60 protein-coding genes, 5 tRNA genes and 1 rRNA gene (1 of these 66 cut by a window edge) are annotated in these 57,066 nt (G+C 52.9%); 7 read left to right on the plus strand and 59 right to left on the minus strand.

What is annotated here, in order from left to right; genetic code table 11:
• Positions 1-2,192: the 5' portion of a bifunctional [glutamate--ammonia ligase]-adenylyl-L-tyrosine phosphorylase/[glutamate--ammonia-ligase] adenylyltransferase gene (gene glnE, locus Q4606_RS15855; protein WP_303608126.1), read on the minus strand. It extends 712 nt beyond the left edge of the window; the window shows 2,192 of its 2,904 coding nt (coding positions 1-2,192); its start codon is at positions 2,190-2,192; the stop codon falls past the left edge of the window.
• A 78-nt stretch (positions 2,193-2,270) separates the two neighbouring features.
• Between glnE and Q4606_RS15860 the strand changes: the two genes are divergently transcribed.
• Complete coding sequence (locus Q4606_RS15860; RefSeq protein WP_303608127.1) at positions 2,271-3,437, plus strand: potassium channel family protein; 1,167 nt, start codon at positions 2,271-2,273, stop codon at positions 3,435-3,437.
• 89 nt (positions 3,438-3,526) lie between these two features.
• On the opposite strand, the gene Q4606_RS15865 is transcribed toward Q4606_RS15860, so the two are convergent.
• The 6 genes from Q4606_RS15865 to typA all read right to left on the minus strand — a co-directional run bounded on the left by Q4606_RS15865 (position 3,527) and on the right by typA (position 10,586).
• On the minus strand, positions 3,527-4,426 hold the full coding sequence (locus tag Q4606_RS15865; protein ID WP_303608128.1) for a CYTH domain-containing protein: 900 nt from the start codon (positions 4,424-4,426) through the stop codon (positions 3,527-3,529).
• Between the two features lie 97 nt (positions 4,427-4,523).
• Positions 4,524-5,507 carry a porin gene (locus tag Q4606_RS15870; protein ID WP_303597453.1) on the minus strand — a complete coding sequence of 328 codons (984 nt, stop codon included), beginning with the start codon at positions 5,505-5,507 and terminating at the stop codon, positions 4,524-4,526.
• Positions 5,508-5,805: 298 nt separating this feature from the next.
• Positions 5,806-6,786, minus strand: coding sequence for a porin (locus tag Q4606_RS15875; RefSeq protein WP_303608129.1), 981 nt, complete (start codon positions 6,784-6,786; stop codon positions 5,806-5,808).
• 340 nt (positions 6,787-7,126) lie between these two features.
• Positions 7,127-7,579, minus strand: coding sequence for a D-aminoacyl-tRNA deacylase (gene dtd / locus Q4606_RS15880; RefSeq protein ID WP_303597451.1), 453 nt, complete (start codon positions 7,577-7,579; stop codon positions 7,127-7,129).
• A gap of 96 nt (positions 7,580-7,675) precedes the next feature.
• Entirely contained in the window at positions 7,676-8,638 is a 963-nt protein-coding gene (pip, locus tag Q4606_RS15885) for a prolyl aminopeptidase (protein WP_303608139.1), read from the minus strand.
• A gap of 136 nt (positions 8,639-8,774) precedes the next feature.
• Positions 8,775-10,586, minus strand: a complete 1,812-nt coding sequence (typA, locus tag Q4606_RS15890) for a translational GTPase TypA (RefSeq protein WP_303597450.1) — start codon at positions 10,584-10,586, stop codon at positions 8,775-8,777.
• Between the two features lie 616 nt (positions 10,587-11,202).
• Between typA and glnA the strand changes: the two genes are divergently transcribed.
• From glnA to Q4606_RS15915, 5 genes are all read left to right on the plus strand, one after another.
• Entirely contained in the window at positions 11,203-12,606 is a 1,404-nt protein-coding gene (gene glnA, locus Q4606_RS15895; RefSeq protein WP_303597449.1) for a glutamate--ammonia ligase, read from the plus strand.
• Positions 12,607-12,822: 216 nt separating this feature from the next.
• Positions 12,823-13,347, plus strand: coding sequence for a DUF4124 domain-containing protein (locus Q4606_RS15900; RefSeq protein WP_303597448.1), 525 nt, complete (start codon positions 12,823-12,825; stop codon positions 13,345-13,347).
• 255 nt (positions 13,348-13,602) lie between these two features.
• The gene (glnL, locus tag Q4606_RS15905) at positions 13,603-14,700 is read left to right on the plus strand and encodes a nitrogen regulation protein NR(II) (protein WP_303597447.1); all 1,098 of its coding nucleotides are present in this window, start codon (positions 13,603-13,605) and stop codon (positions 14,698-14,700) included.
• Complete coding sequence (gene glnG / locus Q4606_RS15910) at positions 14,697-16,121, plus strand: nitrogen regulation protein NR(I) (protein WP_303608130.1); 1,425 nt, start codon at positions 14,697-14,699, stop codon at positions 16,119-16,121. The genes glnL and glnG overlap by 4 nt, the downstream gene beginning before the upstream one ends.
• 93 nt (positions 16,122-16,214) lie before the next feature.
• Positions 16,215-16,961 (plus strand): ParA family protein, encoded by a 747-nt coding sequence (locus Q4606_RS15915; protein WP_303597445.1) that lies wholly within the window; start codon positions 16,215-16,217, stop codon positions 16,959-16,961.
• Positions 16,962-17,075: 114 nt separating this feature from the next.
• On the opposite strand, the gene ssb is transcribed toward Q4606_RS15915, so the two are convergent.
• Positions 17,076-17,612, minus strand: coding sequence for a single-stranded DNA-binding protein (gene ssb / locus Q4606_RS15920; protein WP_303608131.1), 537 nt, complete (start codon positions 17,610-17,612; stop codon positions 17,076-17,078).
• A gap of 57 nt (positions 17,613-17,669) precedes the next feature.
• On the minus strand, positions 17,670-19,040 hold the full coding sequence (locus Q4606_RS15925) for an MFS transporter (RefSeq protein ID WP_303597552.1): 1,371 nt from the start codon (positions 19,038-19,040) through the stop codon (positions 17,670-17,672).
• A gap of 177 nt (positions 19,041-19,217) precedes the next feature.
• Here Q4606_RS15925 and uvrA point away from each other — a divergent pair, with 177 nt between their 5' ends.
• A complete protein-coding gene (uvrA, locus tag Q4606_RS15930; protein ID WP_303608132.1) occupies positions 19,218-22,052 on the plus strand; it encodes an excinuclease ABC subunit UvrA in 2,835 nt (944 codons plus the stop codon).
• Between the two features lie 217 nt (positions 22,053-22,269).
• Here uvrA and rplQ read toward each other — a convergent pair whose 3' ends face one another.
• The 50 genes from rplQ to rrf form a co-directional block, all read right to left on the minus strand.
• On the minus strand, positions 22,270-22,668 hold the full coding sequence (gene rplQ / locus Q4606_RS15935; RefSeq protein ID WP_303608133.1) for a 50S ribosomal protein L17: 399 nt from the start codon (positions 22,666-22,668) through the stop codon (positions 22,270-22,272).
• Between the two features lie 33 nt (positions 22,669-22,701).
• Positions 22,702-23,706 carry a DNA-directed RNA polymerase subunit alpha gene (gene rpoA / locus Q4606_RS15940; RefSeq protein WP_096784130.1) on the minus strand — a complete coding sequence of 335 codons (1,005 nt, stop codon included), beginning with the start codon at positions 23,704-23,706 and terminating at the stop codon, positions 22,702-22,704.
• 35 nt (positions 23,707-23,741) lie between these two features.
• The gene (gene rpsD, locus Q4606_RS15945; protein WP_303597441.1) at positions 23,742-24,362 is read right to left on the minus strand and encodes a 30S ribosomal protein S4; all 621 of its coding nucleotides are present in this window, start codon (positions 24,360-24,362) and stop codon (positions 23,742-23,744) included.
• Between the two features lie 18 nt (positions 24,363-24,380).
• On the minus strand, positions 24,381-24,770 hold the full coding sequence (gene rpsK / locus Q4606_RS15950; RefSeq protein ID WP_044387623.1) for a 30S ribosomal protein S11: 390 nt from the start codon (positions 24,768-24,770) through the stop codon (positions 24,381-24,383).
• A gap of 13 nt (positions 24,771-24,783) precedes the next feature.
• Positions 24,784-25,140 carry a 30S ribosomal protein S13 gene (rpsM, locus tag Q4606_RS15955; RefSeq protein WP_144780210.1) on the minus strand — a complete coding sequence of 119 codons (357 nt, stop codon included), beginning with the start codon at positions 25,138-25,140 and terminating at the stop codon, positions 24,784-24,786.
• Positions 25,141-25,282: 142 nt separating this feature from the next.
• On the minus strand, positions 25,283-25,396 hold the full coding sequence (gene rpmJ / locus Q4606_RS15960) for a 50S ribosomal protein L36 (protein ID WP_072799745.1): 114 nt from the start codon (positions 25,394-25,396) through the stop codon (positions 25,283-25,285).
• Positions 25,397-25,426: 30 nt separating this feature from the next.
• The gene (gene secY / locus Q4606_RS15965) at positions 25,427-26,749 is read right to left on the minus strand and encodes a preprotein translocase subunit SecY (RefSeq protein WP_303597440.1); all 1,323 of its coding nucleotides are present in this window, start codon (positions 26,747-26,749) and stop codon (positions 25,427-25,429) included.
• 17 nt (positions 26,750-26,766) lie between these two features.
• On the minus strand, positions 26,767-27,201 hold the full coding sequence (gene rplO / locus Q4606_RS15970) for a 50S ribosomal protein L15 (protein ID WP_144780212.1): 435 nt from the start codon (positions 27,199-27,201) through the stop codon (positions 26,767-26,769).
• A gap of 1 nt (position 27,202) precedes the next feature.
• Positions 27,203-27,391, minus strand: a complete 189-nt coding sequence (gene rpmD, locus Q4606_RS15975; RefSeq protein WP_012139786.1) for a 50S ribosomal protein L30 — start codon at positions 27,389-27,391, stop codon at positions 27,203-27,205.
• A gap of 4 nt (positions 27,392-27,395) precedes the next feature.
• On the minus strand, positions 27,396-27,896 hold the full coding sequence (rpsE, locus tag Q4606_RS15980) for a 30S ribosomal protein S5 (RefSeq protein WP_071267330.1): 501 nt from the start codon (positions 27,894-27,896) through the stop codon (positions 27,396-27,398).
• A 12-nt stretch (positions 27,897-27,908) separates the two neighbouring features.
• Positions 27,909-28,256 (minus strand): 50S ribosomal protein L18, encoded by a 348-nt coding sequence (gene rplR, locus Q4606_RS15985; protein WP_303597439.1) that lies wholly within the window; start codon positions 28,254-28,256, stop codon positions 27,909-27,911.
• 9 nt (positions 28,257-28,265) lie between these two features.
• Positions 28,266-28,799, minus strand: a complete 534-nt coding sequence (gene rplF / locus Q4606_RS15990) for a 50S ribosomal protein L6 (RefSeq protein ID WP_303597438.1) — start codon at positions 28,797-28,799, stop codon at positions 28,266-28,268.
• Positions 28,800-28,808: 9 nt separating this feature from the next.
• Complete coding sequence (gene rpsH / locus Q4606_RS15995; RefSeq protein WP_303597437.1) at positions 28,809-29,201, minus strand: 30S ribosomal protein S8; 393 nt, start codon at positions 29,199-29,201, stop codon at positions 28,809-28,811.
• Between the two features lie 88 nt (positions 29,202-29,289).
• Positions 29,290-29,595, minus strand: coding sequence for a 30S ribosomal protein S14 (gene rpsN, locus Q4606_RS16000; RefSeq protein WP_041341451.1), 306 nt, complete (start codon positions 29,593-29,595; stop codon positions 29,290-29,292).
• Positions 29,596-29,608: 13 nt separating this feature from the next.
• Entirely contained in the window at positions 29,609-30,148 is a 540-nt protein-coding gene (gene rplE / locus Q4606_RS16005; protein ID WP_303597436.1) for a 50S ribosomal protein L5, read from the minus strand.
• 15 nt (positions 30,149-30,163) lie between these two features.
• Positions 30,164-30,484, minus strand: coding sequence for a 50S ribosomal protein L24 (rplX, locus tag Q4606_RS16010; RefSeq protein ID WP_144780220.1), 321 nt, complete (start codon positions 30,482-30,484; stop codon positions 30,164-30,166).
• A gap of 17 nt (positions 30,485-30,501) precedes the next feature.
• Positions 30,502-30,870 (minus strand): 50S ribosomal protein L14, encoded by a 369-nt coding sequence (rplN, locus tag Q4606_RS16015; protein WP_114335795.1) that lies wholly within the window; start codon positions 30,868-30,870, stop codon positions 30,502-30,504.
• Between the two features lie 18 nt (positions 30,871-30,888).
• A complete protein-coding gene (rpsQ, locus tag Q4606_RS16020; protein WP_303597435.1) occupies positions 30,889-31,155 on the minus strand; it encodes a 30S ribosomal protein S17 in 267 nt (88 codons plus the stop codon).
• A gap of 1 nt (position 31,156) precedes the next feature.
• Positions 31,157-31,348: a 50S ribosomal protein L29 gene (gene rpmC / locus Q4606_RS16025; protein ID WP_298453395.1), complete on the minus strand. Its 192-nt coding sequence runs from the start codon at positions 31,346-31,348 to the stop codon at positions 31,157-31,159.
• Entirely contained in the window at positions 31,348-31,761 is a 414-nt protein-coding gene (gene rplP, locus Q4606_RS16030; RefSeq protein ID WP_303597434.1) for a 50S ribosomal protein L16, read from the minus strand. The genes rpmC and rplP overlap by 1 nt, the downstream gene beginning before the upstream one ends.
• Before the next feature lie 12 nt (positions 31,762-31,773).
• Positions 31,774-32,457, minus strand: a complete 684-nt coding sequence (gene rpsC, locus Q4606_RS16035) for a 30S ribosomal protein S3 (RefSeq protein ID WP_303597433.1) — start codon at positions 32,455-32,457, stop codon at positions 31,774-31,776.
• An 11-nt stretch (positions 32,458-32,468) separates the two neighbouring features.
• Positions 32,469-32,801 (minus strand): 50S ribosomal protein L22, encoded by a 333-nt coding sequence (gene rplV, locus Q4606_RS16040; RefSeq protein ID WP_096784144.1) that lies wholly within the window; start codon positions 32,799-32,801, stop codon positions 32,469-32,471.
• A gap of 17 nt (positions 32,802-32,818) precedes the next feature.
• A complete protein-coding gene (gene rpsS, locus Q4606_RS16045; protein ID WP_100689245.1) occupies positions 32,819-33,094 on the minus strand; it encodes a 30S ribosomal protein S19 in 276 nt (91 codons plus the stop codon).
• A gap of 23 nt (positions 33,095-33,117) precedes the next feature.
• Positions 33,118-33,945, minus strand: coding sequence for a 50S ribosomal protein L2 (gene rplB / locus Q4606_RS16050; protein WP_144780222.1), 828 nt, complete (start codon positions 33,943-33,945; stop codon positions 33,118-33,120).
• Positions 33,946-33,962: 17 nt separating this feature from the next.
• Positions 33,963-34,256 (minus strand): 50S ribosomal protein L23, encoded by a 294-nt coding sequence (gene rplW / locus Q4606_RS16055; RefSeq protein ID WP_144780223.1) that lies wholly within the window; start codon positions 34,254-34,256, stop codon positions 33,963-33,965.
• On the minus strand, positions 34,253-34,858 hold the full coding sequence (gene rplD, locus Q4606_RS16060; protein ID WP_303597432.1) for a 50S ribosomal protein L4: 606 nt from the start codon (positions 34,856-34,858) through the stop codon (positions 34,253-34,255). The genes rplW and rplD overlap by 4 nt, the downstream gene beginning before the upstream one ends.
• 11 nt (positions 34,859-34,869) lie before the next feature.
• Positions 34,870-35,508, minus strand: coding sequence for a 50S ribosomal protein L3 (gene rplC, locus Q4606_RS16065; RefSeq protein WP_303597431.1), 639 nt, complete (start codon positions 35,506-35,508; stop codon positions 34,870-34,872).
• 75 nt (positions 35,509-35,583) lie between these two features.
• Entirely contained in the window at positions 35,584-35,895 is a 312-nt protein-coding gene (gene rpsJ, locus Q4606_RS16070; protein ID WP_007350503.1) for a 30S ribosomal protein S10, read from the minus strand.
• A 188-nt stretch (positions 35,896-36,083) separates the two neighbouring features.
• A complete protein-coding gene (gene tuf, locus Q4606_RS16075) occupies positions 36,084-37,280 on the minus strand; it encodes an elongation factor Tu (protein WP_303608134.1) in 1,197 nt (398 codons plus the stop codon).
• A gap of 35 nt (positions 37,281-37,315) precedes the next feature.
• The gene (fusA, locus tag Q4606_RS16080) at positions 37,316-39,421 is read right to left on the minus strand and encodes an elongation factor G (RefSeq protein WP_303597704.1); all 2,106 of its coding nucleotides are present in this window, start codon (positions 39,419-39,421) and stop codon (positions 37,316-37,318) included.
• Positions 39,422-39,439: 18 nt separating this feature from the next.
• Entirely contained in the window at positions 39,440-39,910 is a 471-nt protein-coding gene (gene rpsG, locus Q4606_RS16085) for a 30S ribosomal protein S7 (RefSeq protein WP_303597703.1), read from the minus strand.
• A gap of 115 nt (positions 39,911-40,025) precedes the next feature.
• Positions 40,026-40,400: a 30S ribosomal protein S12 gene (gene rpsL / locus Q4606_RS16090; RefSeq protein WP_044387678.1), complete on the minus strand. Its 375-nt coding sequence runs from the start codon at positions 40,398-40,400 to the stop codon at positions 40,026-40,028.
• A gap of 162 nt (positions 40,401-40,562) precedes the next feature.
• Positions 40,563-44,777 carry a DNA-directed RNA polymerase subunit beta' gene (gene rpoC, locus Q4606_RS16095; protein WP_303608135.1) on the minus strand — a complete coding sequence of 1,405 codons (4,215 nt, stop codon included), beginning with the start codon at positions 44,775-44,777 and terminating at the stop codon, positions 40,563-40,565.
• Between the two features lie 76 nt (positions 44,778-44,853).
• The gene (rpoB, locus tag Q4606_RS16100) at positions 44,854-48,930 is read right to left on the minus strand and encodes a DNA-directed RNA polymerase subunit beta (protein WP_303597701.1); all 4,077 of its coding nucleotides are present in this window, start codon (positions 48,928-48,930) and stop codon (positions 44,854-44,856) included.
• A 243-nt stretch (positions 48,931-49,173) separates the two neighbouring features.
• Entirely contained in the window at positions 49,174-49,548 is a 375-nt protein-coding gene (gene rplL / locus Q4606_RS16105; RefSeq protein ID WP_303597700.1) for a 50S ribosomal protein L7/L12, read from the minus strand.
• A 39-nt stretch (positions 49,549-49,587) separates the two neighbouring features.
• On the minus strand, positions 49,588-50,118 hold the full coding sequence (rplJ, locus tag Q4606_RS16110; protein ID WP_303597699.1) for a 50S ribosomal protein L10: 531 nt from the start codon (positions 50,116-50,118) through the stop codon (positions 49,588-49,590).
• 248 nt (positions 50,119-50,366) lie between these two features.
• Positions 50,367-51,065 carry a 50S ribosomal protein L1 gene (gene rplA / locus Q4606_RS16115; protein WP_303597698.1) on the minus strand — a complete coding sequence of 233 codons (699 nt, stop codon included), beginning with the start codon at positions 51,063-51,065 and terminating at the stop codon, positions 50,367-50,369.
• Between the two features lies 1 nt (position 51,066).
• Positions 51,067-51,498: a 50S ribosomal protein L11 gene (rplK, locus tag Q4606_RS16120; RefSeq protein ID WP_303597697.1), complete on the minus strand. Its 432-nt coding sequence runs from the start codon at positions 51,496-51,498 to the stop codon at positions 51,067-51,069.
• Positions 51,499-51,599: 101 nt separating this feature from the next.
• Positions 51,600-52,133, minus strand: a complete 534-nt coding sequence (gene nusG, locus Q4606_RS16125; RefSeq protein ID WP_303597696.1) for a transcription termination/antitermination protein NusG — start codon at positions 52,131-52,133, stop codon at positions 51,600-51,602.
• 12 nt (positions 52,134-52,145) lie between these two features.
• Complete coding sequence (gene secE, locus Q4606_RS16130; protein WP_303597695.1) at positions 52,146-52,514, minus strand: preprotein translocase subunit SecE; 369 nt, start codon at positions 52,512-52,514, stop codon at positions 52,146-52,148.
• 33 nt (positions 52,515-52,547) lie between these two features.
• Positions 52,548-52,623: transfer RNA gene (locus Q4606_RS16135), tRNA-Trp, on the minus strand.
• Between the two features lie 37 nt (positions 52,624-52,660).
• Positions 52,661-53,857 (minus strand): elongation factor Tu, encoded by a 1,197-nt coding sequence (tuf, locus tag Q4606_RS16140; RefSeq protein ID WP_303608136.1) that lies wholly within the window; start codon positions 53,855-53,857, stop codon positions 52,661-52,663.
• Positions 53,858-53,908: 51 nt separating this feature from the next.
• Positions 53,909-53,984 (minus strand) — tRNA-Thr (locus Q4606_RS16145).
• Between the two features lie 16 nt (positions 53,985-54,000).
• Positions 54,001-54,075, minus strand: a tRNA-Gly gene (locus Q4606_RS16150).
• A gap of 11 nt (positions 54,076-54,086) precedes the next feature.
• Positions 54,087-54,170: transfer RNA gene (locus Q4606_RS16155), tRNA-Tyr, on the minus strand.
• Positions 54,171-54,209: 39 nt separating this feature from the next.
• Positions 54,210-54,285: transfer RNA gene (locus Q4606_RS16160), tRNA-Thr, on the minus strand.
• A gap of 31 nt (positions 54,286-54,316) precedes the next feature.
• Positions 54,317-55,012 carry a hypothetical protein gene (locus tag Q4606_RS16165; protein ID WP_303597728.1) on the minus strand — a complete coding sequence of 232 codons (696 nt, stop codon included), beginning with the start codon at positions 55,010-55,012 and terminating at the stop codon, positions 54,317-54,319.
• A complete protein-coding gene (locus Q4606_RS16170; RefSeq protein WP_303608137.1) occupies positions 55,009-55,743 on the minus strand; it encodes a type III pantothenate kinase in 735 nt (244 codons plus the stop codon). The genes Q4606_RS16165 and Q4606_RS16170 overlap by 4 nt, the downstream gene beginning before the upstream one ends.
• Positions 55,740-56,705: a biotin--[acetyl-CoA-carboxylase] ligase gene (locus tag Q4606_RS16175; protein ID WP_303597726.1), complete on the minus strand. Its 966-nt coding sequence runs from the start codon at positions 56,703-56,705 to the stop codon at positions 55,740-55,742. Before Q4606_RS16175 ends, Q4606_RS16170 begins: the two co-directional genes overlap by 4 nt.
• A gap of 115 nt (positions 56,706-56,820) precedes the next feature.
• Positions 56,821-56,935: ribosomal RNA gene (gene rrf, locus Q4606_RS16180) — 5S ribosomal RNA — on the minus strand.
• Between the last annotated feature and the right edge of the window lie 131 nt (positions 56,936-57,066).

Raw genomic sequence — 57,066 nt, forward strand, 5'->3', positions numbered from 1 at the left:
GGATCTGCATTGTGAACAAATACCAGATCAAGATCCGAGGTATAGCCAAGTTCGATTCCGCCCAGCTTTCCGTACCCGATGACTGCGAAATCCGTTTCACCGGGGACGTCATCAGCACGCCCCGGGTGTCCATGGCGCACCACCAGGTTGGCAAAGGCCACGTCCACCACGTGATCAAGAACAACCTCGGCAATCCAGGTTAGATAGTCACTCACCTTCATCAATGGCAGGGTGCCCTTCAGCTCAGAAGCGGCGACTCGAAGCGTGTGAGCCTTTTTGAAGTGCCGCAACGACTCCATCTGGTTTTCCAGGTCGTCATAGGAGATCCGCAACATTTGCTGACGCAGATCATCCTGTAATTCGTCTCGTGCAGGTGGGCTGTACAGGCTTTCAGCGTTGAGCAGCTCATCCAGCAGTAGTGGTGTTTCCGCAAGCTGCCTTGCAATCCAGGGACTTTCGCTGCACAGCTTGACCAATTGCGTTCGGGCCCCCGGATTCTCCAGCAATAACACCATGTAGGCCGTTCGGCGCAAAATGGCTTCAACCAGCTGTAAAACACGAGACAGGGTTTCTGAAGGGTTATCTACTTCGGTCAATGCTTCCAGTAACACCGGCATAAACTGATTAAGACGTTTACGCCCCTGAGTTTGCATGGTCTGAACAGTACGACCGTCGCGCAAGCTGCCAAGCAGACTGAGACTACCCGAGGGATCCTCGTACCCGTTTTGTTCCAGCCACTGAGTATCTGAAACCTCATCGGCCTCCGCCAGCCAGAGCTCAAACCAGCCTTCATCAAGAGAGGTCTGCGCGCCTTCCTCATCCTCTTCCGTGGTAATGATGTTGGCAAAGTGCGTAGCCACTTTCTCCCTATGCTGAATCAGCGCTTGCTGGCAGCTCTGCCAATCATCAAACCCCATGATCAGTGCAACGCGCGCCTGGGAAAGCTCGTCTTCAGGCAATAGCTGAGTCTGCTTGTCTTCCATACCTTGCAGGGCATGCTCAAGATCACGCAGGAATACATAAGCGTCACGGAGTTCGTTAACAACCTGTGAAGGCAGCAATTCCAGCGCCTCAAGTTCTTTCAATATGATCAGCAACTCCCTCTGCTGCAGCTCTCTGTCCCGGCCGCCACGAATGAGCTGAAACGCCTGAACAACAAACTCGATTTCCCGGATGCCACCACTGCCAAGTTTTATGTTGTTTTCCAGCCCCTGCCTGCGAACTTCACGGCTTATCATCGCCTTCATACTTCGCAAAGACTCGAAAGCGCTGAAATCTATGTATCTGCGATACACGAACGGCCTAAGGCTTTCCATAAGAACCTGGCCCGCCTTCTGGTCACCGGCAACCACTCGTGCCTTGACCATGGCATAACGCTCCCAGTCCCTTCCTTGGTCCTGGTAGTAGGTTTCCAGGGCTGCGAAACTCAGTGCAAGAGCGCCACTCTGCCCATAGGGCCGCAAGCGCATATCCACACGGAACACGAAGCCATCAGCGGTGATCTGATCCAGAGCCTGAATCAGGCGCTGTCCAAGCCGGATGAAAAACTGCTGATTATCCAGAGAACGACTGCCGCCCCGGGTTTCACCTTTGCCGGGAAAAGCAAATATGAGATCAATATCCGAGGAGACGTTCAGCTCGCGCCCCCCCAACTTTCCCATTCCGATCACGATCAGCGACTGGGGCGCTTCCACACCTGTTACCGGATCCTTGCCCCAGGGCGTGCCAAATTGTTCGCAAGCTGACTTATAGAGCCAGTCGAGGGCCCCCTGAATACATACCTCCGCAAACGCACTGGTTGCAGCTATGGTTTCGGGTAAATCGGCCCAGCGCATCAGGTCCCGCCATATGATGCGGAACTGCGCTTCTCGGCGAAAACGGCGCAACGCCGCATGCAGGCCAGGCTCATCCTCCACATCTACTAGATACTCATTCCAGCGCGCCTGCAGATATTCCGGCGTGGTCGGTTCATTCAGCAACCGTGACTCGAGCAAGGTTCGCACCTGTTCCGGGTGTCTTTCCAGCGTCTGGCGCAGAAACGGGCTCCGGGCCATGGCCTGGGCAATGGTTGCGGCCGATATACTGGCGTCCTCCTGCAGCCAATCTGGCACACCTTCCGGAAAAACCGACGCCCAGCCGTCAGCAACATCATCTGCCAGCGGTGACGGAAGGCAACTCCATGGCTCGGACATAATGCAAACCCCTGTCTCTCTGTTATATTCCCATTACTGTATAACGAACTTACCCGAGACTGAACAGGCCAATACCGGATGCTGAGAAACCGCTTTCCCCTCAACGCCGAACATGAGAAAAGCAAAATCCCCATGGGGGGGCTCATCAGGAAGCGGGTGAAGCGCCTGTTCATGATATTGATAGCGTTGCTGACGACGCAGATACTGATTATCTGGGCCGTTGAAGACCTGACCCTGTTCGAGTCGCTGTGGATGTCGATGACTACCATCGCTACTGTGGGCTACGGCGACTTCGCCCCTGTAACCTACATTGGCCGGATCAGTACTATCCTCCTCATGTTCGTGGGCGCCATCACTCTACTGACCCTGATTGTCAGTGATTTTATCGAGTACCGGTTCTACCGCCGGGAACGCATTCTCACCGGACGTTGGATCTATAAAATGAACAACCACATTGTCATTATCAATACTCCGAAACACGGCGGCATGACCTATTTTATGCGCTTTGCAACACAGATCCGCGCTGTACAAGGCTATGAGACCATTCCTATCATGCTGCTGACTCGTCAATTTCCGAGCGGCCTACCAGCCGAGCTGTCTGACCTGGGTATCGTCCATTATCATGGCTCCGGTTTCGACCCGGATGCGTTAAAGGCAGTGCACGCAGGCAGCGCAAAGCACATTGTTGTCTTGGCTGCCGATGAATCTGACCCTCACTCAGACAGCCTGACTTTCGATATATCCCATCGCCTTGGCGAGCTAAATCTTGGCCAGAAAACCACCACTGAGTGTGTTACGGATGCCAACCGTAGCCGCTTCAAGGAACTCGGGGTGCGGGCCGTTATACGTCCCGTTCGGACCTACCCTGAAATCATGGTGCGTTCCGTGGTTGCCCCCGGTTCGGAAAAAGTTCTGGAAGACATGTTCAATTACGAACAGGATCACCCACACCGTTACGATCTGGAACTGGACGACCTTAACTGGGCAGATATCGTCAGCGCGCTGATTCGGCACGGTATTGGCACTGCGCTGGCCTACATCGATAACGACGACGAAGTTATCTGCCATCCGGAAGTCAACAAGGAAATTGAGGGTAAAGGGCTTATTGTGCTGGTCAAATCCAACGAGCCGCCGGAGCTTGAGGTGGTCAAAGAAGCTCTGGAGCGATACCGGCAATTTATGGAGAAATGGAGGAATATGCAGGATGATGCGACCGCAACTGACTCAAGCAAAACCACTAGCTGAGCACTTGCTCTAACGCGAGTACAGCGTTTATCGCGACAATTACCGACGCGAGCGCAGTGAAAGTTTATTTCGGTATCGCCACCATAATCCTAGGGGCCTGGCGACTGCCTTGCCCTGCTCGCCAATAAACCGAGTTGGCATTGACCAAGCTCCGGTTTACCGAGCAAATGGCTTATATCGCCGCCCGAGGCCAGATCCTTGACCAACCCAGAGAAGATCTCTCCCAGGCCGCAAGCTTCAGCCTGAGCACCAAGCAATGGAAGGTCAAGTCCTTCCAGCGACACTGCACTCTGCTCTAGCCATGCGTCACTTAGCCGCTTTAACAAGCGATCGATTTCATCAAAACTGTCGGGTGCCATCCCATCATTTTCAGTTTCTCTCGGTGTTGCTTCCTGTATCCCTGCAAGATGATAACCTTGCTCCGCTTTGCTGATCAGATTGAGAAAGACCGGGCACTGCCAAGCGAGCCTTTCAGCCCAGACCAGAAGACGGGAAGGGTTGCCGGATTTAAGCTCAAACTCCACCTCATGAAGCGGTTTTTGGCGTGAGCCGGCAACAATAACACCGCTGTCCAGGGCGCATTCGATTACGGCTTCACCATCATCAAGCATCACAACTTGTCGGGTGAAATTGGTTTCAAATACCGGCGCCAGCAGAGAGAGGTCTATGTTTTTTTTCAGCGGCGTATCTGCCAGCAAGCACAAAGACAGTGACGGCGAGGTAAGCTCCCACTCCCATTCGCCGCGACGGTGCGCCCCGTTAACCAGTTCGCCCCGGGTTTTGAGCGTTTGTATATATTTCTCTCCCGAGTGCCTGATACGCAAGGCTGCGTGCTGCCGGTTGAGTTGCGCATCCGGGGTATCGTAATAGCAGTTAACCAAGGACTTTTTGCACCCTTTTGAGGCTTCATTCTGCGCCAGCAGCCAATCAAGCGCACTTTTGAGGCAATTCTGCTCAAGACTCAGTTTTATTTCCAGCTCCTCAGCCATCACTCTACCGCCTATAAAGTTTTCTCATCCAAAAACGAAAAACCGGCGACCCTCAGGTCACCGGTTTTCAATACTAACTCATTAGCTGGTTAGCTGATCAGAAATAGTATACCGCACCAACGGCTGCGATGGTGCGCTCGTCACCTGAGTTGCCTTCCAGAGTGTACTGAGCAGCATTGTCAGCGTTCGACAGGTAGCCTTCTACATACACATACATGTTGTCAGACAGGTTGTGCAAAGCTTGCAGAGCAAGAGTGTCGTCTTTGTCACCGGAAACATCATTGTCACGCAACTGATAAGACAACGCGAACTGATTTGCGCCCAGCGTGTATACACCCATCAAACCAAGAACGTCTGCCACATCTTTACGGGTCTCGTAAGAGGCGGTCAGGCGCAGGTCATCAAGGTTGAAACTGGCGCGAAGGCCATAGGTGTTTTCGTTGTTGATATCGGCGCTATTGCTTGAATACTCAGTAGTACCGTCATTGGAATCCATAGCGAACGCCAGTTCCAAAGCATCAACGGTGTACATTGCTGCCAACTGGTACGGGTAGGACTTGCCACCTGGAGTGCTGTCGCCGTTCACCTGTACAGCTGCACCTATGGTCAAACCGCCGAAAGACGGAGACAGGTATTGGATCAAATCGCCTTCACCTGTGTCATAGTTGCCACCGAGATTGGAGCCGACTTCGTAAAAGTTATAGATCTCGTCAATCGCTGACTCGTACATGGAGTCGTCGGAACCCACCCAAACCTGACCAAAGCCGTCGCCTTTCACACCGATGTAAGCTTCGTCCAGCTTATCAATACCGTTGCTGTTAGCTTTGTCATCAGCGTTGATGCCTTCCAGCTCCAACTTGAAGAAACCAGTGATGCCCGGAGCGATTTCGTGATCATGCTTGACGCCGAGGGTTGAACCGTTGTCAGAGTGCTCAACATCTGAACCGGCACCGTCAACGTTGGTGTGTGTCAGCACGTACTGAATGTTACCGTAAACAGTCGGCAGGTTGCTTTCCTGAGCCAGTGCGGTACCAGAAATAGTGGCTGCAGCGATAGCTGATGCTATGAGTGTTTTTTTCATTCTATATCTTCCTTTTAAATGGTCTCGGTTTTGGCGAAGAGGATTTGGGCTCTAATTTCCATACCTCCGAAATCAGCAAAACTCCCTGAGCATCTTCTCGGGCGACGTTTATCACAGCAAATCATAGCCTTACTGACCGACACTTCAAAGCACTATACCAGGCCGAGTTGAGGTACAGGCAGTTCGATTTCTAACTTCGCTATCTTACCGTCTCGTCAAACGATGATACATCCCATAAAAAAACCGGCCGCCCAAAGGGCTGCCGGTTTTTCGGAATTCTGATTAGCTTTTCAGCTGATCAGAAGTAGTATACCGCACCAACGGCTGCAACAGAGGCTTCGCTCTCTGTAGGAACGCCGTATGCGCCGTCGTCACCACCACCAAGGTAGCCTTCGAAATACACATACATGTTGTCAGACAGGTTGTGCAGAGCCTGAAGAGTCACAGTGTCACTGTCTGCTCCTCCAGTTACGTCAGAGCTGAACATTTCGTATGACAGAGCGAACTGGTTAGCACCCAGTGCGTAAACACCCATAACGCCATAGGTATCACCGACGTCTTTGCGAGTCTGGTACTCACCGGTCAGGCTGAAATCGCCCGCGTCGTAAGTGCCGCGCAGACCATAGGTGTTTTCGTTGTTGATATCGGCGCCATTACTGGAATACCCAGTAGTACCGTCGTTGGAGTCCATAGCGAACGCCAGTTCCAGGCTATCCACTGCATAGATCGCAGCCAACTGGTACGGGTAGGACTTGCCGCCAGTAGTGCCGTCGCCATTTACCTGAACCGCTGCACCCAGAGTCAAACCACCGAAGGACGGAGTAGAGTACTGAACCAGATCGCCTTCACCTGTGTCGTACGATCCGCCAATGCTCAGGTCGGCAGCTTCGTAGAAGTTGGCAATGGTATCAATCGCACGCTCATAGGTAGAGTCGTCAGAACCAACCCACAACTGACCGAAGCTGTCGCCTTTCACACCAATGTAGGCTTCGTCCAGCTTATCGATACCGCTGCTGTTAGCTTTGTCATCAGCATTGATACCTTCAAGTTCAATTTTGAAGAAGCCAGTGATACCAGGAGCAATCTCGTGGTCGTGCAAAATACCAAGGGTACTGCCGTTGTCGCGATGATCGAGGCCGTTGGCTCCGCCTTCAACGTCACTGTAGGTCACCGCGTACTGGATATTACCGTACACAGTCGGCATGTTGCTTTCCTGAGCCAGCGCAGTGCCAGAAATAGTGGCTGCAGCGATAGCCGATGCAATGAGTGTTTTCTTCATGTTGTATATCCTTTTGCGAGTTTTATCAGGTAATAACAACGGGCTAATCCCGGTTTCTGTAAGGCGCCCCAGAACAACTGGATGGCTCCGACTGTATTGCTTCCGCATGTCAGAATGATGACATGACAGCAACTTTTCTTATTATTGGGACCTGGAATAAACCAGATCCATATAGTTCAGCTAGTTACAGCACTCTCTTAAAGCACTGGATGATGACACTGTTTTAATACAACAGAGCCTTTTTTGCAAATATTTAATGCTCGCCTTTTAGCTCATTTGGCAGCAGAACATTCAACCCTTATTCCTGAGAACCTTCGTCCTGAGTATCTTCGAGGCACACTTACCTTTTCCGGGTTGAGAGCAAAAACGTAGCAGGACCGTCATTGATCAGGCTCACTTTCATATCTGCGCCGAAAAGCCCTGCTTTAACTCTCTCCGCACCCATTTCCGCACGGGAAAAAGCTATGAAGCCAGCACACATTTCGCTTGCAATATCCGGACCAGCTGCCAAAGAGAACCCCGGACGAGTACCAGAGGAGGTATCTGCAGCAAGCGTAAATTGAGGGACAACAAGAAGGGCGCCACCAGTGTCAAGTACACTTCGGTTCATACGGCCGGCTTCATCAGGAAAAATACGATAAGTAAGAACTCTGCGGCACAGTTCCTTTGCCTCATCCAGCCCATCTCCATTCTCGACACCCAGCAACAAAAGGATACCTGCGCCTATCCTTGAAACTTCACGATCATCGACTTCGACGCTCGCTTCCGATACCCGCTGAACAAGCCCTTTCATCTGGCGCTCTGACCGCTCCGACCAAACGAGAATTAAAATCTGGTAAGAGTGTATCCATGCCCACAGATTCTCGCAACCCTTTAAGGCCAGAAGATATCAGCCCGCATTTTGGCGAGCTTTAGCCAAGACCTCATCAACACCGCGCATGAGCGCGTCCACAATGGCGGGCTCGGAAGCTGAATGACCAGCATCGCGAATAATGCGCAAATCTGCCTCCGGCCATGCTCTGCTAAGCGCAAGGGCATTATCAAGCGGGCAAACCATGTCGTAGCGACCATGAACGATAATACCGGGTATCTCCTGGAGTTTGTGGGCATCCCGGATAATCTGATTATCCTCGAGAAACGAGGCATTCATGAAGTAGTGGCATTCTATACGCGCCAACGCGATTGCAACATGAGGATGGCTAAAATGCTCAACAACGCCCGGATTAGGCTGCAGAGTCGCACAACGGCCTTCCCAGACCGACCAGGCTTTTGCAGCCTGAATCTGCTCCAGCTCGTTATCGCTTGTCAGTCTGCGATAGTAGGCACTTACCATGTCCCCACGCTCACTTTCGGGAATCTGCGCTTCAAAGTCCTGCCAATAATCCGGAAAGATCCGGCTTGCACCATCCTGGTAGAACCAGGAAATATCCTTCGGCCGGCACAGAAAAATACCGCGAAGAACAAGCCCCAGCACTCTCTCGGTATGCGCTTGGGCATATACCAGGCTAAGAGTAGAGCCCCAGCTCCCACCGAATAACAGCCAGCGATCAATGCCCAGAAACGTGCGAATGGTCTCCATATCCTCTACGAGCTTGTCAGTGCTGTTTCCTTCCAGCTCGGCAAGAGGCGTGGAACGGCCGGCACCGCGCTGGTCCATCAAGATTATCCGAAAACGCTCAGCATCGAAAAAACGGCGATGATAGTCTTCGCACCCGCCCCCCGGGCCTCCATGAACGAAGAGCACAGGTATACCATCAGGATTCCCACTCTCTTCAACATACAACTCATGGGGCACATCAACTGCCAGCCGATGTTTGGCATAGGGTTTGATATCCGGGTACAAATTAAGCATGACCAGTCCGCCGATTCGATAGGGTTTGGTAGCATTGTAGCGGAGTTGAATAGTCGGTGTGTGAGCCATGCACAAAGCACGAGCATAAAAAAGGCCGGGGCTGTTGCCAGCGCCGGCCTGATTCAGAACATAAAGATTACTTCTTGGTGGCGCGCTTACGCTCATTCTCCGTAAGGTGCTTCTTACGCAGACGAATAGACTTAGGCGTTACTTCAACCAGTTCGTCATCATCAATAAATTCAAGCGCCTGCTCCAGAGTAAACTTAATCGGCGGTACCAGCGCAATGACTTCATCCTTGCCGGACGCACGCATGTTATCGAGTTTCTTGCCCTTGGTCGGGTTAATCACCAGGTCGTTGTCACGACTATGGATACCGCAAAGCTGCCCCTCGTAGACTTCCTGACCCGGCTCCAGGAACAATTTGCCACGGCTCTGGAGTGTTTCCAGGGAATAAGTCAACGCGGTGCCCTTGGCCATAGACACCAGAACGCCATTCTGACGATTGGTCACATCTCCAACCTTGATCGGGCCATAATGACTGAAGGTTGAGGTAAGAATACCTGTGCCGGAAGTCATGGTCAGAAAAGTATTCCGGAAACCAATCAGACCGCGAGCCGGAATGGTATATTCCAGGCGCATACGACCCTTTCCATCCGGAACCATGTTGGTCAGATCGCCTCTGCGCAGACCCATCTGTTCCATCAAAGGCCCCTGGTGCTGCTCTTCGATATCGACGATAACGTTCTCGTATGGCTCCTGTTTTTCGCCATCCACTTCCCTGATAACGACTTCGGGACGACCTACCGCCAGCTCAAAGTTTTCGCGACGCATGTTCTCGATGAGTACCGACAGGTGCAGCTCACCGCGGCCAGACACCTTGAACTTGTCCGCCGAATCGCCTTCTTCAACGCGCAGAGCAACGTTGTGCAACAGCTCTTTCTCAAGGCGGTCCTTAATGTTCCGACTGGTGACAAACTTGCCTTCTTTGCCACAAAACGGTGAGTCGTTGACCTGGAAGGTCATAGACACTGTAGGCTCGTCCACCGTCAACGGCGGCAAGGCCTCAACATTGTTCATATCGCACAGAGTGTCGGAGATAAACAGCTGATCCAGACCACTGACACACACAATGTCGCCCGCTTGAGCCTCATCAACCTCAACCCGCTGCAAGCCCGAGTGGCCCATGATTTTCAGAATCCGCCCCTGGCGTTTCTTGCCATCTGCACCGATAGCCACCACAGGCGAATTGGTTTTGATCTTCCCGCGTGCGATACGTCCAATACCGATCACACCCAAAAAGCTGCTGTAGTCCAACTGCGAGACCTGCATCTGGAAAGGGCCATCCATATCCACCGCAGGCGCAGGCACGTGGTCGACGATCGCCTGAAAAACAGGATCCATATTGTCACTCAGGTCTTCATGATCCAGACCGGCAATACCATTCAAGGCACTGGCGTAAACAATAGGAAAGTCCAGCTGCTCGTCAGTGGCACCCAGGCTATCAAACAGGTCGAATACCTGATCCACAACCCAATCCGGGCGAGCACCCGGGCGATCGATCTTGTTCACCACAACGATCGGGCGCAGCCCGGCCGCGAATGCCTTCTGGGTTACAAAGCGAGTCTGCGGCATGGGCCCGTCGATGGAATCGACCACCAGAAGCACACAATCGACCATGCTCATTACTCGCTCTACCTCACCACCAAAGTCCGCGTGGCCCGGGGTATCTACGATGTTGATGTCGTAGCCGTTCCACTTCAGTGCGGTATTCTTGGCCAGAATGGTAATGCCACGTTCTTTTTCCTGGTCATTGGAATCCATGACGCGCTCGTTCTCGAGCTCTTTGCGATCCAGCGTACCAGAAAGGCGCAAAAGCTTATCTACGAGGGTGGTCTTACCATGGTCAACGTGGGCGATGATGGCGATATTACGAAGTTTCTCAATCACAAAATTATTCCTGCGGCATGCACTCAATGACCTGAGAGGGTCGTTCACGGGCAACGCCCGCACATGCCATCTCAAATCCGTAAAATGAACTCATCCACCGGAGCCTGGTGGCCCGGCGCCTCACATGTGCCTGGCAGGTCTCTAACCCGGGCACGTGCGGAGAAAATGAAGCGGCGCGCAGTATATCGAAAACTCTTCGCCGTTTATATGAAGAAGAACGCCTATTTCTTAATCAATCTCGCCCAGACAAGGTTGCGCACCAAATCAGAGCAATGTTGCCAATGACGCCCTTTGCACGCCCCATTACAGTGCGGCGCCCCACCATCGCGATATGTAGACCGGCACAACTCGTTTGCACAAACCGTGCTAGCCACCTGTTATAGGACCCAGATGACCACCGACACCGGAAAACAATCAAAACTGGCAAGCACATTGCTTTGATCCCCTCATCAGGTTTTTCGATTATCTGTAAAGCCGAAATGTGAAGGTAACAACCAACAGCTTTTGCTAAGCTGCGCAAACCTGAACAAAAGACCGGAACTCAACTCTAAAAGAGCAATCCGGAGTATGATCACGAATACACCCGCGGTGCGGGGTTACTTATGGAGCAGTCACAATGTCCAAGACAGTTGATTTGATTAAAGAACACGAAGTCAAATGGGTTGATATGCGCTTCACCGACAGCCGGGGTAAAGAGCAGCATGTCACCATCCCTGCAACAGATATCGATGAAGACTTCTTTGCCGAAGGCAAGATGTTTGACGGTTCTTCCATCTCTGGCTGGAAAGGCATTAACGAATCCGACATGATCCTGATGCCGGATGACAGCAGTTCAGTTCTTGATCCGTTCACCGAAGAAAGCACCGTCAACATTACCTGTAACATTGTTGAGCCTTCTACCATGCAAGGCTACGAGCGTGATCCCCGCTCCGTTGCCCGCCGTGCCGAAGAGTACTTGAAGTCCACAGGTATCGCAGATGGCGCTTTGTTTGGCCCCGAGCCCGAGTTCTTCGTTTTCGATTCCGCCAAGTGGAAAACCGATATGCAGGGCTCCATGTATGAGCTCTACTCCGAAGAAGCAGCGTGGGTTTCCGGCGACGATTTCGACCGCAATAACACAGGCCACCGCCCTGGCGTGAAAGGCGGCTACTTCCCGGTACCACCGGTAGATAGCCTGCATGATCTGCGTGGAGCTATGTGCGCGGCCATGGAATCCATGGGTCTGGATATTGAAGTACACCACCACGAAGTAGGCACTGCGGGCCAGTGTGAAATCGGTGTTGGACCCAATACACTGACCAAAAAAGCAGACGAAGTTCAGATTCTGAAGTACTGCGTGCACAACGTGGCTCATGCCTACGGCAAGACCGCCACCTTTATGCCCAAGCCCGTAGTCGGTGACAACGGCTCCGGCATGCACGTACACATGAGCCTGAACAAAGATGGCAAGAACCTGTTTGCAGGTGACAGCTATGCTGGCCTGAGTGAAATGGCTCTATTCTACGTTGGCGGTATCATCAAGCACGCCAAAGCCATCAATGCTTTCACCAACCCGGCCACTAACAGCTATAAGCGCCTGGTTCCCGGGTTCGAAGCGCCGGTCATGCTGGCTTACTCTGCACGCAACCGTTCTGCATCTATCCGCATCCCATATGTCACCAGCCCGAAAGCCCGTCGCGTGGAAGTACGCTTCCCGGATGCAGCAGCTAACCCGTACCTGGCATTCGCAGCCATGATGATGGCCGGCATTGACGGCATCCAGAACAAGATTCACCCGGGCGATGCCATGGACAAGGATCTTTACGACCTGCCCAAAGAGGAAGCTCTCAGCATTCCAAAGGTTGCCGAAACCCTGAAAGAAGCGCTGGACTGCCTGGAAGAAGATCACGAATTTCTGACCCAGGGCGGCGTATTTACCGAAGACATGATTGCAGGGTATATCGACCTGAAGCGTGGCGAAGTTGAACGCATCAACATGACCACCCACCCGGTTGAGTTCGAGCTGTACTATTCTTGCTAAAGCTGCACCAGCAGTTTTTGCTTGAACCGCCTTTGCGGTGAATAGCAGCCCAAAAGCCTCGCTCTCAAAGAGCGGGGCTTTTTTTCGGGCCGCATTTGTGATCTTCCGCACACTGCCGCAGCCCTTAACGATATGTAACCAACATCTCCCTCTACTGCATTGAAAAGGCCCGCCCCGCCATTGATAATCAATGCAAACATTACATAGGTTGTGATTATGAACCGCAAGCTTGGAATCATCGCAGGGCTATCGCTCCTGGTCGCGGGCCCCGCGGCTGCAGAGGTCTACCGTAATGTAGATGCCCAGGGCAATGTAACCTTCTCTGACGAGCCCTCGAAAGGCGCAGAGGCGGTAAAGGTTAAGCCGGTTACTACGATTACGCTCCCCAAGCCCCAAAATGTCCGGGAAACCGACAAACTCCGGGAAGAAGTGGAACGTGAAGGCTCGATCTATGAGAGCGTCTCGTTTTCTTATCCTGAAGACGAACAGGCATTCCACTCCGGCAGTGGAGACGTGCGGTTCGAAATGCGCAGCACGCCAGGACTTGAAGCCGGGCACAAATATGAGGTAACGCTGGATGGCCAGCCAGTTGGCCAGAGCTCTTCCGGCACGGTTACCGTCAGCAATGTTTTTCGGGGAACGCACGAGGCAGGTATCCACATTGTGGACAGCAATGGCGTTCAGATTAAAACTGGCAGTTCGATTCGATTCACCGTTCACCGCCCTTCTGTTCAGAATTAACTCTCGATAGCCGCACCATTATAGTGCAACCGATTCATGGTTGTGCGAAACTTCAGGCAGCAACGGAGCAATGCTTCGGGCTGCCCGACCCTTTTCATAGCAATCCCGCCCTGAAATGACGCGCCGCCGGCCAGCTTCTCCTTTGTTTGGCCAAACAACACGGCCGCACTCTGAAATTGGTTCAATTTTTGCTGATTCCTGTTACAGCAAACACCAAACCCCGCTCTTCCGGCTTAACACCAACAGGAAGCACGTATGGCAAACACATTCGCCAACGCAAACATGTACAAGAACATGCTGGAGCATCTTACGACCGCAGTTCTGGTACTGGAGAGCGATCTTATAATCCGCTACCTGAACCCCGCTGCCGAAAGTCTCTTTGAGACCAGCCTGACCCGCAGTTCCGGGCTTCATCTCAGCGATATCCTTCTGGATGCGGAAAGCACCTTTAATACCCTTCGCACTGCAGCAGAGTCAGGCCAGTCTTACACTCGCAGGGAAACAGAGTTCCTTCTTGCCGGCGGCTCTCAGAGAGTTGTGGACTACTCGGTTTCACTCCTTGACCAGGACCCTGCGGTTTTGCTTCTGGAGGTGCAACCTAGGGACCGCCTGCTGCGGATAAGCAGAGAAGAAGACCTGATATCCCAGCAGGAAACCACACGAATCCTGGTGCGCGGCATGGCCCATGAGATAAAGAATCCTCTCGGGGGCATTCGCGGCGCCGCCCAGTTACTCGATCGTGAACTATCCAGTGCAGATCAACGCGAATACACACGAGTCATCATTGAAGAAGCCGATCGGCTACGCAGCCTTGTTGATCGCATGCTGGGCCCCAACAAGGCAATGAAGCCGGCACTCGTCAATATTCATGAAATCCTTGAACGGGTGCGCACCCTGCTGGAAGCCGAGTCCAAAGGCAGGGTACGCCTGCAGCGCGACTACGACCCGAGTCTGCCAGAGTTTTTAGGCGATAAAGAGCAGCTCATTCAGGCTTTTCTCAACATTGCTCGAAATGCGATGGAGGCGGCCTTTGAAAGCGAGGCCATCCATTCAGAAAGCCAGAAAGCACCCACGATTACTTTCCGCACCCGTGCACTGCGCAAGGTCACCATCGGCCCAAGGCGGCATCGGCTTGTGTGCCGGATAGACATCATCGACAACGGCCCGGGAATCCCCCCGGAACTCCGACAGAATATTTTCTACCCCATGATCAGCGGCCGCGCCAATGGCACAGGGCTCGGGCTATCCATTACCCAGAGCATCATCAGCCAACATCACGGGCTGGTTGAGTGTGAGAGCGAGCCGGGTCGGACAGATTTCATCATCTTCTTACCCCTGGAGGGCACACCATGAGCCAACAACCCGCAAACATCTGGATCGTCGACGACGATCGCAGCATACGCTGGGTGCTGGAACGCGCCCTTAGCCAGGCTGGCATGCAGCCCACCGCTTTCGAAAGCGGTGAAAATATCATGAGGCGACTGGAGCACGAACAACCAGATGCCATAATCAGTGATATTCGCATGCCAGGGGTCGATGGCATCACCTTGCTATCACATATTGTGGAAGCACACCCAGACGTACCTGTCATCATAATGACCGCGCATTCAGATCTGGAAAGCGCCGTTACAAGTTATCAGACGGGGGCATTCGAGTACCTTCCAAAACCGTTCGATGTAGACGACGCAGTAGGCCTTGCGAAGCGAGCCGTCGCTCATAGCCAGGAAAAACGGGCAGCCTCTCAGCCACAAGCAGAAACCATGCAGCGCAGCACCGAAATCATCGGTGAGGCGCCCGCCATGCAGGAAGTTTTTCGCGCTATCGGCAGGCTTTCCCACTCGAATATCACCGTGCTTATCAACGGTGAAAGCGGCACAGGAAAGGAGCTTGTCGCCCAGGCGCTACACAACCATAGCCCCAGAGCGCGACATCCTTTCATAGCCCTCAACATGGCTGCCATCCCTCGGGACCTTATAGAATCAGAACTCTTCGGCCATGAAAAAGGCGCATTCACCGGTGCTTCGGCGGTCCGTCAAGGACGGTTTGAACAAGCGAATGGAGGCACCCTGTTTCTTGATGAAATCGGTGATATGCCAGGCGACACCCAGACCCGACTACTCAGGGTACTGGCGGATGGAGAGTTCTACCGCGTTGGCGGCACAACCCCCATTAAGGTAGACGTCCGCATCATCGCAGCCACGCACCAGAATCTGGAAAAGCTCGTGCAATCTGGCTCCTTCCGGGAAGACCTTTTTCATCGTTTGAATGTTATTCGCGTGCATCTGCCGAAGCTGTCCGAACGCAGTGAGGACATCCCCCGATTAATGCAGCACTTTTTGCAACGAGCCGCCAGGGAACTATCCGTAGAGCCCAAGATTCTTCGTCCGGAAGCCGAAAACTACCTCACAACCCTGCCCTGGCCCGGCAACGTGCGTCAGCTTGAAAACACGTGTCGATGGCTCACGGTGATGGCCAGCGGACGAGAGATACACATTAATGACCTGCCGCCGGAGCTATTACACCAGAGCGAAGCCCCCACTACGGGAATAACATGGCAGGAGGGGCTTAAAAACTGGGCTGAACAAGAATTAAAGAGAGGAGAAAGGGCAATACTCGGATCGGCTCTGCCAGAGTTTGAAAGAATCATGATCGAGACCGCCCTGAAACACACCGGAGGCCGCCGTCGGGATGCCTCAATTCTTCTTGGCTGGGGGCGCAATACTCTTACACGTAAAATTAATGAACTGGGCATGGAAAGCACGGAGGAAGAGTGAGCTCCAAATTGAAATATGTTTTCGGTACCCTGATAGAGTATAAGTTGGTTTGAGCACAAGACATGAAGTCTGACTAGAAAGGACGCCAAGAACATGAGGACCGTTGCGTTTTACAGTCCAAAAGGAGGCGTGGGAAAAACTGCCTCTGCCGTAAACATTGCTTATCTGGCAAGTCTCAGCGGGCTATCAACCCTGCTCTGGGACTTGGATTCTCAGGGCTCTGCTAGCTTCTACCTGTCAAGAGGAGCTCCAGGCGAAGGAAAGAAAATAACGAAACTGCTTGAAGGTCGTACCCCAATCGCAGATTTCATAGAGGAAGGCGTTTACCCAAACCTGGATTTCATCCCTGCTCATAAGAGCTTCAGGCACCTCGATATCCGGCTTGAAGAAGATGAACGCAGCCAGCCTCTAAAAGACATGCTCGCTCCTCTGGCGGAGGAGACAAGCCTTGTTATATTGGATTGCCCACCTGGCCAGTCCAGGTTGACGGAACAAGTCTTGAAGGTCGCCGATCTGGTCTACGTGCCCCTGGTCCCTACCTGGCTGTCACTAAACAGCTGGAAACAGTTTCATGATTTTGTCCGCGACAAAAAGCTGGGCGTCAAAAAGCTTCGCCCCTTCTTCACGCTGGTAGATAGGCGCAAAAAACTTCATAGGGAACTCGTAGAACAAAACTCGTCGCTATTTGATAAACCATCAAAGACAAGAATCCCGTATTCCAGTGCAGTAGAAAGAATGGGCGAGGAAGGGCTTCCCCTGGAATTACTGAGCCCACGATCCGAACCAGCGGCTTCTTATCGGCGATTATGGTCTGAGGTTCGGACAGAGCTCAAGCTATGAAACCGCTGCGTGTGACCGGCCTGAGCAGGGCAATGAATAGCTGAATCACCGACTCAAAAAAATGGCTGCCAAGTAAGGCAGCCATTTTTAAAGACTTTATGTCGCAGGTATATCCTAGAACGGAATATCATCATCAAAATCGTCAACTGGCTCAGGCATACTGCCACCCTGAGCTGGCTGGCCAGGACTCTGATTGTAACCACCTGACTGTTGAGGCTGCGGGTTATTCTGGGCGGGTGCAGCAGGCGCAGATTGCTGCTGTGGACGCCCGGCAGGAGCGCCTTGGCCCATACCACCTTCACCGCCGCGGCTGTCCAGCATCTGCATCTGACCATTTATATCGACAACCACCTCTGTGGTGTAAACATCCTGGCCTTCTTTGTTCTGCCATTTACGCGTCTGAAGCTTGCCCTCAATATAGACTTTGGAGCCTTTACGCAGGTACTGGCCTGCGATCTCGGCAATCTTTCCAAACATGACAATTCGATGCCATTCGGTTTTTGGAACCATCTGGCCGGTCTGGCGATCTTTGTAACTCTCGTCAGTAGCAAGATTCAGGTTCACCACGGCATTGCCGTTCGGGGTATAACGGGTATCTGGATCCTGCCCTAGATTTCCGATAAGAATAACTTTGTTAACACCTCTTGCCATGTTCTGCTCCTGATTCTGTTTTCAGCGACACTCGCATTCCTTGCGAGCCTCCGGATTTCAAGAACTGCTACCCTGTCGGACAAACGGGAAGTCCGCAAGTAACGCCTCATCAAAGTGCTGTCGATCCACCTTTAAGTAGGCGGTAGACGCGTTTTCAATAATGACCACATCCTGCACACCCGGCAAGCGGCGCAGACTGCCATCAACATCATCGTACTGATTGCCGACCATATCCCGCAACTGTACCACGAAACCTGATGTGTGGCCCGGCGCCGGCATAGTCAGAGCGACCAGCAACCACAATCCGAGGGCGGCGACCATAAACCAGACAACACCGTCTATACCTACCTGCTGCAGCAAGTAACCGCCAAAAGCTCCGCCCAGGAAGGCTCCCATAAACTGGGAGGTGGAGTACACGCCCATAGCCGTTCCTTTGCTGGCCGCTGGCGCCTCTTTACTGATCAGGGAAGGCAGGCTGGCTTCCAGCAGATTGAACGCCATGAAAAAGAAAAACATCACCACCCACGCGAAAGCGAGGCTGTCGGATACACCCGAAAGTCCCGCCGTCGCCATTGCAAGTAAGGCGATTGCGCCGCCGAGCACAGGCTTCATCATGCGCTTTTTCTCGCCAATAATGATGAAGGGCACCATGGCAAAAAATGAAGTAACCATCACACTCAGGTAAAACCACCAATGGGAGCCACTGGCCAATCCGAGCTGGTTCTGAAGAACTGATGGAAACACCAGAAACAACGAAGTAAGAACGAGATGCAGCACGAAAATACCGAAATCCAGTCGTAACAATCGCTTGTCAGACAAAACCTTTCCGAGCATGGCTTTCGCAGGATGAGTGTCGGCACTGACTTTATGCTGATGCGGAGTAGGCACCACGCGGCTGACGATGAACAGGGCAATCATTGCCAATACGCCCGTGGCATAGAAAATCCCAGACAGCCCCCATACCGAACCCACCAGAGGTCCCAGTACCAGCGAGACAGAAAAGGAAAGCCCGATAGAGATACCTACCGTCGCCATGGCCTTGGTTCGCTCTTCTTCCCGGGTAAGGTCACTGAGCAACGCCATGAGCACACTGGCAATAGCGCCCGCCCCCTGAAGAATCCGGCCTGCGATAACAACGTATATTGAATCCGCAGAGCCTGCCAGTATGCTGCCTGCAGCAAACAGAACCAGGCCGATATAGATCATTCGTTTGCGGCCAACACGATCTGACAGAAAGCCAAAGGGAATCTGGAGCAATGCCTGGCTCAGGCCATAGGCGCCAATGGCGAAGCCGAGCAACGCCGGAGTCGCACCTTCAAGGCTGTCACCCAGCAACATGAACACTGGCATGATCATGAACAACCCGAGCATGCGTATGGCGTATACCGACGCCAGCGCAAATACGGAGCGTTTTTCCAGCGTATTCATGGCAATCGGCTCCTCTCCCGGGGTTGAATGCGTGGCCTGGCGAAAGAACATATCTGTCGCCGGCGGCGCATTGTATCAGAAGGTTCTCCGCCGGGGGACAGGTACGACTTTATCTACATTTTCGCCGCGGCGGGTGTAACGCGGTATAATTTCCGTTTTTTCTCCAAGCGAGGTGTTATGGATCATATCCAGATCAAAGGGGCACGGACCCACAACCTGAAGAACATCGACCTGGATATCCCAAGGGACAAGCTGATTGTCATTACCGGCTTATCCGGATCAGGCAAATCATCCCTGGCCTTTGATACACTTTATGCCGAAGGTCAGAGACGCTATGTGGAATCTCTATCCACCTATGCGCGCCAGTTCCTCTCCATGATGGAAAAGCCCGATGTAGACCACATCGAAGGCCTCTCCCCTGCCATATCTATCGAGCAGAAATCCACATCGCACAACCCCCGCTCCACAGTTGGCACCATCACCGAAATCTATGATTACCTGCGCCTGTTGTTCGCCCGGGCTGGTGAGCCTCGATGCCCGGATCATGGCCAACCACTGGTAGCGCAAACTGTCAGCCAGATGGTTGATCAGGTGCTTGCTATGCCCGAAGACAGCAAGCTGATGATCCTTGCTCCGGTTATCCGTGACCGTAAAGGTGAACACCTTCAAGTCGTGGAGACCATGCGTAGCCAGGGCTTTATTCGACTTCGAGTGGATGGCACAGTTTACGATATCGACGATGTACCAACGCTGGACAAGAAGCGCAAGCACCAGATTGACGTGGTGGTTGACCGCTTCAAAGTTAAGCCAGGCTTGGAACAGCGTCTTGCCGAGAGTTTTGAAACCGCCCTGGGTCTCGCTGACGGTATCGCCCTTGTGGCTCCGATGGACGGCGATAGCAGCAGCGACATAGAAGAACGCACTTTTTCCGCAAAATACGCCTGCACTCAGTGCGGCTATGCTTTAAGCGAACTCGAGCCAAAGTTGTTTTCATTTAACAACCCGGCAGGGGCATGTCCTACTTGCGACGGACTGGGGGTAAAACAGTTTTTTGATGCGGATAAAATCGTCCAGCATCCTGAAGCAACTCTTGCCGCTGGTGCCATTAAAGGCTGGGATCGCCGGGCAGTATACTATTTCCAGATACTGAGCAGTGTCGCCGAACACTATGGCATCGATCTGGAGACGCCCTGGGAGGAGCTCCCGGAAGAATTTCAGACCACTCTCCTTTTCGGATCGGGATCAGAAGAGATTCCATTTCGCTACGTGAACTCCCGTGGTCACATCATGGAAAAATCCCATTCTTTTGAAGGGATCATCCCAAATCTTGAACGTCGCTATCGGGAAACGGACTCGCAAAGCGTGCGAGAAGAACTTTCGCGTAATCTCAGCACTCAGGCCTGTAAGGGATGCAAGGGTACCCGCCTTCGCCGCAGCGCACGGCACGTTTTCATCGACAATCACAACCTGCCGGACCTTACCCATCTTCCGATCGGTGAAGCTTATGCCTACTTTGAGACACTCACACTGCCTGGGCGCAGAGGCGAGATCGCCGAAAAGATCACAAAGGAAGTGCGCCAGAGGCTCCAGTTTCTGGTAAATGTCGGCCTCGAATACCTGACTCTCGAGCGCAGTGCCGACACACTGTCTGGCGGTGAGGCACAGAGAATCAGGCTCGCCAGCCAAATAGGGGCAGGCCTGGTAGGAGTTATGTACATTCTTGATGAACCCTCCATTGGGCTTCATCAACGAGATAATGACAGGTTATTGAGTACCCTAACCCACCTTCGTGACCTGGGTAATACTGTCATCGTGGTCGAACACGACGAGGACGCCATCCTCGCGGCAGATCACGTAATTGATATCGGCCCTGGCGCTGGCGTTCATGGCGGGCAAATCATAGCTCAGGGAACCCCTGCCCAAATCCTGGAGAATCCGGATTCATTGACCGGCCAGTATTTGAGCGGGACAAAAGAAATCGCCATTCCCGAAGTAAGAAACAAGGGAAACGGACAAACTCTGACGCTGACCGGAGCAACCGGCAACAACCTGCAGAATGTGACACTCACATTGCCCCTGGGCATCATGACCTGTGTAACGGGAGTATCAGGCTCAGGCAAGTCCACTCTCATTAACAGCACTCTATATCCTGTCGCAGCCGCCAAGCTAAATAAAGCCACCAGCCTGAGCCACGCACCCTATGGCTCGCTGAAAGGCCTTGATCACCTGGACAAAGTGATCGATATAGACCAGAGCCCGATCGGGAGAACACCCCGCTCGAACCCGGCCACCTATACCGGGCTGTTCACCCCGATTCGGGAACTGTTTGCAGGCACTCAGGAAGCAAGATCGAGAGGCTACAAACCGGGGCGCTTCTCCTTCAACGTCAAAGGTGGGCGCTGTGAGGCTTGCCAGGGCGACGGAATGATCAAGGTAGAAATGCATTTTCTGCCCGACGTTTACGTTCCCTGTGATGTATGCAAAGCCAAGCGTTATAACCGTGAGACACTGGAAGTACGCTACAAAGGGAAGAACATCAACGAAGTCCTGAGCATGACGGTGGAAGAAGGCCGGGAGTTTTTCGATGCCGTGCCGTTCCTGGCCAGAAAGCTGCAAACCCTGATTGATGTGGGGCTATCCTACATTCGCCTTGGGCAAAGCGCCGTGACCCTGTCCGGTGGTGAAGCTCAACGAGTCAAACTAGCCAAAGAGCTCTCCAAGCGGGATACCGGCAAAACGCTGTATATACTCGACGAACCCACGACAGGACTCCACTTCTACGACATTCAGCAACTGTTGAACGTTTTGCAGCGCTTGCGAGACCACGGCAACACCATTGTGGTCATCGAACACAACCTGGACGTAATCAAAACGGCGGACTGGGTAATCGACCTGGGCCCCGAAGGTGGTTCTGGGGGTGGTCAGATCATTGCGGAAGGCACTCCGGAAGAAGTTGCAGAGAGTCCAGCGTCCCATACAGGCCGTTATTTGAAGCCACTGCTGAATAGATAGATCGGATATATTCCGGAGCACAAAGGCCGGGGGTGGGGACGCTTTCAAAACTGAAAAAATGTCTGAGCAAAGCGAGTTGTTTTTCAGTTTTGAAAGCGTCCCCACCTCTGGCTAAACCCACACTCAGGCAGGCTACAGAGAACCAACTCAAATCCAGGACACAAAAAAACCGGGAACCTTACGGGACCCGGTTTTTTCTGCAGACCAAAGAACGAAATTACTCGTCGCCTTCGTCCACGTCTTCTGCTTCGATGTCCAACGGACGACCTACCAGCTCAACAAATGCCATAGGGGCATTGTCGCCAGCACGGAAGCCACACTTCAGAATACGAAGGTAACCACCCGGACGCTCGTTGTAACGGGGACCAAGCTCATTAAACAGCTTGGCTACCGCTGCGTCGTCGCGCAGGCGAGAAAACGCCAGACGACGATTCGCAACCGAATCTTTCTTGGCGAGCGTGATCAAAGGCTCGGCTACCCGACGAAGCTCTTTGGCTTTCGGCAGCGTTGTTTTAATCAGCTCATGACCAACCAGTGACGCAGTCATGTTACGAAACATGGCCTTGCGATGCGCACTGGTCCTGCTGAACTTACGACCACTCTTACGATGACGCATTGCTCTGATTCCTTACCTTAAACTAATCGGCAATCAACCGCCCAGAACCCGGTCGTCGCCACGAAGGCTAGCCGGCGGCCAGTTATCAAGACGCATACCCAGAGACAAACCACGGGACGCCAAAACGTCCTTGATCTCGGTGAGCGACTTCTTACCAAGGTTAGGCGTCTTCAACAGCTCAACTTCTGTGCGCTGGATAAGATCGCCGATGTAGTAAATATTTTCAGCTTTCAAGCAGTTAGCTGAACGCACTGTTAATTCCAGATCATCTACCGGACGCAGCAGAATCGGATCAATTTCTTCCTCTTCTTCAACACGCTCTGGTTCTTTTTCATGATCGAAATCAACAAACACTGCCAGCTGCTGCTGAAGAATCGTGGCCGCCCGGCGAATTGCTTCTTCCGGATCGATAGTGCCATTAGTCTCCAGATCAATAACCAGCTTGTCCAGATCGGTACGCTGCTCTACCCGTGCACTTTCCACAGAGTAAGCAACACGACGAACCGGGCTAAAGGTTGCGTCCAACTGCAGACGTCCGATTGCACGGGTTTCATCCTCGTCGAGACCACGCTGATCCGCCGGCTCATAGCCGCGGCCACGTGCCACACGCAAACGCATGTTAACTTCGCCCTTTTCACTCAAGTGACAAATCACATGGTCAGGGTTGGAAATCTCAACATCGTGGTCCAGCTTGATATCACCGGCTGTAACGACGCCCGGGCCTTTCTTGCTGAGCGTAAGCTCAGTGTCGTCCCGACCGTTCATCTTTACCGCAACGCCCTTGAGGTTCAAAAGAATCTCAATGACGTCTTCCTGGACACCCTCGATTGCGCTGTACTCGTGCAAAACACCGTCAATCTGCGCTTCAGTAACGGCGCAGCCCGGCATCGAAGACAAGAGAATTCGACGCAACGCGCTACCCAAAGTGTGGCCAAAACCTCTTTCGAGAGGCTCCAGCGTTACCTTGGCGCGCGTGGCACCAGATTCTTTCACGTCAATGGTACGAGGTGTCAATAACTCTTGTACTGAACGCTGCATAGACGCCCCTATCTACTATCGTTGCTAACTGGGCTTTACTTGGAGTAAAGCTCGACGATGAGGTTCTCGTTGATGTCGGCCGGCAGTTCAGTACGCTCAGGCACTGACTTGTAAACGCCAGACATCTTAGTGGCGTCGACCTCTACCCAGCCCACTGGTGCGCGGCTTGAAGACAAATCCAGTGCACCTTTAACGCGCAACTGGTTCTTAGCCTTCTCACGTACACTCACAACATCACCTGATTTGACTTTGTAGGAAGGGATATTCACTACTTTGTCATTCACCAGGATCGCTTTGTGGGACACGAGCTGACGGGACTCTGCACGGGTAGAACCGAAACCCATGCGGTATACAACGTTATCGAGGCGCGTTTCGAGAAGTTGCAGCAGGTTTTCACCAGTTGCACCCTTCAGACGGGCAGCCTCTTTGTAATAGTTGCGAAATTGCTTTTCAAGAACGCCATAAATACGACGAACTTTCTGTTTTTCACGAAGCTGTACGCCATATTCGGACAGACGACTGCGACGCGCGCCGTGCATACCCGGCGGGGTCTCGATGTTGCACTTTGAATCCAGCGCGCGAACACCGCTCTTCAGAAAAAGATCTGTCCCTTCACGACGAGACAGCTTGCACTTCGGGCCTATATAACGAGCCATATTTCACTGTCTCCTGTGTTAGACGCGGCGCTTTTTGGGCGGACGACAGCCGTTATGAGGAATCGGCGTCACATCTGTGATGTTTGTGATCTTGTAGCCGCACGAGTTCAACGCGCGAACTGCAGACTCACGTCCGGGCCCGGGTCCTTTAACCTCTACGTCCAGGTTTTTAAGGCCGTATTCAGCAGCCGCGTTACCGGCTCTTTCAGCTGCTACCTGCGCAGCAAAAGGTGTACTTTTACGTGACCCACGGAAACCGGAACCACCGGAAGTGGCCCAGGACAGGACGTTGCCCTGACGGTCTGAAATGGTCACGATAGTGTTGTTGAAGGACGCGTGAATATGCGCGACGCCATCAACAACTGTCTTTTTCACCTTTTTACGGGTACGTGTACCTGGCTTTGCCATGTTTGCCTACCTGTTACTTACGAATAGGTTTGCGTGGACCTTTACGGGTGCGTGCGTTGGTCTTGGTGCGCTGTCCACGGACTGGAAGTCCATGACGGTGGCGCAGACCACGGTGACATCCGAGATCCTTCAAACGCTTGATGTTCATCTGTACTTCACGACGCAGATCGCCTTCAACGATAGCTTTACCCACTTCAGTACGAAGTGTCTCAAGCTGCTCGTCGGACAGGTCTTTGACCTTGACGTCCGGCTTAACACCGGTTGCATCGCAAAGCTTCTGGGCTGTTGTCTTGCCAACACCGAAAATATAGGTGAGAGAGACAACAGCATGTTTGTGATCGGGTATATTGACACCGGCTATACGTGCCATCCAAATTACTCCGCGTTCAAAGCTTTGCTGTGTGAATTGTCCGCCACAAAAAAGGGGCGCGAAATAATAACGCCTGACCCGTGATCGAGTCAAGCGCTATCATCACGACACCTTTTACAGGCCTGGCTATTTCCCGAAGGAATTAACCCTGGCGCTGTTTATGGCGAGGTTCCGGGCAAATGACTCGTACTGAGCCATTGCGACGAATTACTTTGCAGTTACGGCAAATTTTCTTTACCGAAGCGCGTACTTTCATTGTCGACTCCAGTTTTCAAGGGGAACAGGGTTAGCTGTTCCGACCATAGCCCTTGAGATTGGACTTCTTCATCAGCGATTCATACTGATGCGACATCAGGTGCGATTGTACCTGGGCCATGAAATCCATCACGACGACTACAACAATCAGCAGTGAGGTGCCTCCCAAATAGAAGGGCACATTCCCGGCAACCATCAAAAACTGAGGGAACAGGGAGACTGCTGCAATGTACATTGCACCGAACAATGTCAGACGTGTCAGCACACCATCAATATACTTGGCAGTCTGATCGCCCGGACGTATGCCCGGAATAAACGCGCCAGAGCGCTTGAGATTATCCGCAACTTCTTTCGGGTTATACATCAACGCTGTATAGAAGAAGCAAAAGAACACAACTGCTGCCGCAAACAGAATGATGTACAACGGCTGGCTTGGCGCCAAAGCCTGCGAAACGTCGCTGAGCCACTCCATGCCTTCGCCCTGACCAAACCACTGCCCCAGCGACGCCGGGAAAAGCAGAATGGATGAAGCAAAGATGGGCGGAATAACGCCGGCCATATTTACTTTCAGCGGCAAATGACTGGATTGCTGCGCAAATACCTGGCGCCCCTGCTGCCGTTTGGCGTAGTTGATGGTCAGACGACGCTGCCCACGCTCCATGAAAACCACAAAGCCAACCACTGCGACCGCAAGAATGCCGATACCCAGAACAACCAGCAAGCTCATTTCGCCGTTTCGGGCCTGCTCAAGAGTCTGACCTATTGCACCGGGAAGTCCGGCAACAATGCCAGCGAAGATCAAGAGTGAAATGCCGTTCCCGACACCCCGCTCAGTAATCTGCTCACCCAGCCACATCATGAAGACTGCACCGCTAACAAAAGACACAACCGCCACAAAGTGAAAGCTGAAACTGTCGTTAAAGGTCACACCCTGCGATGCCAATCCAACGGAAATCCCGAAGCCCTGCACCAGGGCCAGGATAACCGTACCATACCGCGTATACTGGCTAATCTTTCGACGGCCCGCCTCACCCTCTTTTTTCAGCTGCTCAAGCTGCGGACTTACCGCAGTCATGAGCTGCATGATAATCGAGGCCGAGATATACGGCATGATACCGAGAGCGAAGATACTCATGCGCTCGAGCGCACCACCTGAAAACATGTTGAACATACTCAGGATCGTTCCCTGATTCTGCTCAAACAGTGCTGCCAGCCGGTCGGGATTTATACCTGGCACCGGAATGTGGGCACCGATCCGGTACACCAGCAATGCCAGGAAAACAAACCAGAGCCGTGACTTAAGCTCTGCAAGTCCTTTTCCCGCGCCCGCAGGCAATGATGCGTTCTTGGCCATTTAGTCCTCGACTCGCCTTAGTCTTCGACTTTACCACCCGCGGCAGAAATTGCCTCGCGCGCGCCTTTGGTTACCCGAAGTCCCTTAACGGTCACTGCACGGTCAAGTTCTCCGGACAGAATAACCTTGGCTTCGCGAATTTCGTCGCGGATGATGTCCGCCTTTTTAAGGGCAGCAAGATCCACAATATCGCCTTCAACTTTCGCCAGTTCGTTCAAGCGAACCTCGGCAACATAGCGCTGTTGACGCGATGTGAAGCCAAACTTCGGCAGACGACGGGCCAAAGGCTGCTGACCACCCTCAAAACCAGGAGCTACACTGCCCCCGGAACGGGCTTTGAGACCTTTATGACCGCGACCACCGGTTTTTCCGAGACCACTTCCGATACCACGACCTACGCGCCTTGCGGCCGGACGTGAACCGGGTTCCGGACTAAGTTCGTTCAGACGCATCTTAGTTCTCCTCAACCCGAACCAGGTAATCTACCCGGTTGATCATACCGCGAATAGAAGGTGTATCTTCCACCTCAACGGTGTGACCGATTTTACGAAGACCCAAGCCTTTCACACACAATTTGTGCTTAGGCTGACAGCCGATTGGGCTGCGGGTCAGAGTTACTTTGATCGTTTTTGCGTTCGCCATGACTTCAACCCAGAATCTCTTCGACGGATTTACCGCGCTTGGCTGCAATATCTTCAGGCGCCTGAGTGGCCTGGAGACCCTTGATGGTGGAACGTACCACGTTCACCGGGTTGGTAGACCCGTAACACTTGGACAGTACGTTCTGAACACCTGCGACTTCCAGTACTGCACGCATCGCGCCACCGGCGATGATACCTGTACCTTCTGAAGCTGGCTGCATGTACACCTTCGAACCACCATGCTGGGCCCGAACTGCGTATTGCAGGGTAGTACCGTCAAGCGGCACATCTACCATGTTCTTGCGTGCAGCTTCCATTGCCTTCTGGATGGCGACCGGCACTTCACGTGCCTTGCCACGACCGAAGCCAACGCGTCCTTTTCCATCACCAACGACACTCAGTGCGGTGAACGCGAAAACGCGACCACCCTTGACTACCTTGGCGACACGATTCACCTGAACCAGCTTTTCCTGGAGCTCAGGCGCCTTCTGATCATTAACGCTCATCTTCTCCACCTCTTAGAATTGCAAGCCAGCTTCACGGGCAGCGTCGGCCAAGGCCTGAACGCGTCCATGATAACGGTAACCGGAGCGGTCAAAAGCGACCTGCTCAACACCTGCCGCCTTGGCACGCTCAGCAATCAGCTGACCAACCTTTTTGGCGGCGTCCACGTTACCGGTTGCACCCTGGCGCAGTTCCTTATCCAACGTGGAGGCAGTGGCAATAACTTTGCTGCCATCTGCGGACGTAACCTGAGCATACATGTGACGCGGGGTGCGATGAACGCACAAACGTGTCGTACCCAGTTCACGGATCTTCATGCGCACTTTGCGTGCGCGACGCAATCTTTCGTTATTCGCGCTCATAGTCCCGCCTTATTTCTTCTTGGCTTCTTTACGTCTTACCTGCTCATCCGCATACCGAACACCTTTGCCTTTATAGGGCTCGGGCGGACGGAACGCGCGGATTTCCGCAGCGACGTGGCCAACCTGTTGCTTGTCGATACCGCGAATGACTACTTCCGTATTGGACGGAGTTTCAACGGTAATCCCCTCGGGCAGCTCATACTCTACCGGGTGAGAAAAACCCAGCGTCAAATTAAGCTTCTTACCTTGCGCCTGGGCCCGATAACCTACACCGATCAGCTGGAGCTTACGCTCAAAGCCTGTGGATACACCGGTCACCATATTGTTGACCAGCGCACGAGTTGTACCAGCAAGAGCGCGGGACTTTTGGGCACCATCGCGGGCTGCAAAACGCAGAAGATTTTCTTCCTGCTTTACCTCAACCGCCTGGTGAATTGAAAACTCAAGTGCTCCTTTGGAGCCCTTTACACTAATTTCCTGTCCGTTTAGCTTAACCTCAACACCGGAAGGCAGCACGACAGGATTATTGGCAACCCTGGACATGTGATTCTCCTAGAATACGGTGCAGATGACTTCGCCACCTACGCCGGCAGCACGTGCAGCACGATCTGTCATTACGCCCTTGGACGTAGAAACAATCGCGACTCCCAGACCACCGGATACTTTCGGCAGCTCCCCTGTGCCCTTGTACTGGCGCAGGCTCGGGCGGCTAACCCGCTTGATCGACTCAATAACCGGCTTACCACCGAAATACTTCAGAGTGATCGTCAGCTCGGGCTTTGCATCGGCTGTAACGGAGAAATCGTCGACATAACCCTCGTCCTTCAGGACCTGGGCTACGGAGATCTTCATCTTTGAAGAGGGCATCGTAACGTCTGCTTTCGATGCCATCTGTGCATTACGAATACGAGTAAACATATCCGCAAGCGTATCTTGCATACTCATTGGTATGAGGCTCCTGATCTTTTTAGTTGTGCAGCGGCTTGCCGCACCGCTTACCAACAGGCACCTGACCGAAGCCAGGATACCTATCTTACCAGCTTGCCTTGGTCAGACCCGGGACGTCACCACGCATGCCGTACTCACGGAGCTTAATCCGTGAAAGTTCGAACTTGCGTAGAACGCCATGGGGACGACCAGTCACCTGGCAACGATTACGAAGACGCGAAGGAGATGCATCGCGAGGAAGCTGCTGGAGCTTCATCTGTGCATCCCAGCGGTCATCATCGCTGGTATTCGGGTTTTTGATAATCGCCTTGAGCTCGGCGCGCTTCGCTGCAAATTTTGCAACGGTTTGCTCGCGCTTGAGCTCACGGTTTTTCATGGAAACCTTAGCCATTACACTCGTTCCTTTATTTCTTGAACGGAAAACCGAAAGCTTTCAAAAGCTCACGACCTTCATCGTCGGTACGGGCACTGGTGGTAATGGTGATATCCAGACCACGGATCTTGTCGACTTTGTCGTACTCGATTTCCGGGAAGATAATCTGCTCACGCACACCCATGCTGTAGTTACCGCGTCCGTCAAAAGACTTGGGATTCAGACCACGGAAGTCACGGATGCGGGGAACCGCAATGTGAACCAGGCGATCAAAGAAATCCCACATACGCTCACCGCGCAGGGTAACTTTACAACCAATTGGCCAGCCTTCGCGGATTTTAAAGCCCGCAACGGATTTACGTGCCGTAGTAACAACAACCTTTTGACCTGCCAGGCGCTCAAGATCCGCCACAGCATTCTCAATCAGTTTTTTGTCACCGACCGCCTCGCCAACACCCATGTTCAGGGTAATCTTTTCGATACGCGGCACCTGCATAATGTTCTTGAAACCGAACTCTTTCTGCAGGGCGGGTACCACTTCCTTGCTGTACTGCTCTTTCATGTTAAGCATCGTAACCACCACCGCTTACTGGTTATCGACAGCTTCTTTCGTAGCTTTGAAGATCCGCGTTTTCGCCCCGTCTTCCTTGATCTGGAAGCCAACACGATCGGCTTTGCCGGTCTGCGGATTAAAAATAGCCACGTTGGAAGCCTGGATAGGTGCTTCTTTTTCGACGATGCCACCTGGGGTGCCCAGCATCGGGTTTGGTTTAGTGTGCTTCTTCATCATATTGATGCCAGAAACAATCACTTTACCATCGTCCTGCACTTTCAGGACTTTACCACGTTTACCTTTGTCTTTCCCCGTGGTGACGATTACTTCGTCATCTCGTTTGATCTTTTTCATAACCGGCCTCTGGTCCTTTAAAGTACTTCGGGTGCCAGTGAGATAATTTTCATGAACTTCTCATTTCGCAGTTCACGGGTAACCGGTCCGAAGATACGGGTACCAATGGGAGCGTCCTGAGTGTTCAGAAGTACCGCCGCATTGCCGTCAAAACGGATCAGCGACCCATCGGGACGGCGAACACCCTTGCGGGTGCGTACTACTACAGCCTTCAGGACCTGGCCCTTTTTCACCTTTCCGCGGGGGATGGCTTCCTTAACGGTTACCTTGATGATATCCCCAACGCTGGCATAACGCCGGTGTGAACCGCCCAGGACCTTAATGCACATCACCTGACGCGCACCGCTGTTATCCGCGACTTCAAGCATTGTCTGAGTCTGAATCATGGTTGTTCTCCGGGCGATTTACACCTTGGATGCATGTTCGATGACTTCAACCAGGGCCCAGCTCTTGGTCTTCGAGACCGGACGGGTTTCCTGGATGGTAACTTTGTCACCGATGTTGCACTGGTTGCTCTCATCGTGAGCGTGGATCTTGGTTGAACGCTTCATGTACTTACCGTACAGAGGATGCTTTACCTGACGTTCAACCAACACCACGATGGATTTCTCCATCTTGTTGCTCACGACCTTACCGCTAAGAGTTCTGGCAGTTTGGGTAGCTTCGGTCATGTCACTGTCCTGCCTTTTCGTTCAATACTGTTTTCACGCGAGCAATATCACGCTTCACCCCGGCGAGAAGGTGAGACTGATTGAGCTGACCGGTTGCCTTGCGCATGCGCAGGTTGAACTGCTCCTTCAGGAGGTCGATCAGCTCCTTATTCAGCTCCGCGGCTGATTTTTCACGCAGCTCTGTTGCTTTCATCACATCACCGTCCTAGTTACGAAGGTGGTCTGTACCGGCAGCTTTGCCGCTGCGAGTGTGAAGGCTTCGCGTGCGATATCTTCTGCAACGCCTTCCATCTCGTAGAGCATACGGCCTGGCTGAATTTCCGCCACCCAATACTCAACAGAACCCTTACCTTTACCCATACGTACTTCAAGCGGCTTACCGGTGATCGGCTTATCCGGGAAAACCCGGATCCAGATCTTACCACCACGCTTGATCTTACGAGTCATCGTACGACGCGCCGCTTCAATCTGGCGCGCATTTATACGCCCACGACTTGTCGCTTTCAATCCGTATTCACCGAAGCTCACCTTGTTGGCGCGGTGAGCAAGACCGGTGTTACGGCCTTTCATTACCTTGCGAAATTTGGTGCGTTTTGGTTGCAGCATAAGATTGCCCCTTTACTTAGAACCTTTCTTCCCAGAGGCTTTCTTGTCAGCACGGACTTGTTCCATACCACCAAGAATCTCACCTTTGAAGATCCATACCTTGACGCCGATTACGCCGTAAGTGGTATGCGCTTCGTAGGTTGCGTAATCAATATCTGCACGCAGTGTGTGCAGAGGAACACGACCTTCGCGATACCACTCGGAACGCGCAATCTCAGCACCCCCGAGACGACCACCAACCTGAATCTTGATACCTTTGGCTCCCTGGCGCATGGCATTCTGAACCGCACGCTTCATAGCGCGACGGAACATCACACGACGCTCCAGCTGACCGGCAACGTTTTGCGCTACCAGGCGAGCATCCAGATCCGGCTTGCGGACTTCTTCGATGTTGATGTGCACAGGCACACCCATCATCTCGCCGACTTCACGACGCAGACGATCAACATCTTCACCCTTCTTACCGATAACGATACCGGGACGGGCAGTATGAATCGTGATACGGGCGTTCTGAGCAGGGCGCTCGATCACAATCTTGCTAACAGACGCCTTAACCAGACGCTTGTCGAGGAATTCGCGGACCTGAATATCGTTCAACAGGTTCTTGGCGTATTCCTTTTTATCGGCATACCAGACTGAGTTGTGTTCTTTTATAACACCCAGTCGCATGCCGGTTGGATTTACTTTATGACCCATCTGAGCATCTCCTACTTGTCGGCGACCTTGACGGTGATATGGCAGGTGCGCTTCATAATTCTATCAGCGCGCCCCTTGGCTCGAGCCTTGATACGCTTGAGCGTCGGGCCCTCATCCACCATAACGGTGGAAACCCGCAGTTCGTCAACGTCCAGACCTTCGTTATGCTCAGCGTTGGCGATGGCAGACTCAAGAGCTTTCTTGATAATAACCGCCGCCTTCTTAGGGCTGAAAGTCAGAATGTTCAGGGCGTCCTCAACAGCCTTGCCGCGGACCTGGTCGGCGACAAGACGTGCTTTCTGAGCTGAGAGGCGAGCGCCCTTATACTTGGCTGCTACTTCCATTTCTATTCCCCTCACAATCAGCGTTTAGCTTTCTTGTCGGCCGCATGGCCACGATAAGTACGCGTCGCCGCGAACTCACCCAGTTTATGTCCGACCATATCTTCGGTCACATAAACCGGCACGTGTTGCCTGCCGTTGTGGACTGCGATGGTCAGGCCTACGAACTCTGGAAAGATCGTCGAACGACGGGACCAGGTTTTGATCGGTCGTTTATCGTTTGCTTCCAGAGCTGCCTCGACCTTCTTCAACAGATGCAGGTCTATAAAAGGACCTTTCTTTAAAGAACGTGGCACAGCAATTACCTCTATGTAGTCGTTTACTTGGCTGAACGACGACGTACTATCATTTTATCAGTACGTTTGTTCTTACGAGTCTTATGCCCTTTGGTCGGAACACCCCACGGAGTAACCGGGTGACGTCCGCCAGAGGTACGCCCTTCACCACCACCATGCGGGTGGTCAACTGGGTTCATAGCAACACCACGTACTGTTGGACGCTTGCCACGCCAACGTGATGCACCCGCTTTGCCAAGCCGCTTGAGACTGTGCTCACTGTTGGAAACTTCTCCCAACGTGGCACGGCAGTCTACAAGCACCTTACGCATTTCACCTGAACGGAGGCGGATAGTCGCATAAGCGCCTTCCCGAGCAACCAGCTGTACGGATGCACCCGCAGAGCGAGCCAGCTGTGCACCTTTTCCAGGCTTGAGTTCAACGCAATGGATCACAGAACCAACCGGGATATTCCGCAGCGGCAATGTACTTCCTACCTTGATAGGCGCGTCGATTCCTGAGCGCACAGGCTCGCCAATCTGCATACCTTTGGGAGCGATAATGTAACGACGCTCGCCATCGGCATACTTGATCAGCGCGATGTGCGCAGAGCGGTTAGGATCGTATTCAATGCGCTCTATTGTCGCAGGAATACCATCTTTTGTCCGCTTGAAGTCGATGATTCGGTAGTGCTGCTTATGACCACCACCAACGTGACGAGTGGTAATGCGGCCAGCATTGTTACGACCACCCGACTTACTTTGTGATTCAACCAACGGTTCGTAAGGGCGCCCTTTGTGCAAATCCGGGTTGTAAAGCTTTACAACGTGACGGCGTCCGGCAGATGTTGGTTTGGTTTTGACGATCGGCATATTACGACCCCTTTACCTTATTCCACATCCAGAAAATCGATGTCCTGACCTTCAGCCAGCTTTACGTAAGCCTTACGAATGTCATTACGCTTGCCGAACCCGCGGGCAGTACGCTTAAGCTTGCCCTTACGATTCAGAACCTGAACACCTTCTACGGTGACGTTGAACAATTGCTCAACAGCCTTCTTGATCTCCGGCTTGGTAGCGTCCGGGGCAACCCGGAAAACGACTTGACCGTGCTCGGCAACCAGAGAAGCCTTCTCCGATACGTGCGGCCCCAGAAGGACCTTATAAATACGTTCCTGATTCATCCCAGCATCTCCTCGATCTTCTTCAGAGCGGGAACAGTCACCACGACTTTCTCGAAGGCAACCAAGCTAACCGGATCCAGGCCAGCAACATCACGCACATCGACGTGAGGAACGTTGCGAGAGGCCAGGTGCAGGTTTTGCTCAACACTTTCCGTCAGGATCAATGCGTTTGAGATACCCATATCTGCCAACTTGGCAGTAAAGGTCTTAGTCTTGGGCGCATCGACAGCGAAGTCGTCAACCAGGACCAGACGCTCTTGACGAACCAGCTCGGAAAAAATGGAGCACATCGCAGCACGGTACATCTTGCGGTTAACCTTCTGCTCGAAGCTACGCGGCTTGGCAGCAAAGGTTACACCACCGGCGCGCCAGATCGGGCTCCGGATAGTACCGGCACGAGCGCGACCCGTGCCCTTCTGACGCCAGGGCTTTTTACCACCACCGCTGACTTCTGAACGGGTTTTCTGAGCCTTGGTACCCTGACGGCCAGCTGCCATATAAGCAGTAACCACCTGGTGAACCAGGGACTCGTTAAAATCTTTCGCGAAAGCAGCCTCGGAAACCGTAATTCCCTTGCCGCTACCTGTAATAGTCAATTCCATCGAACCGCTCCTCAGGCTTTAACAGCAGGCTTGATGACAACATCGCCGCCAGTCGCGCCGGGTACGGCACCACTAACCAGCAGAAGGTTGCGCTCAGCGTCGACACGGACAATTTTCAGGTTCTGAACAGTCACCTGAACATTACCCATCTGCCCTGCCATCTTTTTGCCTTTGAATACCTTGCCCGGAGTCTGGTTCTGACCAATGGAACCCGGCGCACGGTGAGACAGTGAGTTACCGTGAGTGGCATCCTGCATAGAGAAATTCCAGCGCTTTACACCGCCCTGAAAGCCCTTACCCTTGGATGTTCCGGTAGCATCAACAACCTGGCCGTCTTCAAAGACTGACGCAGTAATTTCGCCACCGGCGGCAAGGTCTTCACCTTCACCATCCGCAAGACGAAATTCCCATACGCTACGACCAGCTTCAACGCCGGCTTTAGCGAAATGACCTGCTGCACTCTTATTAACGCGAGAGGAACGACGCGATCCCACAGTTACCTGAACTGCGCGATAGCCATCGCTTTCAAGAGTTTTGAGCTGAGTGATGCGGTTAGGCTCAACTTCAATCACTGTTACGGGCAGCGCTTGCCCGTCTTCCGTAAAAATACGGGTCATACCGGCCTTACGACCGACAATACCAATTGCCATGTTTCACCTCTAAGTGTACGGGGCTCTCACCCTCTATGGCCTTAGGACAGTTACACAGGTCAATACCTGGCGGTATTAACCGAGGCTAATCTGAACGTCTACACCTGCTGCCAGGTCTAACTTCATCAAAGCATCTACTGTCTTTTCCGTCGGCTCAACAATGTCAAGCAAACGCTTGTGGGTACGAATTTCATACTGGTCGCGCGCGTCTTTGTTGACGTGCGGAGAAACCAGAATAGTGAACTTCTCTTTGCGCGTCGGCAAAGGAATAGGCCCACGCACTTGAGCGCCGGTCCGCTTGGCGGTATCGACGATCTCCTGTGTGGACTGGTCGATCAGGCGATAATCAAACGCCTTCAACCGGATCCGAATCTTTTGGCTTTGCATGTTGCACCAAACTCCACTCGTAGTAGCGAAACCGTTCGCTGACCTTCAAAAAAAGGAGCCGCATTGTATGCATAATAAACAACCCTGTCAACAGCCTTACTGGAAGACTGACCAGGATCATACATTGCAACTGAAACAGAAAAAGGGGCTGATCAAATCAGCCCCTTTTTCCAGATCAAACGAGTAGATTACTCGATAATCTTCGCTACCACACCGGCACCAACGGTACGGCCGCCTTCACGAATCGCGAAGCGCAGACCATCTTCCATGGCGATCGGAGCAATCAGCGTTACTTCCATCTTCACGTTATCACCTGGCATAACCATTTCTACGCCTTCCGGCAATTCACAAGAACCGGTTACGTCGGTGGTACGGAAGTAGAACTGCGGACGATAGCCCTTGAAGAACGGAGTGTGACGACCGCCTTCATCTTTGCTCAGTACGTATACTTCGCACTCGAACTTGGTGTGCGGCTTGATGCTGCCCGGCTTACACAGAACCTGACCACGCTCAACGTCGTCACGCTTGGTACCACGCAACAGTACACCAACGTTCTCACCCGCACGACCTTCGTCGAGGAGCTTACGGAACATCTCAACACCGGTACAAGTCGTCTTGACGGTATCTTTGATACCAACAATCTCAACTTCTTCACCAACCTTGACAATACCGCGCTCTACACGACCGGTCACAACAGTACCACGACCCGAGATAGAGAATACGTCCTCAATCGGCATCAGGAACGGCTGATCAATCGCACGCTCAGGCTCAGGGATGTACGAATCCAGGGCTTCTACCAACTTCTTAACAGCGGTAGTACCCATTTCGTTATCATCTTTACCTTCCAGCGCCATCAACGCAGAACCAGTAACGATCGGAGTGTCGTCAGCTGGGAAGTCATACGCTTCCAGCAGATCACGCACTTCCATCTCAACCAGTTCCAGCAGCTCATCATCGTCAACCATGTCCGCTTTGTTCAGGAACACAACGATGTAAGGAACGCCTACCTGACGAGACAGCAGGATGTGCTCGCGAGTCTGCGGCATGGGGCCGTCTGCTGCTGAACAAACCAGGATCGCGCCGTCCATCTGAGCCGCACCTGTGATCATGTTTTTCACATAATCGGCGTGGCCCGGGCAGTCTACGTGTGCGTAGTGACGGTTAGGAGAATCGTACTCAACGTGAGAAGTCGCGATGGTTATACCACGCGCACGCTCTTCCGGTGCGTTATCGATCTGATCGAATGCACTCGCAGAACCCGTACCCCATACTTCGTGACATACACGAGTCAGAGCAGCGGTCAGAGTCGTCTTACCATGGTCTACGTGACCAATAGTGCCCACGTTCAAGTGCGGCTTATTACGCTCAAATTTAGATTTAGACACAGTTACACCTCTTCCTGTTACTTAAGTCCTGGGCATCAACCCTTTTTAATAATTGCTTCGGCAATGTTGTTTGGTGCTTCCGAATAACGCGCAAACTCCATCGCGTATGACGCACGACCCTGGGTCGCAGAGCGCAGGTCGGTCGCATAACCAAACATTTCCGACAACGGAACCTCAGCACGAACAATCTTGCCCGCAACGCCGTCATCCATACCCTGAATCAGGCCACGACGACGGTTCAAATCACCGACCACGTCACCCATATAGTCTTCAGGCGTTACAACCTCAACCTTCATCATCGGCTCAAGCAGAGCCGGGTTCGCTTCCAAAGCGCCTTTCTTCATCGCCATGGAACCCGCGATCTTGAACGCCATTTCGTTGGAGTCCACGTCGTGGTATGAACCATCGTACAAGGTTGCCTTGATACCCAGCAGCGGATAGCCGGCCAGACAGCCATTCTGCATCTGCTCCGAGATACCCTGCTGAACCGCCGGGATGTATTCCTTGGGAACAGCACCACCAACGATCTCGTTCACGAAGATAAAGTTCTCAGCATCTTCCTCGTCCAACGGCAGAGGATCGATTCTGACTTTTACGTGACCATACTGACCACGACCACCAGACTGACGAACAAACTTACCTTCAACGTCTACAGACTTACGAATACACTCACGATAAGCAACTTGCGGCTTACCGATATTAGCCTCAACCTTGAACTCGCGACGCATACGGTCAACAAGAATATCCAGGTGAAGCTCGCCCATGCCAGAGATAATCGTCTGACCGGTTTCTTCGTCTGTACGTACACGGAATGACGGATCTTCCTGAGCAAGCTTACCCAGAGCAACACCCATCTTTTCCTGATCAGCCTTGGACTTGGGCTCTACCGCAACCGAGATTACCGGCTCCGGAAACTCCATACGCTCCAGGATGATCTTGTTATTTTCATCGCACAAGGTGTCACCAGTGGTGACGTTCTTAAGACCGATCGCCGCAGCAATATCGCCAGCCAGAACTTCCTTGATCTCTTCCCGGTCGTTAGCGTGCATCTGAACCATACGGCCCACACGCTCTTTTTTACCTTTAACCGAGTTATATACTGCGTTACCAGATTCCAGCGTACCCGAGTAAACCCGGAAGAACGTCAGAGACCCAACAAACGGATCAGTAGCGATCTTGAATGCCAGCGCAGCAAACGGAGCCTTGTCATCAACAGGACGAGTCTCTTCTGTGCCGTCCTCGTCTACTTCACCACGGATCGCTTTTACTTCATCCGGAGCAGGCAAGTATTCGATAACAGCATCAAGAACAGCCTGAACACCCTTGTTCTTGAAAGCGGAACCGCAAGTTGCGAGAACTATCTCGTTGGCGATAGTACGTGAACGCAAGCCCTTCTTGATTTCCTCAATGCTGAGCTCACCTTCTTCGAGATACTTTTCCATGTACTCTTCGTTGGCTTCCGCAGCAGCTTCCACCAACTGCTCCCGGTACTTAGCAACTTCGTCTGCCATATCGGCAGGAATATCACCCAACTCGTAGGTCATACCCATATCGTCGTTGCTCCAGTGGATCGCTTTCATGCGCAGCAGATCTACTACACCTTCAAACTGATCCTCTGCACCAATCGGCAGCTGAAGCGGTACCGGGGTAGCGCCCAGACGACTCTTGATCTGATTGACCACACGCAGGAAGTCTGCACCGGCGCGATCCATCTTGTTGACGAACACCATGCGCGGAACTTCATACTTGTTAGCCTGACGCCATACGGTCTCAGACTGCGGCTCAACACCCGAGGACGCGCAGAATACAACAACTGCACCATCGAGAACCCGCAAGGAACGCTCAACTTCAATGGTGAAGTCAACGTGTCCCGGGGTATCGATTACGTTGATACGATGCTCGTCGAACTGCTTGTCCATGCCCTGCCAGAAGGTAGTAACAGCAGCAGAGGTGATGGTGATACCACGCTCCTGCTCTTGCTCCATCCAGTCAGTGGTAGATGCGCCATCGTGGGTCTCACCCATTTTATGGCTACGACCAGTGTAATAAAGAATACGCTCAGTCGTTGTGGTTTTGCCCGCATCAACGTGCGCACAGATACCAATGTTTCTGTAACGTTTAATCGGCGTTTTACGTGCCACTGTGTAAACCTCGACTGTTTAGAAACGGAAGTGAGAGAACGCCTTGTTGGCTTCTGCCATGCGGTGTACGTCTTCACGCTTCTTAACAGCGGCGCCTTTGCTGTCAGCGGCGTCAAGAATTTCACCGGCCAGACGCTGCGCCATAGACTTCTCACCGCGCTTCCGTGAAAATTCCACGAGCCAGCGCATAGCCAGCGCGTTCTGACGGGAAGGCCGTACTTCTACGGGCACCTGGTAAGTAGCACCACCCACACGACGGGACTTAACCTCGACCATCGGCTGGATGTTCTCCAGGGCCTTTTCGAACATGTCGATCGGCTCTTCCTTGGACTTCTCGGCAACAATTGTCAGAGCACCGTAAACAATGCGCTCTGCAACCGCTTTCTTGCCGCTTTCCATCACATGGTTGATGAACTTGGCAAGACGCGCACTACCGAACTTCGGATCCGGGATAATTTCCCGTTTAGCTGCAACTCTTCTTCTAGGCATCGATAAGCCCTTATCTATTTAAAAGGTCTTCAGGAACCCCTGAGATGGCCTTTCGCCACTCAGCCTTACTCTTACCGTTCTGACAAGCAACGATAAAAGACACCCACTAGGGATATCAGGATTTGGGACGTTTAGTACCGTACTTGGAGCGACCCTGCTTACGGCTCTGTACACCCTGGGTGTCCAGTGTTCCGCGAACAGTGTGATAGCGCACACCCGGAAGGTCTTTTACTCGACCGCCACGGATAAGCACAACACTGTGCTCCTGAAGGTTGTGACCTTCACCACCAATGTATGAGGAAACCTCGAAGCCGTTGGTCAGACGAACACGACACACTTTACGCAGTGCTGAGTTCGGCTTCTTCGGCGTTGTGGTGTATACACGAGTGCAAACACCACGGCGCTGAGGACAGGCCTGAAGAGCAGGAACATCGCTCTTGGCTACCTTGCGCTTACGAGGCTTACGCACCAACTGATTAATCGTTGCCATGTAAGCAAACTCCAAAAAACCATATCAATGAAACTTACCCCCAGTGAAGGGGGTAAAATTTAAGGGACGCAAGTTTAAGCCCGCGCCCCCTGTCAGTCAAGATGACTGATCTCTTTTTAACCACCTCCGCGTAAGTAACTACACGGAGATGGTCTGCCTGGCTCAACTTCCGCGGTTGAGTTCGGCGCTCAGAGCTTCTTCCACATCAGCCGCAGTAACGCCCTGCTCTTCCAGTTCGCGCTTGCGTCGACGCTCGGCGTGATAGGCCAGGCCTGTTCCCGCCGGGATCAGACGACCAACCACCACGTTTTCCTTCAGACCGCGTAGATAATCGCGCTTACCTGTAACCGCGCCTTCGGTAAGAACCCGTGTCGTTTCCTGGAACGAAGCCGCAGAAATGAACGACTCAGTTGCCAGAGAAGCCTTGGTGATACCCAGCAACAAGCGATCAAAGCGTGCTGGCTCTTTGTCCGCAGCGTTAGCTTCTTCGTTGGCTTCAAGCACGTTATTGATCTCAACCGAGTCACCAGAAAGCAGCTGAGTCTCACCCGGATCAGTGATTTCAACTTTGCGCAACATCTGACGCACGATTACTTCAATGTGCTTATCGTTGATTACTACGCCCTGCAAACGGTAAACGTCCTGGATTTCGTTGGTAATGTACTTAGCCAACGCAACCACACCTAGCAGACGCAAAATGTCGTGCGGGTTGGACGGGCCATCTGAAATAACCTCGCCCTTCTCAACGGTTTCGCCTTCAAATACGTTCATCTGGCGATGCTTGGGGATCAACACCTCGTATGGATCTGCGTCTTTCGGAGTGATCACCAGGCGCTTCTTGCCCTTGGTTTCCTTACCGAACGAAATCATGCCGCTGATCTCAGCGAGGATAGACGACTCTTTAGGTCGGCGCGCCTCGAACAGATCGGCAACCCGTGGCAGACCACCAGTGATGTCACGCGTTTTAGAGCTGGCCTGGGGAATACGAGCAACTACATCACCCAGCTCAATACGTGCGCCATTGGCCATAGTCACCAGAGCATTGGCCGGCATGAAGAATATCGCCGCGCCACCACCAGGCAAATCAACGTCATTACCCGCTTCATCAACCATCTGAATTGCCGGGCGGATATCCTTACCAGCCGCCGGGCGCTCTTTCGGATCGATAATTTCCATGGTCGACAGGCCGGTGAGCTCGTCGGTCTGGGTGCGAACGGTAATGCCCTGATCCATGTTAACGAACTTGGCTGTACCTTCAGCTTCAGCGATGATCGGGTGAGTGTGTGGATCCCACTTGGCAACCACAACGCCCGCCTCAACATTGTCACCGTGCTTCACAGAAAGCACTGCGCCGTAAGGGAGCTTATACCATTCACGCTCACGCCCCTGATCGTCGGCGATCGCCAGAGCAGATGAACGAGAAATAACAACCAGTGAGCCGTCTTTTTTCTCAAGCGACTTCAGGTTGTGCAGGCGAACCGTACCACCATGCTTGACCTGAATATTGTCCACCGCAGACGCCCGGCTCGCAGCACCACCAATGTGGAACGTACGCATGGTAAGCTGGGTTCCCGGCTCACCTATGGACTGAGCAGCAATAACACCCACTGCTTCACCTACGTTCACACGATGCCCACGGGCGAGATCGCGACCGTAACACTTGGAGCAGATACCATGACGGGTCTCACAGGTGATCGCAGAGCGCACCCATACCTCGTCCACACCAGCACCTTCCAGTGTTTCGACCGCTTTCTCATCCAGCAAAGTGCCAGCAGGAACTACGGCATTGTCCTTATCGATCGGTGTAAACGCATCCCGGGCAGTAACACGACCCAACACACGAGCACCCAGTGGCACAACAACGTCACCGCCTTCAATGTGCGGCGTCATCAGCAGACCTTCTTCGGTACCGCAATCTTCCTCTGTAACAACCAGATCTTGCGATACGTCGACCAGTCGACGAGTCAGGTAACCGGAGTTAGCGGTCTTCAAGGCAGTATCGGCCAGACCCTTACGAGCACCGTGAGTCGAGATAAAGTACTGAAGTACGTTCAGGCCTTCACGGAAGTTAGCTGTAATCGGCGTCTCGATGATGGAGCCATCCGGCTTGGCCATCAGGCCACGCATACCCGCCAACTGACGAATCTGGGCTGCAGAACCCCGAGCGCCGGAGTCCGCCATCATGTACACAGAGTTGAAAGACTCCTGCATCAACTCTTCGCCATCTTCACCTTTGATGGGCTTACCATCAGCGCCGATGACCTGCTCCTTCGCCAACCGCTCCATCATGGCCTTGGAGACCTTGTCGTTGGCTCGTGACCAGATGTCGATTACCTTGTTGTACTTCTCACCCTGAGTAAGCAGACCGGAGGCATACTGGGTTTCGATGTCCTTCACTTCCTGGGAAGCAGCGTCCACCAACTCATATTTTTCCGGTGGGATTTCAAAGTCGTTAAAGCCGATAGAAATGCCCGATACAGTCGCGTACTGGTAGCCGGTGTACATCAGCTGATCAGCAAAGATAACCGTCTCTTTGAGACCGGCATCGCGATAGCAGATATTGATAAGGTTGGAGATCGCCTTCTTGACCATTGGCTTGTTCACCAGGTCGTAAGAAAGGCCATCCGGCACGATATCAAACAGCAGAGCACGACCGACCGTGGTGTCCACGATCTTGTACTCTTCAGTACGCTCACCATTTTCAAGAATGGCAACTTCCTTCACGCGCACCTTGACGATTGCCTGCAGGTCTACCTGGCCAGCACCGTATGCACGGTGAGCTTCTTTGATGTCGGCAAACACCATGCCTTCACCCAGCGCGCTTTTACGTTCACGCGTCATGTAATAGAGGCCGAGTACAACGTCCTGGGACGGAACAATAATCGGCTCACCATTCGCAGGCGACAGAATGTTGTTGGTGGACATCATCAGCGCACGGGCTTCAAGCTGAGCTTCCAGAGTCAACGGCACGTGTACCGCCATCTGGTCACCGTCGAAGTCGGCGTTGTAGGCTGCACAAACCAATGGGTGCAACTGGATCGCCTTACCTTCGATCAGTACTGGCTCAAACGCCTGAATGCCCAGACGGTGAAGTGTCGGCGCACGGTTAAGCATGATCGGATGCTGACGAATGACCTCGTCCAGGATATCCCAAACGACGCCCTCTTCGCGCTCAACCATCTTCTTGGCGGCTTTAATAGTGGTAGCCAGGCCGCGATGCTCAAGCTTTGAAAAGATAAACGGCTTGAACAGCTCAAGTGCCATTTTCTTAGGCAGACCACACTGATGCAGGCGCAGGTATGGGCCTACAACAATTACGGAACGACCGGAGTAGTCAACGCGCTTACCGAGCAGGTTTTGACGGAAACGACCCTGCTTACCCTTGATCATGTCTGCCAGAGACTTCAGGGGACGTTTGTTGGTGCCGGTTATGGCACGGCCGCGACGGCCGTTGTCCAACAATGCATCTACAGCTTCCTGAAGCATCCGCTTTTCGTTACGCACGATAATGTCTGGAGCGTTCAGTTCCAGCAGGCGCTTGAGGCGGTTATTCCGGTTGATTACTCGGCGATACAGGTCGTTCAGATCCGATGTTGCAAAGCGACCACCATCCAGCGGTACCAGCGGACGCAAATCCGGTGGTAGAACTGGAAGTACAGTCATCACCATGTCACCCGGCTTGTTGCCGGAGTACAGGAAGGCCTCAAGAATTTTCAGGCGCTTGCTGAATTTCTTGATCTTGGTTTCGGAGTTGGTCTGCGGAATTTCTTCGCGCAAAGCGTCAACTTCTTCCTGAAGATCGATATCTTCAAGCAGCTGTTTCACAGCTTCCGCACCCATGCGGGCGTCAAACTCATCGCCAAACTCTTCCAGAGCTTCGTAATACTGCTCATCGTTCAGCAACTGGCCACGTTCAAGCGTTGTCATACCCGGGTCAATCACAATGAAGGACTCGAAGTAGAGAACACGCTCTATATCACGCAGCGTCATGTCCAGCATCAAACCGATACGGGATGGCAAAGACTTGAGGAACCATATGTGAGCGACCGGGCTGGCCAGCTCAATATGCCCCATGCGCTCACGGCGAACGCTTGCCAGTGCAACTTCAACGCCACACTTTTCACAGATAACACCGCGGTGCTTCAGGCGCTTATACTTGCCGCACAGACACTCGTAGTCCTTGATCGGGCCAAAGATCTTGGCGCAGAACAAGCCGTCACGCTCTGGCTTGAACGTACGGTAGTTAATAGTCTCAGGCTTCTTAACTTCACCAAAGGACCATGAACGAATCATGTCGGGTGATGCCAAACCAATACGGATGGCGTCAAATTCCTTACTTTGGTTCTGGCTCTTGAGAAGATTCAGCAAATCTTTCATCAGTAAAAGCTCCGGATGGCGTTAATCTCGGGCGGGCACCCCAGGTGCCCGCTCACGCTGCCAAAAACAATTCGGCTCACTCAGATTCCAGCTCGATGTCGATACCCAACGAACGGATTTCCTTGACAAGAACGTTGAAGGATTCCGGCATGCCGGGCTCCATCCGATGATCACCATCGACGATGTTCTTGTACATCTTGGTACGGCCGTTCACGTCATCAGACTTAACGGTGAGCATTTCCTGCAGCGTATAAGCTGCACCGTAAGCCTCAAGGGCCCACACTTCCATCTCACCAAAGCGCTGACCACCGAACTGAGCCTTACCACCCAGCGGCTGCTGAGTGACCAGACTGTACGAGCCGGTCGAACGTGCGTGCATCTTGTCATCGATCAAGTGGTTCAACTTGAGGATATACATATACCCAACAGTGACCGGACGATCGAAGGCATCACCAGTACGACCATCATAGAGCTTGGTCTGACCGGTCGTGCTTAGCCCTGCCAGATCAAGCATGTGCTTGACCTCGGCTTCTTTAGCACCGTCGAACACCGGCGTTGCCATAGGAACACCGCTACGCAGGTTGTGGCACATTTCCTGAATTTCTTTGTCGCTCAGGGAATCCAGATCAACCTTGAACACTTCGTCAGAGTGGTTGTAGATCTCATCAAGCAGCTTGCGCAGCTCCGCAATTTTGCGTTGCTCGTCAAGCATTTTGCCGATGCGCTCGCCAAGCCCTTTAGCTGCAGCACCCAAATGAGTCTCAAGCACCTGACCGACGTTCATCCGCGAAGGAACACCCAGAGGGTTCAGGACGATATCAACAGTGCGCCCATCCACATCGTACGGCATATCCTCAATCGGCATAACGGCAGAGATAACACCTTTGTTACCATGGCGTCCGGCCATTTTGTCACCAGGCTGAATACGACGCTTGATGGCAAGGTAGACCTTCACAATTTTCAGGACACCCGGCGCGAGATCGTCGCCCTGCTGCAGCTTGCCTTTCTTGTCGTCAAAGCGCGCTTCGTGCTCTTTCTTACGCTCTTCAAGACCTTGCTCCGACTTCTCCAGCAACTCATTCAGACTTTCGTCTTGCATGCGCAACTTGAACCAGTCTGGGCGTGGCAGCTCCGCCAGGTAGCCTTCATCCAGGCTTGCACCCTTCTTAAGGCCCGGACCACTGATCACAGATTGACCCTTCAACGCATTGAGGAGACGCTCAAAGGTAGCGCCCTCAACAATACGATATTCGTCTTTCAGGTCTTTGCGGTATTGATCCAGCTGCTCTTTCTCGATCGCCTGGGCGCGCTGATCTTTCTCGATACCATCACGGGTAAAGACCTGCACATCAATAACCGTACCGCGAGTGCCTGTCGGCACACGGGAGGAGGTGTCTTTTACATCAGACGCCTTCTCACCGAAGATTGCCCTCAGAAGCTTCTCTTCCGGTGTCAGCTGGGTTTCACCTTTCGGCGTCACCTTACCAACCAGAATGTCGCCAGGGCCTACTTCAGCACCGATATAAACAATACCGGACTCATCCAGCTTGGCCAGCGCACTCTCACCAACGTTAGGAATGTCCGCAGTGATCTCTTCGCTGCCAAGTTTGGTATCACGAGCCACACAGGTCAGTTCCTGAATATGGATAGTGGTCAGGCGATCTTCCTGAACAACCTTCTCGGAAATAAGGATGGAATCCTCAAAGTTGTAACCGTTCCAGGGCATGAATGCGATACGCATATTCTGACCCAGAGCCAGCTCACCGAGGTCCACAGAAGGACCGTCTGCCAACACGTCACCGCGGGCAATGGCATCACCCTGGCGCACAATGGAGCGCTGGTTGATACAGGTGTTCTGGTTCGAGCGGGTGTACTTGGTGAGGTTGTAGATATCCACACCGGCATCACCTGCCTCGGTTTCTTCGTTATTCACGCGAACAACAATACGTGCCGCATCAACGCTTTCAATCACACCGCCGCGACGGGCAGTTACACAGACGCCGGAATCCTGCGCTACTGTGCGCTCAACACCAGTACCTACCAAAGGCACCTGGGAGCGCAGTGTCGGCACCGCCTGACGCTGCATGTTCGCACCCATAAGGGCACGGTTAGCATCATCGTGCTCCAGGAACGGGATCAGCGAGGCAGCAACGGATACAACCTGGCGCGGCGATACGTCCATGAAGTTAACACTTTCAGGAGGCATGACCGTGGTTTCGTTCTGATGACGCACTGTTACCAGCTCGTCCATCAGACGCTTGCCATCGTCCATCGCGGCACTGGCCTGAGCGATTACGTAGGTGCTTTCTTCGATCGCTGACAAATAAACCAGCTCATCGGTTACTACGCCATCAACCACTTTTCTGTACGGGCTCTCAAGGAAGCCGTAAGAGTTGGCTCGTGCGTAGGTCGCCAGTGAGTTGATCAGACCGATGTTTGGTCCTTCCGGCGTCTCGATCGGGCATACACGACCGTAATGCGTCGGATGCACGTCACGAACCTCAAAGCCTGCGCGCTCACGAGTCAAGCCGCCTGGCCCAAGTGCCGAAATACGGCGTTTGTGAGTCACCTCGGACAGCGGGTTGTTCTGATCCATGAACTGGGACAACTGGCTCGAACCAAAGAACTCTTTAACCGCAGCAGCAACCGGCTTGGCATTAATCAGGTCCTGAGGCATCAGGCCTTCACTTTCGGCCAGGCTCAGGCGCTCACGAACCGCACGCTCTACACGAACCAGGCCTACACGGAACTGGTTTTCAGCCATCTCACCCACGCAACGCACGCGGCGGTTGCCGAGGTTATCGATATCATCCACATTGCCCTGACCGTTACGGATATCGATCAGAGTCTTGAGAACATCAATGATGTCGTCGTGGGTCAGCGTACCTTCGCCTGTGCTTTCTTCGCGGCGCAGGCGACGGTTAAGCTTCATTCGACCGACAGCCGACAGGTCGTAGCGCTCTTCAGAGAAGAAAAGATTGTTGAACAGGTTCTCAGCTGAATCTTTTGTTGGTGGCTCTCCCGGACGCATCATCCGGTAGATTTCAACCAGAGCTTCAAGTGGACTACGGGTCGGATCGATACGCAGGGTGTCCGACATGAACGGACCACAATCCAGGTCGTTCGTGTAGAGCGTTTCGATGTCGGTTACACCAGCATCCAGAATCTTGGTTACGACTTCATCGCTGAGCTCGGTATTGCACTCTACCAGAACCTCGCCAGTCGCCTGGTCGATCATATCTTTGGCCAGGACGCGGCCGTACAGATATTCGGTAGGAACCTCGAGCTCATTAATGCCGGCTTTTTCTAGCTGTTTGATATGGCGAGCAGTGATCCGCCGGCCTTCTTCAACGATTAGCTTGCCTTCGTTGTCCTTGATATCGAATGTTGCAATATCACCACGGAGACGACTTGGGACCAACTCAAGCTTGCAGGTTTCCGCGCCCAGGGTGAATTTACTGGTATCAAAGAACATCTCCAGCATCTGCTCGGAGGTGTAACCCAACGCCCGCAGGAGAATTGAAGCCGGCAATTTGCGTCGACGGTCAATACGAACGAAAACGGAATCTTTAGGGTCGAACTCGAAATCGAGCCACGAACCACGGTAAGGAATCACCCGTGCCGAATACAACAGCTTGCCGGATGAATGGGTCTTACCTTTATCATGATCAAAGAACACACCGGGAGAGCGGTGGAGCTGGGAAACAATAACTCGCTCGGTACCGTTAATAACAAAGGTACCATTCTCGGTCATCAGGGGCATTTCGCCCATGTAGACTTCTTGTTCCTTGATGTCCTTAATCGCCTTGTTGGACGACTCTCTATCATAAATGATGAGACGGACTTTAACTCTCAGCGGCGCCGCATAAGTCACGCCCCTAAGCTGGCATTCCTTGACGTCGAATACCGGCTCACCAATGCGGTAGCTCACGTATTCGAGCGCCGCATTGCCAGAGTAGCTGGCAATCGGGAATACGGATTTGAATGCTGCGTGAAGACCGGTTTCCCGACGGTCTCCAGGGGCGGCTTCCATTTGGAGGAAGTCCCGGAATGAATCCAGCTGAATAGACAGCAAATAGGGGACATCCATAACGGAAGGCAATTTACTAAAATCTTTGCGAATCCGCTTTTTCTCAGTATAGGAGTAAGTCATCTGCATTCCCCAGCTTTAGACCTGATACCTGGTATCAAGAAGCAACCAATGTTTTGCTTCGGGGCCGAATTGCTCGGCTTATCGCGCCGTCTTGAACAAAGACTCCGGCAGCTATTTGCGGCTTTGAAAACCAACCTGCAAGTGCACACCAGACTCTATAGCATATACAACAGAAAAAGGCCGGTGGCACAAAGCCACCAGCCTGTCTACGCTTGAAGCGCAGTTTCGATCAACAGCCGACTCTTACTTAAGCTCAACAGAAGCGCCTGCTTCCTCAAGCTTGGTCTTGGCCGCTTCTGCGTCGTCTTTGCTCGCACCTTCTTTAACAGTTGTAGGCGCGCCATCAACCATTTCTTTCGCTTCTTTCAGACCCAGGCCGGTCAGTTCACGAACAGCCTTGATAACGTTAACTTTCTTCTCACCGACACCGGTCAGAACAACGTCAAATTCGGTCTTTTCTTCGGCAGCAGCAGCTTCGCCGGCGGCTGCAGGAGCAGCAGCAACAGCAGCAGCGGCAGATACGCCGAATTTCTCTTCCATTGCTTCAACCAGCGCTACAACGTCCATAACGCTCATTTCTGCAATTGCGTTCAAAATGTCTTCGTTAGACAGAGCCATGACTTTCTCCCAAAAATATAAAAATGGTGTTCAACAGAATCAAGCAGCTTCTTGCTTCTGGTCGCGAACTGCCGCTACGGCGCGGGTCACTTTCGAAGGAACTTCGTTCAGTGTCCGTGCCAGCTTGGTGATTGGTGCCTGTGTAACAGCGGCCAGCATTGTCAACGCTTCGTGACGTGTTGGCAGCTTGGCAAGACGATCGATCTGGTCTGCGCCCATCAGCTCACCGCCGACTGCCAGTCCTTTAATCTCGAATACGTCTTTCTCTTTTGCAAAATCCTTCAGCAGGCGTGCTGCCGCTCCCGGATCTTCCATTGAGAATGCCAAAATTGTCGGGCCGACCAAGGCTTCATCGATGCACTCAAACTCGGTGCCACGAATAGCAATCTTGGCAAGGTTGTTACGAACAACCTTGAGATGCACATTCTCAGCACGAGCTTTGGCACGAAGAGCCGTCATATCACCGGAGGTGACACCACGGTAGTCAGCCAGAACCACAGACAGAGCACCACCGGCAGTCTCGTTGACTTCAGCGACGATCGCTTTCTTGTCTTCGAGTCTAATTGCCACTGGATTTCTCCTCGATTTCGCCGGGGGTATCCCGGCAAACCCATCATTGCCCTGGAAGCGACTACAACCTGCTTCCGACGGGCGCCTTAACGGTGTTTGGGTTCAGAGAGAACGTCTTCACACCGTCTGCGCAGGCGTTGCTTTAACCCTTGTAGCACTTCCGGTCAAACCGGGAGCGCCTCGGGGGCCTGCGGTCTTTGACAGCCTTGGCTTCCGCCCAGACTACAAAGCAACCACCGATCAAAGGATCAAATAACGAGACCGCTCTGATCGATAGTCAGGCCAGGACCCATAGTCGAGGAAACGGTGATCTTCTTCAGATACACACCTTTCGCCGACGACGGCTTGGCCTTTTTCAGGTCTGCCACCAGAGCTTCAAGGTTTTCCTTGATGTTCTGTGCAGAAAACTCAACGTTACCCAGCGGGGCATGGATAATGCCGTTTTTGTCGGTGCGGTAACGAACCTGACCTGCCTTGGCGTTTTTGACCGCAGTCTCAACGTCAGGCGTCACAGTACCCACCTTCGGGTTCGGCATAAGGCCACGGGGGCCAAGAATCTGGCCCAGCTGACCAACAACACGCATGGCGTCCGGAGTGGCAATAACCACGTCGAAATCCATGTTGCCTTTCTTAACTTCGTCCGCCAGGTCATCCATACCGACAATATCGGCACCAGCAGCGGTTGCTTTTTCGGCATTGGCGCCCTGAGTAAACACGGCGACGCGAACGGTTTTACCAGTGCCGTGAGGCAGAACAGTACTGCTACGAACTACCTGGTCAGATTTACGCGCATCAACACCAAGGTTGATTGCAACATCCAGAGACTCTTTGAACTTGACGCTCTGGCCAAGCTCAACCAACAACGCAACCGCTTCATCAACGGAGTAAGAGCGAGTGGAGTCTGTCTTTTCAAGAATCAGCTTTTGACGCTTGCTCATCTTTGACATGTTATACGCCCTCCACGGTTAGGCCCATGCTGCGGGCAGTTCCAGCAATGGTACGAACCGCTGCGTCCATATCAGCAGCAGTCAAATCCGGCTCTTTGGCCTTGGCAATCTCTTCGAGTTGCTCACGAGTTACCTTGCCTACTTTCTCGGTATTCGGGCGACCAGAACCACTCTTAACGCCCGCGGCCTTCAGAAGAAGAACAGGGGCCGGCGGAGTCTTGGTAATAAATGTGAAGCTGCGATCACTGTAAACTGTGATAACAGTTGGAATCGGCAAGCCGGCTTCCATATCCTGGGTCTGGGCATTGAACGCCTTACAGAACTCCATGATGTTAACGCCGCGCTGACCCAGAGCTGGGCCTACGGGGGGGCTCGGGTTGGCCTTACCGGCAGCAACCTGAAGCTTGATATATGCTTCTATCTTTTTAGCCATGCTAATACTCCCTTGGGTTCAAACGCCTTTCGGCTCCCCGTTGCAGACACAAAAAGCCCGCGACGCCTGAGCGCGCGAGCCTTCCGGTTAAAAGCCGCTGGTCAGTCTTTCTCGACCTGACCAAACTCCAACTCCACGGGAGTTGAGCGACCGAAAATCAGAACAGCAACCTTGACCCGACTCTTGTCGTAATCAACTTCTTCTACCACGCCATTGAAATCCGCAAAAGGACCTTCAACAACACGAACAACCTCGCCTGGCTCGAACAGCGTTTTCGGCTTGGGCTTGTCCACACCACTCTCCAGGCGACGCAAAATCCCTTCCGCCTCACGCTCAGTAATCGGAGCTGGCTTATCTTTTGTTCCACCAATAAAGCCAAGCACTCTCGGCGTATTCTTCACAAGGTGCCAGGTGCCGTCGTCCATTTCCATCTGAACAAGCACGTATCCAGGATAAAACTTGCGCTCACTCTTGCGCTTTTTCCCGTCACGCATTTCGACGACTTCTTCGGTAGGAACAAGGATCTCACCGAACCTGTCCTCCATACCCGCAAGCGCAACGCGCTCCGCCAGAGTGCGCATTACATGCTTTTCGTAGCCAGAATACGCATGAACCACGTACCAGCGCTTAGCCATTGCCCACTCCTGTTAGCCGATAAAACCGGCGACCAGCCAACTAATTATAGAATCCATACCCCACAACAACAGGGACACAACCAGCACAAAAACTACAACAATAACCGTAGTCTGAACCAGCTCTGGCCTGGTGGGCCATACCACTTTCCGGATCTCAACGCGCGCTTCTTTAAGCAAGGTCGCAAAACGCTGCCCACGCGAAGTCTGCAGTGCAACCAAAGCCGCAACAATAGCAAGACCAACGAGAGCCAGAACCCTATACAGCAAAGATTCGGCGCTAAAATACTGATTACCAACTACACCAACGGCAATCAGCACAAAAACAACCAGCCACTTCACTAGGTCGAAACGACTGTTTGACTGAACGGCTTTTGACTCCATGGGAATCAACTTATGTATCCGGATGTTAAAAAATGGCAGGCCAGGAGGGAATCGAACCCCCAACCTGCGGTTTTGGAGACCGCTGCTCTGCCAATTGAGCTACTGGCCTGCACCGAAACTACTCAGTGCACTTTCTATCGAGCAAATTACTCGATAATCTTCGCTACCACACCGGCACCAACGGTACGGCCGCCTTCACGAATCGCGAAGCGCAGACCATCTTCCATGGCGATCGGAGCAATCAGCGTTACTTCCATCTTCACGTTATCACCTGGCATAACCATTTCTACGCCTTCCGGCAATTCACAAGAACCGGTTACGTCGGTGGTACGGAAGTAGAACTGCGGACGATAGCCCTTGAAGAACGGAGTGTGACGACCGCCTTCATCTTTGCTCAGTACGTATACTTCGCACTCGAACTTGGTGTGCGGCTTGATGCTGCCCGGCTTACACAGAACCTGACCACGCTCAACGTCGTCACGCTTGGTACCACGCAACAGTACACCAACGTTCTCACCCGCACGACCTTCGTCGAGGAGCTTACGGAACATCTCAACACCGGTACAAGTCGTCTTGACGGTATCTTTGATACCAACAATCTCAACTTCTTCACCAACCTTGACAATACCGCGCTCTACACGACCGGTCACAACAGTACCACGACCCGAGATAGAGAATACGTCCTCAATCGGCATCAGGAACGGCTGATCAATCGCACGCTCAGGCTCAGGGATGTACGAATCCAGGGCTTCTACCAACTTCTTAACAGCGGTAGTACCCATTTCGTTATCATCTTTACCTTCCAGCGCCATCAACGCAGAACCAGTAACGATCGGAGTGTCGTCAGCTGGGAAGTCATACGCTTCCAGCAGATCACGCACTTCCATCTCAACCAGTTCCAGCAGCTCTTCATCGTCAACCATGTCCGCTTTGTTCAGGAACACAACGATGTAAGGAACGCCTACCTGACGAGACAGCAGGATGTGCTCGCGAGTCTGCGGCATGGGGCCGTCTGCTGCTGAACAAACCAGGATCGCGCCGTCCATCTGAGCCGCACCTGTGATCATGTTTTTCACATAATCGGCGTGGCCCGGGCAGTCTACGTGTGCGTAGTGACGGTTAGGAGAATCGTACTCAACGTGAGAAGTCGCGATGGTTATACCACGCGCACGCTCTTCCGGTGCGTTATCGATCTGATCGAATGCACTCGCAGAACCCGTACCCCATACTTCGTGACATACACGAGTCAGAGCAGCGGTCAGAGTCGTCTTACCATGGTCTACGTGACCAATAGTGCCCACGTTCAAGTGCGGCTTATTACGTTCAAACTTAGACTTAGACATTCGACCAATCTCCCTGATCAACCTGGATCGTAACGCTGACCGGATAAATAGTGGAGCTCATGACCGGAATTGAACCGGTGACCTCATCCTTACCAAGGATGTGCTCTACCGACTGAGCTACATGAGCATTGCATACATCAAATTGGAGCGGGCAGCGGGAATCGAACCCGCGTCATCAGCTTGGAAGGCTGAGGTAATAGCCACTATACGATGCCCGCGAGCAATTAAGTGGTGGAGGGGGCTGGATTCGAACCAGCGAAGCTTTCGCGTCAGATTTACAGTCTGATCCCTTTGGCCACTCGGGAACCCCTCCGAGTCAGGCGCAACCTTCGCACCTGTCAAAAACAAAAAGTGGAGCTGGCGGACGGAATCGAACCCCCGACCTGCTGATTACAAGTCAGCTGCTCTACCAACTGAGCTACGCCAGCTCACAATCGCCTCTTCAGCGAGGGCGGTATACTACGGATTTTTGACTGGCGTTGCAACACCCTTACAAGCGTTGATTTCGATGAAATCGAAATTATTGCCATAATCCGCTTTTGCCGCGCTAACCAGTTCTTCAACAAGCCCTGGGCTCACCTCAAAAGACAGCGCGTAGCTTAGCTGATTTCGGGGGAAGTTGACCAGTACTGCATTGAGATTCTGTTGTTTTTTTTCTTCTAGCACGGAAATTGCGGCCTCACGCGACTCGAACAAGCCCAATGAGATAGCATTGCGGTTTTCTCCCTGAGCAACCAGGTAAGAATCGACACCCCTTTCCTGAAGGTCTTTCAGCTGATCCAAGGCCACCTGCCCCGGCTGCGGAGGAATAATAATCCAATGCAAAGGCGCCAGTTGACGCTCTCTTTCTTTTACCTGGTAAGCACTGAACCGGGCCATGCCCCCTCCATTGGCAAGTGCTTCGGCCGCAGCAAGGGACTCGAACCACCCAAACGTCACACAGTAGATCGCTGACGGTTCGCCCGGTGCTATATTAAACTCAAAACCTTCCAGCTCTGAATGCTCCGGCACACGCACTTCAGGGGGCTTGAGGCTCGCCACCCTCGGAAGAGTTCCAGACTCTGAGCTACCGTACCGACTCTGATCACGCGGTTCGCTCAAGACAATCCAGAGAGAGGCATTCAGTAACAGCAAAGCCAACGCAAACCACTTCATTCGCCATGTGCCTCACTGTCGATATAGCCGAGACCATCCAACACCAATGAAGGGTGATGCACTCCATCTACCCCAAGCGTAAACAGGCGCTCCGCATCTCCGCCGGTTACGAGCGTTTGACGAAGTTCAAATTCAGAGGCGTCACTCCTGATCCGATCGATCATTGCCTGAGACAACCATGACAGACCTTGATTGACACACTCTGCCGTATTGTTTCCCGGCTCGACTCGGGACACGTGTGCCGGCTCAAATGCAATTCGTGCAGCGTCACTCCTCAAGCTTCTCAGCATCATCCGCAATCCGGGAAGGATATACCCGCCAAGGTGTTTGCCCTCTTTACTCACGTAGTCCACAGTTATCGCGCTGCCTGCATCTATAACAGCGCAACCGCATCTGTAATGCCTCCAGGCGCCATACATCCCGTGCCAACGGTCTGACCCCATCGTCTTCACATCCTCATACGAGTTCAACAACCCGCAACGCTGTCCTTCAGCCCAGTAAAAATTAACCGGGCCAGGCACTCTTTGCATCAGATAGGATAGAAGCCGCTGCCTTGCATCCTCGTGAATAACTGTCGACACTGCCACCCTGGACACAGAGTTCAGACTGCCTTCTATATGCGCAAGGGGGTTCGCCGAATCCAGCAATGCAGAACCCTCCCTAGCAATGATACCGCCCTGCTCGAGGCGCCACTTCAGACGGGTATTACCCGCATCTATCAACAATCTCATCGCGCAACCCGCAAGCTGATTTCCCCGGCCCGAACTGGTACAACCCCAGACTCGCCCTCGACAAGGTAGTTACCCTGCCCATCAATACCACGACCGACACCAGCGAGCTCCCCGCCTTTCGCTATCAACTGCTGACCATTAAAAAGATCCCTGGATTGCCATGCATCCTGAAACGCACCAAAACCTTTTTGGGCAAAGATATCGGCACTGTGCAAAAGTGTGCCAATAAGAGCGGACGCAATTCGATTCCTTGACCAGCCTGCCTGGGTGGAAACGCGATCCAGGCTCGACCAGGCCTGGTCGACATCATCAGCACAACTCATATGAACATTTATGCCAATACCGGCAATAACCCGGATAACACCTTCCTGCAACTCACCCTGAAGCTCGACCAGAATCCCGCCCAGCTTTCCATCAGGCATAAAAATGTCATTGGGCCACTTCAAGCGCACGCCAGGCAAACCCAGCTCTTCAAGAGTTTCGGCTACGGCAACACCCAATACGAGACTGAGACCGTCAAGAACGGAAAAGTCCCCATGAAACGTCAAACCGGCACTTAAATAGAGGTTCTCACCCCGAGGACTACGCCACGGTCGACCACGACGCCCACGGCCCATGGTTTGGCAATCTGCGATAGCAACCGGCACCCCGCTTACCCCATCCGATATCTGCCGCAAGATCTCGGTGTTTGTCGAATCCACCTCGTCCAGAACCGTCAAGCAAATGCTATTACGAGCAGACTCAACAAGCCCGTCCAGAATAACGCCTGCGTCAAGCAAGTCCACGGGCGTCACCAGCTTATAACCTCGCCCTCTTACGGTTTCAATCTCGAAACCCTCTGCAGCCGCTCGACGCACCTGCTTCCAGACCGCAGTGCGGCTAACACCAAGCTCCTCGGCCAGTCGCTCTCCAGAATGAACCTGCCCGTCGCTGAGCAGTGATACAAGTACTTTGGTTTTCATGACACACCATCCGGCCAGGAGAATTAGTAACGCGGGGATTAAACACCAGGATTGGTGAAAAGACAAAACGAAAAAACCCCCAACGGTATTCCGCTGGGGGTTTTCAGTATTAAGAGTCTGACGATGACCTACTCTCACATGGGCAATGCCACACTACCATCGGCGCAGGCCTGTTTCACTTCTGAGTTCGGGATGGGATCAGGTGGTACCAGGCCGCTATGGTCGTCAGACAAAACGGTCGATCACTGGGGGATGAGATAGAGCTGTGATGCTGATTCTTTCGCTGCGATATCCGCAATTGTCTTGGGTGTTATATAGTCAAGCCGCACGAGCAATTAGTATCGGTTAGCTCAACGCCTCG

Origin of the sequence: Marinobacter sp. 1_MG-2023 (genome assembly GCF_030549045.1) — a bacterium.
Classification (GTDB): Bacteria; Pseudomonadota; Gammaproteobacteria; order Pseudomonadales; family Oleiphilaceae; genus Marinobacter.

What these genes read in the sequence shown, in the direction of transcription:
- Q4606_RS15860 (WP_303608127.1), top strand. Translation starts at nt 2,271, where the DNA reads ATGCTGAGAAACCGCTTTCCCCTCAACGCCGAACATGAGAAAAGCAAA.
- Q4606_RS15865 (WP_303608128.1), bottom strand. Translation starts at nt 4,426, where the DNA reads ATGGCTGAGGAGCTGGAAATAAAACTGAGTCTTGAGCAGAATTGCCTC.
- Q4606_RS15870 (WP_303597453.1), bottom strand. Translation starts at nt 5,507, where the DNA reads ATGAAAAAAACACTCATAGCATCAGCTATCGCTGCAGCCACTATTTCT.
- Q4606_RS15875 (WP_303608129.1), bottom strand. Translation starts at nt 6,786, where the DNA reads ATGAAGAAAACACTCATTGCATCGGCTATCGCTGCAGCCACTATTTCT.
- dtd (WP_303597451.1), bottom strand. Translation starts at nt 7,579, where the DNA reads ATGAAAGGGCTTGTTCAGCGGGTATCGGAAGCGAGCGTCGAAGTCGAT.
- pip (WP_303608139.1), bottom strand. Translation starts at nt 8,638, where the DNA reads ATGCTTAATTTGTACCCGGATATCAAACCCTATGCCAAACATCGGCTG.
- glnA (WP_303597449.1), top strand. Translation starts at nt 11,203, where the DNA reads ATGTCCAAGACAGTTGATTTGATTAAAGAACACGAAGTCAAATGGGTT.
- Q4606_RS15900 (WP_303597448.1), top strand. Translation starts at nt 12,823, where the DNA reads ATGAACCGCAAGCTTGGAATCATCGCAGGGCTATCGCTCCTGGTCGCG.
- glnL (WP_303597447.1), top strand. Translation starts at nt 13,603, where the DNA reads ATGGCAAACACATTCGCCAACGCAAACATGTACAAGAACATGCTGGAG.
- glnG (WP_303608130.1), top strand. Translation starts at nt 14,697, where the DNA reads ATGAGCCAACAACCCGCAAACATCTGGATCGTCGACGACGATCGCAGC.
- Q4606_RS15915 (WP_303597445.1), top strand. Translation starts at nt 16,215, where the DNA reads ATGAGGACCGTTGCGTTTTACAGTCCAAAAGGAGGCGTGGGAAAAACT.
- ssb (WP_303608131.1), bottom strand. Translation starts at nt 17,612, where the DNA reads ATGGCAAGAGGTGTTAACAAAGTTATTCTTATCGGAAATCTAGGGCAG.
- Q4606_RS15925 (WP_303597552.1), bottom strand. Translation starts at nt 19,040, where the DNA reads ATGAATACGCTGGAAAAACGCTCCGTATTTGCGCTGGCGTCGGTATAC.
- uvrA (WP_303608132.1), top strand. Translation starts at nt 19,218, where the DNA reads ATGGATCATATCCAGATCAAAGGGGCACGGACCCACAACCTGAAGAAC.
- rplQ (WP_303608133.1), bottom strand. Translation starts at nt 22,668, where the DNA reads ATGCGTCATCGTAAGAGTGGTCGTAAGTTCAGCAGGACCAGTGCGCAT.
- rpoA (WP_096784130.1), bottom strand. Translation starts at nt 23,706, where the DNA reads ATGCAGCGTTCAGTACAAGAGTTATTGACACCTCGTACCATTGACGTG.
- rpsD (WP_303597441.1), bottom strand. Translation starts at nt 24,362, where the DNA reads ATGGCTCGTTATATAGGCCCGAAGTGCAAGCTGTCTCGTCGTGAAGGG.
- rpsK (WP_044387623.1), bottom strand. Translation starts at nt 24,770, where the DNA reads ATGGCAAAGCCAGGTACACGTACCCGTAAAAAGGTGAAAAAGACAGTT.
- rpsM (WP_144780210.1), bottom strand. Translation starts at nt 25,140, where the DNA reads ATGGCACGTATAGCCGGTGTCAATATACCCGATCACAAACATGCTGTT.
- rpmJ (WP_072799745.1), bottom strand. Translation starts at nt 25,396, where the DNA reads ATGAAAGTACGCGCTTCGGTAAAGAAAATTTGCCGTAACTGCAAAGTA.
- secY (WP_303597440.1), bottom strand. Translation starts at nt 26,749, where the DNA reads ATGGCCAAGAACGCATCATTGCCTGCGGGCGCGGGAAAAGGACTTGCA.
- rplO (WP_144780212.1), bottom strand. Translation starts at nt 27,201, where the DNA reads ATGCGTCTGAACGAACTTAGTCCGGAACCCGGTTCACGTCCGGCCGCA.
- rpmD (WP_012139786.1), bottom strand. Translation starts at nt 27,391, where the DNA reads ATGGCGAACGCAAAAACGATCAAAGTAACTCTGACCCGCAGCCCAATC.
- rpsE (WP_071267330.1), bottom strand. Translation starts at nt 27,896, where the DNA reads ATGAGCGTTAATGATCAGAAGGCGCCTGAGCTCCAGGAAAAGCTGGTT.
- rplR (WP_303597439.1), bottom strand. Translation starts at nt 28,256, where the DNA reads ATGAGCGCGAATAACGAAAGATTGCGTCGCGCACGCAAAGTGCGCATG.
- rplF (WP_303597438.1), bottom strand. Translation starts at nt 28,799, where the DNA reads ATGTCCAGGGTTGCCAATAATCCTGTCGTGCTGCCTTCCGGTGTTGAG.
- rpsH (WP_303597437.1), bottom strand. Translation starts at nt 29,201, where the DNA reads ATGAGTATGCAAGATACGCTTGCGGATATGTTTACTCGTATTCGTAAT.
- rpsN (WP_041341451.1), bottom strand. Translation starts at nt 29,595, where the DNA reads ATGGCTAAGGTTTCCATGAAAAACCGTGAGCTCAAGCGCGAGCAAACC.
- rplE (WP_303597436.1), bottom strand. Translation starts at nt 30,148, where the DNA reads ATGCTTAACATGAAAGAGCAGTACAGCAAGGAAGTGGTACCCGCCCTG.
- rplX (WP_144780220.1), bottom strand. Translation starts at nt 30,484, where the DNA reads ATGAAAAAGATCAAACGAGATGACGAAGTAATCGTCACCACGGGGAAA.
- rplN (WP_114335795.1), bottom strand. Translation starts at nt 30,870, where the DNA reads ATGATTCAGACTCAGACAATGCTTGAAGTCGCGGATAACAGCGGTGCG.
- rpsQ (WP_303597435.1), bottom strand. Translation starts at nt 31,155, where the DNA reads ATGACCGAAGCTACCCAAACTGCCAGAACTCTTAGCGGTAAGGTCGTG.
- rpmC (WP_298453395.1), bottom strand. Translation starts at nt 31,348, where the DNA reads ATGAAAGCAACAGAGCTGCGTGAAAAATCAGCCGCGGAGCTGAATAAG.
- rplP (WP_303597434.1), bottom strand. Translation starts at nt 31,761, where the DNA reads ATGCTGCAACCAAAACGCACCAAATTTCGCAAGGTAATGAAAGGCCGT.
- rpsC (WP_303597433.1), bottom strand. Translation starts at nt 32,457, where the DNA reads ATGGGTCATAAAGTAAATCCAACCGGCATGCGACTGGGTGTTATAAAA.
- rplV (WP_096784144.1), bottom strand. Translation starts at nt 32,801, where the DNA reads ATGGAAGTAGCAGCCAAGTATAAGGGCGCTCGCCTCTCAGCTCAGAAA.
- rplB (WP_144780222.1), bottom strand. Translation starts at nt 33,945, where the DNA reads ATGCCGATCGTCAAAACCAAACCAACATCTGCCGGACGCCGTCACGTT.
- rplW (WP_144780223.1), bottom strand. Translation starts at nt 34,256, where the DNA reads ATGAATCAGGAACGTATTTATAAGGTCCTTCTGGGGCCGCACGTATCG.
- rplD (WP_303597432.1), bottom strand. Translation starts at nt 34,858, where the DNA reads ATGGAATTGACTATTACAGGTAGCGGCAAGGGAATTACGGTTTCCGAG.
- rplC (WP_303597431.1), bottom strand. Translation starts at nt 35,508, where the DNA reads ATGGCAATTGGTATTGTCGGTCGTAAGGCCGGTATGACCCGTATTTTT.
- rpsJ (WP_007350503.1), bottom strand. Translation starts at nt 35,895, where the DNA reads ATGCAAAGCCAAAAGATTCGGATCCGGTTGAAGGCGTTTGATTATCGC.
- rpsG (WP_303597703.1), bottom strand. Translation starts at nt 39,910, where the DNA reads ATGCCTAGAAGAAGAGTTGCAGCTAAACGGGAAATTATCCCGGATCCG.
- rpsL (WP_044387678.1), bottom strand. Translation starts at nt 40,400, where the DNA reads ATGGCAACGATTAATCAGTTGGTGCGTAAGCCTCGTAAGCGCAAGGTA.
- rpoC (WP_303608135.1), bottom strand. Translation starts at nt 44,777, where the DNA reads ATGAAAGATTTGCTGAATCTTCTCAAGAGCCAGAACCAAAGTAAGGAA.
- rpoB (WP_303597701.1), bottom strand. Translation starts at nt 48,930, where the DNA reads ATGACTTACTCCTATACTGAGAAAAAGCGGATTCGCAAAGATTTTAGT.
- rplL (WP_303597700.1), bottom strand. Translation starts at nt 49,548, where the DNA reads ATGGCTCTGTCTAACGAAGACATTTTGAACGCAATTGCAGAAATGAGC.
- rplA (WP_303597698.1), bottom strand. Translation starts at nt 51,065, where the DNA reads ATGTCAAAGATGAGCAAGCGTCAAAAGCTGATTCTTGAAAAGACAGAC.
- rplK (WP_303597697.1), bottom strand. Translation starts at nt 51,498, where the DNA reads ATGGCTAAAAAGATAGAAGCATATATCAAGCTTCAGGTTGCTGCCGGT.
- nusG (WP_303597696.1), bottom strand. Translation starts at nt 52,133, where the DNA reads ATGGCTAAGCGCTGGTACGTGGTTCATGCGTATTCTGGCTACGAAAAG.
- secE (WP_303597695.1), bottom strand. Translation starts at nt 52,514, where the DNA reads ATGGAGTCAAAAGCCGTTCAGTCAAACAGTCGTTTCGACCTAGTGAAG.
- tuf (WP_303608136.1), bottom strand. Translation starts at nt 53,857, where the DNA reads ATGTCTAAGTCTAAGTTTGAACGTAATAAGCCGCACTTGAACGTGGGC.
- Q4606_RS16165 (WP_303597728.1), bottom strand. Translation starts at nt 55,012, where the DNA reads ATGAAGTGGTTTGCGTTGGCTTTGCTGTTACTGAATGCCTCTCTCTGG.
- Q4606_RS16170 (WP_303608137.1), bottom strand. Translation starts at nt 55,743, where the DNA reads ATGAGATTGTTGATAGATGCGGGTAATACCCGTCTGAAGTGGCGCCTC.
- Q4606_RS16175 (WP_303597726.1), bottom strand. Translation starts at nt 56,705, where the DNA reads ATGAAAACCAAAGTACTTGTATCACTGCTCAGCGACGGGCAGGTTCAT.